General features: G+C 29.8%; 62 protein-coding genes (2 of these 62 only partly in view). 20 read left to right on the forward strand and 42 right to left on the reverse strand.

What is annotated here, in order from left to right:
• From rpsA to KCTC32516_RS10985, 17 genes are all read right to left on the reverse strand, one after another.
• Window positions 1–643: the 5' portion of a 30S ribosomal protein S1 gene (gene rpsA / locus KCTC32516_RS10905; protein WP_301400484.1), read on the reverse strand. Its footprint begins 1,190 nt before the window's first position; the window shows 643 of its 1,833 coding nt (coding positions 1–643); its start codon is at window positions 641–643; its stop codon lies beyond the left edge, outside the window.
• Window positions 644–1,010: 367 nt separating this feature from the next.
• Window positions 1,011–1,766, reverse strand: coding sequence for a LytR/AlgR family response regulator transcription factor (locus KCTC32516_RS10910; RefSeq protein ID WP_301400485.1), 756 nt, complete (start codon window positions 1,764–1,766; stop codon window positions 1,011–1,013).
• 1 nt (window position 1,767) lies between these two features.
• On the reverse strand, window positions 1,768–2,085 hold the full coding sequence (locus KCTC32516_RS10915) for a 2TM domain-containing protein (protein ID WP_301400486.1): 318 nt from the start codon (window positions 2,083–2,085) through the stop codon (window positions 1,768–1,770).
• A gap of 5 nt (window positions 2,086–2,090) precedes the next feature.
• Window positions 2,091–2,423: a 2TM domain-containing protein gene (locus KCTC32516_RS10920; protein ID WP_301400488.1), complete on the reverse strand. Its 333-nt coding sequence runs from the start codon at window positions 2,421–2,423 to the stop codon at window positions 2,091–2,093.
• A 7-nt stretch (window positions 2,424–2,430) separates the two neighbouring features.
• The gene (locus KCTC32516_RS10925; protein WP_301400489.1) at window positions 2,431–2,730 is read right to left on the reverse strand and encodes a 2TM domain-containing protein; all 300 of its coding nucleotides are present in this window, start codon (window positions 2,728–2,730) and stop codon (window positions 2,431–2,433) included.
• Between the two features lie 13 nt (window positions 2,731–2,743).
• Entirely contained in the window at window positions 2,744–3,070 is a 327-nt protein-coding gene (locus KCTC32516_RS10930; RefSeq protein WP_301400490.1) for a 2TM domain-containing protein, read from the reverse strand.
• Window positions 3,045–4,409, reverse strand: a complete 1,365-nt coding sequence (locus tag KCTC32516_RS10935; protein WP_301400492.1) for a 2TM domain-containing protein — start codon at window positions 4,407–4,409, stop codon at window positions 3,045–3,047. The genes KCTC32516_RS10930 and KCTC32516_RS10935 overlap by 26 nt, the downstream gene beginning before the upstream one ends.
• A 31-nt stretch (window positions 4,410–4,440) precedes the next feature.
• The gene (locus KCTC32516_RS10940) at window positions 4,441–4,869 is read right to left on the reverse strand and encodes a DUF2141 domain-containing protein (protein WP_301400494.1); all 429 of its coding nucleotides are present in this window, start codon (window positions 4,867–4,869) and stop codon (window positions 4,441–4,443) included.
• Between the two features lie 108 nt (window positions 4,870–4,977).
• Entirely contained in the window at window positions 4,978–6,249 is a 1,272-nt protein-coding gene (locus tag KCTC32516_RS10945; RefSeq protein ID WP_301400495.1) for a cryptochrome/photolyase family protein, read from the reverse strand.
• Window positions 6,249–6,728 (reverse strand): SRPBCC family protein, encoded by a 480-nt coding sequence (locus KCTC32516_RS10950; RefSeq protein ID WP_301400496.1) that lies wholly within the window; start codon window positions 6,726–6,728, stop codon window positions 6,249–6,251. Before KCTC32516_RS10950 ends, KCTC32516_RS10945 begins: the two co-directional genes overlap by 1 nt.
• Window positions 6,729–7,211: a glutathione peroxidase gene (locus KCTC32516_RS10955; RefSeq protein WP_301400497.1), complete on the reverse strand. Its 483-nt coding sequence runs from the start codon at window positions 7,209–7,211 to the stop codon at window positions 6,729–6,731.
• Window positions 7,212–7,278: 67 nt separating this feature from the next.
• On the reverse strand, window positions 7,279–7,749 hold the full coding sequence (locus KCTC32516_RS10960) for a TspO/MBR family protein (RefSeq protein ID WP_301400499.1): 471 nt from the start codon (window positions 7,747–7,749) through the stop codon (window positions 7,279–7,281).
• Window positions 7,750–7,751: 2 nt separating this feature from the next.
• A complete protein-coding gene (locus KCTC32516_RS10965; RefSeq protein ID WP_301400501.1) occupies window positions 7,752–8,447 on the reverse strand; it encodes a lycopene cyclase domain-containing protein in 696 nt (231 codons plus the stop codon).
• On the reverse strand, window positions 8,447–8,896 hold the full coding sequence (locus KCTC32516_RS10970; RefSeq protein ID WP_436410101.1) for a sterol desaturase family protein: 450 nt from the start codon (window positions 8,894–8,896) through the stop codon (window positions 8,447–8,449). Before KCTC32516_RS10970 ends, KCTC32516_RS10965 begins: the two co-directional genes overlap by 1 nt.
• Window positions 8,896–9,738, reverse strand: a complete 843-nt coding sequence (locus KCTC32516_RS10975; RefSeq protein ID WP_301400502.1) for a phytoene/squalene synthase family protein — start codon at window positions 9,736–9,738, stop codon at window positions 8,896–8,898. Before KCTC32516_RS10975 ends, KCTC32516_RS10970 begins: the two co-directional genes overlap by 1 nt.
• On the reverse strand, window positions 9,722–11,203 hold the full coding sequence (gene crtID, locus KCTC32516_RS10980; protein WP_301400504.1) for a bifunctional phytoene desaturase/3,4-desaturase: 1,482 nt from the start codon (window positions 11,201–11,203) through the stop codon (window positions 9,722–9,724). Before crtID ends, KCTC32516_RS10975 begins: the two co-directional genes overlap by 17 nt.
• 54 nt (window positions 11,204–11,257) lie before the next feature.
• Window positions 11,258–12,154, reverse strand: coding sequence for a MerR family transcriptional regulator (locus KCTC32516_RS10985; protein WP_301400505.1), 897 nt, complete (start codon window positions 12,152–12,154; stop codon window positions 11,258–11,260).
• 123 nt (window positions 12,155–12,277) lie between these two features.
• Here KCTC32516_RS10985 and KCTC32516_RS10990 point away from each other — a divergent pair, with 123 nt between their 5' ends.
• Together KCTC32516_RS10990 and KCTC32516_RS10995 are read left to right on the forward strand one after the other, a co-directional pair.
• Window positions 12,278–12,772 carry an RNA polymerase sigma factor gene (locus KCTC32516_RS10990; protein ID WP_301400507.1) on the forward strand — a complete coding sequence of 165 codons (495 nt, stop codon included), beginning with the start codon at window positions 12,278–12,280 and terminating at the stop codon, window positions 12,770–12,772.
• A gap of 2 nt (window positions 12,773–12,774) precedes the next feature.
• A complete protein-coding gene (locus KCTC32516_RS10995) occupies window positions 12,775–13,416 on the forward strand; it encodes a DUF8845 family protein (RefSeq protein WP_301400509.1) in 642 nt (213 codons plus the stop codon).
• Window positions 13,417–13,452: 36 nt separating this feature from the next.
• Here the strand turns inward: KCTC32516_RS10995 and KCTC32516_RS11000 are convergent, their stop codons facing one another.
• On the reverse strand, window positions 13,453–14,472 hold the full coding sequence (locus KCTC32516_RS11000; RefSeq protein ID WP_301400511.1) for a threonine aldolase family protein: 1,020 nt from the start codon (window positions 14,470–14,472) through the stop codon (window positions 13,453–13,455).
• A 77-nt stretch (window positions 14,473–14,549) separates the two neighbouring features.
• Window positions 14,550–16,943 (reverse strand): zinc-dependent metalloprotease, encoded by a 2,394-nt coding sequence (locus KCTC32516_RS11005; RefSeq protein ID WP_301400513.1) that lies wholly within the window; start codon window positions 16,941–16,943, stop codon window positions 14,550–14,552.
• Between the two features lie 96 nt (window positions 16,944–17,039).
• Here KCTC32516_RS11005 and prfB point away from each other — a divergent pair, with 96 nt between their 5' ends.
• The 3 genes from prfB (at window position 17,040) to KCTC32516_RS11020 (ending at window position 21,011) form a co-directional block, all read left to right on the forward strand.
• A complete protein-coding gene (gene prfB / locus KCTC32516_RS11010) occupies window positions 17,040–18,146 on the forward strand; it encodes a peptide chain release factor 2 (protein ID WP_301400515.1) in 1,107 nt (368 codons plus the stop codon).
• Between the two features lie 5 nt (window positions 18,147–18,151).
• A complete protein-coding gene (gene arsC / locus KCTC32516_RS11015; RefSeq protein ID WP_301400517.1) occupies window positions 18,152–18,493 on the forward strand; it encodes an arsenate reductase (glutaredoxin) in 342 nt (113 codons plus the stop codon).
• Between the two features lie 94 nt (window positions 18,494–18,587).
• Window positions 18,588–21,011, forward strand: a complete 2,424-nt coding sequence (locus tag KCTC32516_RS11020; protein ID WP_301400519.1) for a TonB-dependent receptor — start codon at window positions 18,588–18,590, stop codon at window positions 21,009–21,011.
• A gap of 74 nt (window positions 21,012–21,085) precedes the next feature.
• On the opposite strand, the gene KCTC32516_RS11025 is transcribed toward KCTC32516_RS11020, so the two are convergent.
• Window positions 21,086–21,259 (reverse strand): hypothetical protein, encoded by a 174-nt coding sequence (locus KCTC32516_RS11025; RefSeq protein WP_301400521.1) that lies wholly within the window; start codon window positions 21,257–21,259, stop codon window positions 21,086–21,088.
• A gap of 157 nt (window positions 21,260–21,416) precedes the next feature.
• Here KCTC32516_RS11025 and fumC point away from each other — a divergent pair, with 157 nt between their 5' ends.
• Window positions 21,417–22,814, forward strand: coding sequence for a class II fumarate hydratase (gene fumC, locus KCTC32516_RS11030; RefSeq protein WP_301400522.1), 1,398 nt, complete (start codon window positions 21,417–21,419; stop codon window positions 22,812–22,814).
• A gap of 55 nt (window positions 22,815–22,869) precedes the next feature.
• On the opposite strand, the gene KCTC32516_RS11035 is transcribed toward fumC, so the two are convergent.
• On the reverse strand, window positions 22,870–25,341 hold the full coding sequence (locus tag KCTC32516_RS11035) for a GumC family protein (RefSeq protein ID WP_301400524.1): 2,472 nt from the start codon (window positions 25,339–25,341) through the stop codon (window positions 22,870–22,872).
• A 4-nt stretch (window positions 25,342–25,345) separates the two neighbouring features.
• Window positions 25,346–26,128, reverse strand: coding sequence for a polysaccharide biosynthesis/export family protein (locus KCTC32516_RS11040; protein WP_301400526.1), 783 nt, complete (start codon window positions 26,126–26,128; stop codon window positions 25,346–25,348).
• A gap of 84 nt (window positions 26,129–26,212) precedes the next feature.
• Between KCTC32516_RS11040 and KCTC32516_RS11045 the strand changes: the two genes are divergently transcribed.
• The 5 genes from KCTC32516_RS11045 (at window position 26,213) to KCTC32516_RS11065 (ending at window position 31,684) form a co-directional block, all read left to right on the forward strand.
• The gene (locus KCTC32516_RS11045; RefSeq protein WP_301400528.1) at window positions 26,213–26,986 is read left to right on the forward strand and encodes an O-methyltransferase; all 774 of its coding nucleotides are present in this window, start codon (window positions 26,213–26,215) and stop codon (window positions 26,984–26,986) included.
• Window positions 26,987–27,087: 101 nt separating this feature from the next.
• Window positions 27,088–27,663: a cob(I)yrinic acid a,c-diamide adenosyltransferase gene (locus tag KCTC32516_RS11050; RefSeq protein WP_301400530.1), complete on the forward strand. Its 576-nt coding sequence runs from the start codon at window positions 27,088–27,090 to the stop codon at window positions 27,661–27,663.
• Window positions 27,664–27,753: 90 nt separating this feature from the next.
• Window positions 27,754–27,975 (forward strand): DUF2795 domain-containing protein, encoded by a 222-nt coding sequence (locus KCTC32516_RS11055; protein ID WP_301400532.1) that lies wholly within the window; start codon window positions 27,754–27,756, stop codon window positions 27,973–27,975.
• Window positions 27,976–28,135: 160 nt separating this feature from the next.
• Entirely contained in the window at window positions 28,136–31,468 is a 3,333-nt protein-coding gene (gene secA, locus KCTC32516_RS11060) for a preprotein translocase subunit SecA (RefSeq protein ID WP_301400534.1), read from the forward strand.
• 6 nt (window positions 31,469–31,474) lie between these two features.
• Window positions 31,475–31,684, forward strand: coding sequence for a hypothetical protein (locus KCTC32516_RS11065; RefSeq protein WP_301400536.1), 210 nt, complete (start codon window positions 31,475–31,477; stop codon window positions 31,682–31,684).
• Between the two features lie 67 nt (window positions 31,685–31,751).
• Here KCTC32516_RS11065 and KCTC32516_RS11070 read toward each other — a convergent pair whose 3' ends face one another.
• Genes KCTC32516_RS11070 through KCTC32516_RS11080 form a run of 3 tightly spaced genes read right to left on the reverse strand, consistent with a single transcriptional unit; the run spans window position 31,752 to window position 33,755 of the window.
• Window positions 31,752–32,711 carry a DUF4097 family beta strand repeat-containing protein gene (locus KCTC32516_RS11070; protein WP_301400538.1) on the reverse strand — a complete coding sequence of 320 codons (960 nt, stop codon included), beginning with the start codon at window positions 32,709–32,711 and terminating at the stop codon, window positions 31,752–31,754.
• A 2-nt stretch (window positions 32,712–32,713) separates the two neighbouring features.
• Entirely contained in the window at window positions 32,714–33,322 is a 609-nt protein-coding gene (locus KCTC32516_RS11075; protein WP_301400540.1) for a HEAT repeat domain-containing protein, read from the reverse strand.
• Entirely contained in the window at window positions 33,291–33,755 is a 465-nt protein-coding gene (locus KCTC32516_RS11080) for an RNA polymerase sigma factor (protein WP_301400542.1), read from the reverse strand. Before KCTC32516_RS11080 ends, KCTC32516_RS11075 begins: the two co-directional genes overlap by 32 nt.
• Window positions 33,756–34,001: 246 nt before the next feature.
• On the opposite strand from KCTC32516_RS11080, the gene KCTC32516_RS11085 reads away from it, so the two are divergent.
• On the forward strand, window positions 34,002–34,529 hold the full coding sequence (locus KCTC32516_RS11085) for a hypothetical protein (RefSeq protein WP_301400544.1): 528 nt from the start codon (window positions 34,002–34,004) through the stop codon (window positions 34,527–34,529).
• 54 nt (window positions 34,530–34,583) lie between these two features.
• Here KCTC32516_RS11085 and folE read toward each other — a convergent pair whose 3' ends face one another.
• The 6 genes from folE to nadC all read right to left on the reverse strand — a co-directional run bounded on the left by folE (window position 34,584) and on the right by nadC (window position 39,800).
• Complete coding sequence (gene folE / locus KCTC32516_RS11090) at window positions 34,584–35,279, reverse strand: GTP cyclohydrolase I FolE (RefSeq protein WP_436410102.1); 696 nt, start codon at window positions 35,277–35,279, stop codon at window positions 34,584–34,586.
• 91 nt (window positions 35,280–35,370) lie between these two features.
• The gene (gene hisS / locus KCTC32516_RS11095) at window positions 35,371–36,735 is read right to left on the reverse strand and encodes a histidine--tRNA ligase (RefSeq protein WP_301400548.1); all 1,365 of its coding nucleotides are present in this window, start codon (window positions 36,733–36,735) and stop codon (window positions 35,371–35,373) included.
• Between the two features lie 86 nt (window positions 36,736–36,821).
• Complete coding sequence (locus tag KCTC32516_RS11100) at window positions 36,822–37,766, reverse strand: YihY/virulence factor BrkB family protein (protein ID WP_301400550.1); 945 nt, start codon at window positions 37,764–37,766, stop codon at window positions 36,822–36,824.
• A 51-nt stretch (window positions 37,767–37,817) separates the two neighbouring features.
• The gene (locus KCTC32516_RS11105) at window positions 37,818–38,285 is read right to left on the reverse strand and encodes a hypothetical protein (RefSeq protein ID WP_301400551.1); all 468 of its coding nucleotides are present in this window, start codon (window positions 38,283–38,285) and stop codon (window positions 37,818–37,820) included.
• The gene (locus KCTC32516_RS11110; protein ID WP_301400552.1) at window positions 38,282–38,854 is read right to left on the reverse strand and encodes a pentapeptide repeat-containing protein; all 573 of its coding nucleotides are present in this window, start codon (window positions 38,852–38,854) and stop codon (window positions 38,282–38,284) included. Before KCTC32516_RS11110 ends, KCTC32516_RS11105 begins: the two co-directional genes overlap by 4 nt.
• Before the next feature lie 88 nt (window positions 38,855–38,942).
• Complete coding sequence (gene nadC / locus KCTC32516_RS11115; protein ID WP_301400553.1) at window positions 38,943–39,800, reverse strand: carboxylating nicotinate-nucleotide diphosphorylase; 858 nt, start codon at window positions 39,798–39,800, stop codon at window positions 38,943–38,945.
• A 165-nt stretch (window positions 39,801–39,965) separates the two neighbouring features.
• Between nadC and rlmH the strand changes: the two genes are divergently transcribed.
• Entirely contained in the window at window positions 39,966–40,439 is a 474-nt protein-coding gene (gene rlmH / locus KCTC32516_RS11120) for a 23S rRNA (pseudouridine(1915)-N(3))-methyltransferase RlmH (protein ID WP_301400555.1), read from the forward strand.
• Here the strand turns inward: rlmH and KCTC32516_RS11125 are convergent.
• Window positions 40,402–41,634 carry a helix-turn-helix domain-containing protein gene (locus KCTC32516_RS11125; protein ID WP_301400556.1) on the reverse strand — a complete coding sequence of 411 codons (1,233 nt, stop codon included), beginning with the start codon at window positions 41,632–41,634 and terminating at the stop codon, window positions 40,402–40,404. The two genes, rlmH and KCTC32516_RS11125, sit on opposite strands and share 38 nt — an antisense overlap.
• Window positions 41,635–42,127: 493 nt before the next feature.
• Here KCTC32516_RS11125 and KCTC32516_RS11130 point away from each other — a divergent pair, with 493 nt between their 5' ends.
• The 4 genes from KCTC32516_RS11130 (at window position 42,128) to KCTC32516_RS11145 (ending at window position 45,705) form a co-directional block, all read left to right on the forward strand.
• Window positions 42,128–42,709 (forward strand): non-canonical purine NTP diphosphatase, encoded by a 582-nt coding sequence (locus KCTC32516_RS11130; RefSeq protein WP_301400557.1) that lies wholly within the window; start codon window positions 42,128–42,130, stop codon window positions 42,707–42,709.
• Between the two features lie 79 nt (window positions 42,710–42,788).
• Window positions 42,789–43,814 (forward strand): FecCD family ABC transporter permease, encoded by a 1,026-nt coding sequence (locus KCTC32516_RS11135; protein ID WP_301400559.1) that lies wholly within the window; start codon window positions 42,789–42,791, stop codon window positions 43,812–43,814.
• Complete coding sequence (locus KCTC32516_RS11140; RefSeq protein WP_301400560.1) at window positions 43,815–44,615, forward strand: ABC transporter ATP-binding protein; 801 nt, start codon at window positions 43,815–43,817, stop codon at window positions 44,613–44,615. It abuts the gene before it with no gap.
• Window positions 44,616–44,679: 64 nt separating this feature from the next.
• Window positions 44,680–45,705, forward strand: coding sequence for a M28 family metallopeptidase (locus KCTC32516_RS11145; RefSeq protein WP_301400562.1), 1,026 nt, complete (start codon window positions 44,680–44,682; stop codon window positions 45,703–45,705).
• A 70-nt stretch (window positions 45,706–45,775) separates the two neighbouring features.
• Here KCTC32516_RS11145 and holA read toward each other — a convergent pair whose 3' ends face one another.
• The gene (gene holA, locus KCTC32516_RS11150; RefSeq protein WP_301400563.1) at window positions 45,776–46,780 is read right to left on the reverse strand and encodes a DNA polymerase III subunit delta; all 1,005 of its coding nucleotides are present in this window, start codon (window positions 46,778–46,780) and stop codon (window positions 45,776–45,778) included.
• A gap of 17 nt (window positions 46,781–46,797) precedes the next feature.
• On the opposite strand from holA, the gene KCTC32516_RS11155 reads away from it, so the two are divergent.
• Window positions 46,798–47,241 carry a type I restriction enzyme HsdR N-terminal domain-containing protein gene (locus KCTC32516_RS11155; RefSeq protein WP_301400565.1) on the forward strand — a complete coding sequence of 148 codons (444 nt, stop codon included), beginning with the start codon at window positions 46,798–46,800 and terminating at the stop codon, window positions 47,239–47,241.
• A 55-nt stretch (window positions 47,242–47,296) separates the two neighbouring features.
• A complete protein-coding gene (locus KCTC32516_RS11160) occupies window positions 47,297–48,295 on the forward strand; it encodes a glycosyltransferase family 2 protein (protein ID WP_301400568.1) in 999 nt (332 codons plus the stop codon).
• Window positions 48,296–48,432: 137 nt separating this feature from the next.
• On the opposite strand, the gene KCTC32516_RS11165 is transcribed toward KCTC32516_RS11160, so the two are convergent.
• The 9 genes from KCTC32516_RS11165 to KCTC32516_RS11205 all read right to left on the reverse strand — a co-directional run bounded on the left by KCTC32516_RS11165 (window position 48,433) and on the right by KCTC32516_RS11205 (window position 56,110).
• Window positions 48,433–49,053: an L-threonylcarbamoyladenylate synthase gene (locus KCTC32516_RS11165; protein ID WP_301400571.1), complete on the reverse strand. Its 621-nt coding sequence runs from the start codon at window positions 49,051–49,053 to the stop codon at window positions 48,433–48,435.
• An 88-nt stretch (window positions 49,054–49,141) separates the two neighbouring features.
• On the reverse strand, window positions 49,142–49,837 hold the full coding sequence (locus tag KCTC32516_RS11170) for a response regulator transcription factor (protein WP_301400573.1): 696 nt from the start codon (window positions 49,835–49,837) through the stop codon (window positions 49,142–49,144).
• A 19-nt stretch (window positions 49,838–49,856) separates the two neighbouring features.
• The gene (locus KCTC32516_RS11175; protein ID WP_301400574.1) at window positions 49,857–51,425 is read right to left on the reverse strand and encodes a sensor histidine kinase; all 1,569 of its coding nucleotides are present in this window, start codon (window positions 51,423–51,425) and stop codon (window positions 49,857–49,859) included.
• A gap of 118 nt (window positions 51,426–51,543) precedes the next feature.
• Complete coding sequence (gene coaE, locus KCTC32516_RS11180) at window positions 51,544–52,125, reverse strand: dephospho-CoA kinase (RefSeq protein WP_301400576.1); 582 nt, start codon at window positions 52,123–52,125, stop codon at window positions 51,544–51,546.
• Window position 52,126: 1 nt separating this feature from the next.
• On the reverse strand, window positions 52,127–53,068 hold the full coding sequence (locus KCTC32516_RS11185) for a YbbR-like domain-containing protein (RefSeq protein WP_301400577.1): 942 nt from the start codon (window positions 53,066–53,068) through the stop codon (window positions 52,127–52,129).
• Between the two features lie 120 nt (window positions 53,069–53,188).
• Window positions 53,189–53,497, reverse strand: coding sequence for a preprotein translocase subunit YajC (gene yajC, locus KCTC32516_RS11190; RefSeq protein WP_301400579.1), 309 nt, complete (start codon window positions 53,495–53,497; stop codon window positions 53,189–53,191).
• Window positions 53,498–53,501: 4 nt separating this feature from the next.
• On the reverse strand, window positions 53,502–53,963 hold the full coding sequence (locus KCTC32516_RS11195) for a DUF1573 domain-containing protein (protein ID WP_301400580.1): 462 nt from the start codon (window positions 53,961–53,963) through the stop codon (window positions 53,502–53,504).
• Between the two features lie 30 nt (window positions 53,964–53,993).
• A complete protein-coding gene (gene nusB, locus KCTC32516_RS11200) occupies window positions 53,994–54,932 on the reverse strand; it encodes a transcription antitermination factor NusB (RefSeq protein ID WP_301400581.1) in 939 nt (312 codons plus the stop codon).
• 77 nt (window positions 54,933–55,009) lie between these two features.
• A complete protein-coding gene (locus tag KCTC32516_RS11205; RefSeq protein ID WP_301400583.1) occupies window positions 55,010–56,110 on the reverse strand; it encodes a Glu/Leu/Phe/Val family dehydrogenase in 1,101 nt (366 codons plus the stop codon).
• Between the two features lie 169 nt (window positions 56,111–56,279).
• On the opposite strand from KCTC32516_RS11205, the gene KCTC32516_RS11210 reads away from it, so the two are divergent.
• On the forward strand, window positions 56,280–57,671 hold the 5' portion of the coding sequence (locus tag KCTC32516_RS11210) for an ABC transporter ATP-binding protein (RefSeq protein WP_301400585.1). It continues 363 nt past the right edge of the window; the window shows 1,392 of its 1,755 coding nt (coding positions 1–1,392); it begins with the start codon at window positions 56,280–56,282; its stop codon lies beyond the right edge, outside the window.

A 57,671-nucleotide genomic window follows, 5' to 3' on the forward strand; every position in this document is an offset into this window, starting at 1 on the left:
ATTCGTGGTTGATTTTCACAACTTTGAATTCCATTGTTTTTTCTACGTATTGATCGTAATCTCTAATTGGTTTAACATCAATTTGAGATCCTGGTAAGAATGCTTCGATTCCGAATACATCAACGATCATTCCTCCTCTTGTTCTACATTTTACAAAACCATTAACTATTTCTCCTGTTTCGTGTGCGTTGTTAACTCTATCCCAAGCTTTAATTACTCTTGCTTTTTTGTGAGATAAAACTAATTGACCTGAGCTATCTTCTCTTTTGTCAACTAAAACCTCTACAACATCACCAACAGCTAAGCTAGGATTGTAACGAAATTCATTTAAAGAAATAACTCCTTCAGATTTAGAATTGATGTCAATAATGGCATCTCTTTCTGTTAATCTTACTACGGTTCCTTCAATTACATCACGTTCGTTTACGAAACCTACTGTTCCTTCTAACGCTTTTTCGAATTCTTTTAATTTCTTTTCATCAACAGCTTCAATACCTTCTTCGTATTTGTGCCAATCAAAGGTTGCTAAAAATTCTTGTGGGTTTACAGTTTCTACAACTGTTTCTGCAACAGCTTCAGTTGCTGTTTCTTGTACTTCAGCAGCAACAACTTGCTCTTCAGTGTTTTTTGTTTCTTCAGACATTCTGAATTTACTTTGTATCTTGTTGTTATTCAGATTTTTAACGGCAACAACATCAAGAGATGTTTATATAAATAATTGTTTTCTAATTCCTTTTATAAATCTGTTCTCGTAAAAAGGAGTGCAAATGTACAAAATATTTGTAATTAAACAATGGTTAATATAACAATGATTTAATTTAACAATGTGACAATTTGAGGAGCTAAGAGCCTAGACTGTTAGACTGTTAGACTGTTAGATTTTTAGAAAAAAGAGAATAGACAGGTTTGTTTGTAATTAGGATCTAACTGCAAACTGCTATTGAAAACTGCAAACTAACTATTCTTACTAAATCTGGTTTTTAACCTTTCCACTACGCTCAAAATAACAATTATTGAATAAACTCTTTAAAGTCTTTAACTCGCTCTCTACTCACTATAATTTCTGTTTCTGAATACGAGTTTAGAATGATTTTTAAACGACTATTGGTATACGCAACAATGTCTTTTATTGCTGATATTTGCACGATAAAAGTTCTGTTTACTCGAAAGAATTTTTCTGGATCTAATTCGGCTTGTACTTCTTCTAAAGCGCCATCTAACAAATAACTTCTATTTGTGGTTGTATGAATATAGGTTGCTTTATTTTCGCTGTAAAAACATTCTACATCATCTGTAGAAATAATTTTTAAATGCTGACCGACTTTTATGGTAAAACGTTTTTTGTATTTTCTATCTATCGGGTTTACTAGTAGTTTTTTAATGTCTTCAAAATTTAGCTGAACATCTGTCTGCTTTACACGGTGACTTTTATATTTATCTACCGCAGTTTTTAATTCGTCTTCATCAATCGGTTTTAATAAATAATCGATGCTATTTAATTTAAACGCTTTTAGCGCATATTCATCATACGCAGTTGTAAAAATAATGGCACTAGAAATAGTAACATGTTCAAAAATTTCAAAAGACAAACCATCTGACAGCTGAATGTCTAAGAAAATTAAATCTGGATGTTCGTTATTCTGAAACCACTCGATCGATTCTTCTACAGAATGCAACATTTGCTTTGCTTCTACTCCCAATTCTACCAACATCCTACTTAATCTTCTTGCAGCTGGTTTTTCGTCTTCTATAATAATTACATTCATGCTAAAACTTATTATGATCCTTATTCATTTCTTCTTGTATTTTACGCTCTTCCCAATTTTTACCAAAAAAATTAAATTTATATCCATTTATTGCGTGAAATGTTAAAACGATTCCCCACCAAAAAAACAATCTGTAATTGCTGATTTCTGTAAAAGCATCTAGAAAAGAATCGCCATAAGAAATATCCAAATAAATTCTTCTACCAATAAAAAATCCGTTGATTACAAGATAAAAAGCAAAATGTTTATAAAATCCTTTTAAAGCTTCTACTCTTTTTTTAGCTTTTATGTATTTATCATTCCTATTATTCGTTTCCATTATTTTTAAAATTTAGCATTGCGTTCTTCTTCCTCTAAAATCTCTTTTAGTTTTTTCTCTTCCCAGTTTTTCCCTACAACATTAAACCCAAAAACTCCTAACCAGTGAAAAAAGACTCCAATTCCCCAAAAAACCCAAGTAGAATACACTCCGAAATTTTGTAGCACTTCTTCAAAAGAATCAACGCCATCATTCATTAAACCAAAAATGATGATTCCGCTTAAAAATGTATTGACGATTATATAGACAATTAAATGAACATAAAATCCTTTAATTTTTTCAACTCTTTTTTTTGCTCTCAAATATTTAATACCTTCTATTGTTTCTGCGTTTTTCATACTTTCTTTATTTATACTGTTTGTATCTCTCATCTTCTTCCATCAATTCTTTGATCTTTTTTTCTTCCCAATTTCTTCCTAAAAACGGATTGTAATTGTAGGTATCCATTGCGTGAAATGTTAATCCCATTCCCCAACCAAATATTGGAAACCAAAACCAGTGAAACTCTGGCACAAATTGTAAATTTATAAATATTAAAAAAGGAATTACAATACAATACGATGCTAGATTAGCATAAAACCCTTTGATTTTATCTACTTGTTTTTTTGCTCTTAAATACTTTTGTTCTTCGGTAAATTCTTTCATGATTTCCAACTTTTTATTTTGAATGTTTTCTATCTTTATCCATCAATTCTTGAATCTTTTTGGCTTCCCAATCTTTTCCATACCCAATTTTAGAAGGTCCAAAAACTAAAAACCAATGTAGTATCACTACAAATACAATTCCTGGAGCAGCAAACCAAAACCAATGATATCCTGGAGAAAAAACCAAATTAACTGTTACAATTATAATTAGAGAGACAATCTCTATTACTAGATGAATATAAAACCCTTTAATGTCTTTTACTCTCTTTTTTGCTTTCAAATACCGTTGCTCTTCTATAAAACTCTGTTCCATATTATTCCCAATTTGATGTGTCATCATTCTCTTCCATTAATTCTTTAATCTTTTTATCCTCCCAGTTTCTTCCTAAAAATGGATTGTAATTATACACGTCTAATCCGTGGAATATCACTCCAATTCCCCAACCAAACATTGGAAACCAAAACCAGTAAAACTGTGGCGAAGTGTATAAATTGATGAATATTAAAAATGGAATGACAATACAGTAAGACGCTAGGTTTTGATAAAATTCTTTTAACTTCTCTACCTTTTCTACAGCTCTTACATAGCTTGAGTTTTGAATCTCTTCTGTGTACATAATGTTGTTATTTTTTGTTAATAATGGCAAGCTTACTCTAAAGGTTACATTATCATTTGTGATTTCTACACTTCTTTTTGTTAGTAAATAATACCTGTCTGTAATGTTTCTTAATCCAATTTTTGTGCTTTTACCAATTGCTTCTTTATGATTGACATTGTTTTCTATAATTAAGGCTCCGTCTTCTTCAAAAATGCTAAGTTTTAATGGTTTGCTTGATGAAACCACATTGTGTTTTACGGCGTTTTCTAATAACAATTGTAATGATAAAGGCACAATTTTTAATTCTTCGTTGCTAATTTCTGATGGAATGTCAAATTGTATGGCATCTTCAAATCGCATTTGCAACAATTCCATATACGTTCTTGCAAATTGCAATTCTTCAGAAAGCGGAATCAATTCTTTGTTTCTCTGCTCTAAAACATAGCGATATACTTTAGACAATTTTGTTGTAAAGCGCTCTGCTTGCTTCGGGTTTTCGCTAATTAAAGAGGTTAATACATTTAAACTATTGAATAAAAAATGTGGATCAATTTGGTTTTTTAGAGACTCAAATTTTGCGGTTTCTGTTTTTGCAACAATTTCTTGTTTGTTGCTTTTTTGTGTTTGCGATGCTTTCCAATTGATCATAAATCCACGAGCATGGAAAAATACAGCAATTACTAACGCACCAATTATTGTAAATACATGCACCAAAAACAACTCTCCAAAGAAAAAATGTTCAAAACCATATCCAAGAATCAACACATATTGTACATAATGAATTAGCAATACAATAAAGATTGTATAAAATATCGTTGCTATAATTCCTACGGTTAGTCGTTGATTTGTTTGTTCTACCCAACTCCATTTGGTATTTAAGTATTCATTAATATAACCGTTTCCTAATCCTAGTCCGAAAGAATACATTGCAGAAAATAAAAAAATAGTTCCAACACCTTTTAAGGTAAACTGTTGATTTACAATTACAAAAAAGACTCCAAAACCGATCGTTAATTTCAAACAAATAATAACGTCTCTCTTTATCTTATTTAGTGTTGAACTATTTTTCTCTTGACTCATGTCTTTTTATTTATCGATGTAGGTTTTGCTCTTAAAACTTAATCTCTAAAGTTACATTTTTATCTGAAACCTCAAACTGTGCTTCGTCAAAATTTGGTGGGCCAAAACTCATTGGATTGTTAGAAACTCCGTAATCTTCTAATGGCATACCATTGGGTTGAAAATCTATTTTATCATTATTGTTTTCGTCATGAAAACAAATAATGGCATAATTACCAGATTCGATATCCGTAAATACTACTGTGCTTTTTTTCCCTTTTGGAGAGCTAGATTTTGCCTGAACTGGCACTTTCATAAAGTTTTCTTTATCGTATAAAGCATAACTTACTGTACCTTTATCACTAGACACATTTGTTACTAATACTGTAATGGTTCTTTTTTCTGTATTTGTTTTTTTAGCTGTATACATTGATGTTTGAAATACAACTACAAATGCGAAAATTGCTGTGAATACTTTCATGATTTCTTGTTTTTAATTGTTAATGACACCACAAAGATGTACTAACAAACAAGTTTAGAAAAGGAAAAGAAACCGAATTGTATTTTTTTAAGGATGAATTGTAGAACTTTATAAATTCAACCCTTTTTTATAGGTAAATAATGCTCTTTCTCTAGCAAATTTATGTTCCACAATTGGTTGTGGATACGTAAATTCGTTCAAATCTTTTACCCAAGTATTGGTGTATTCTAAATTTTTGTCAAACTTTTTCAGTTGCTCTGTTGGATTAAAAATTCTAAAATATGGAGCAGAATCGCATCCTGTTCCTGCCGCCCATTGCCAATTCCCATTGTTAGCTGACAAATCATAATCTACTAATTTTTCAGCAAAATAAGCCTCTCCTAGACGCCAATCAATTAATAAGTGTTTACACAAAAACCCTGCTGTTACCATACGGACTCTGTTGTGCATATATCCTGTTTGGTTTAACTGCCGCATTCCTGCATCAACCATCGGATAACCCGTTTCTCCTTTGCACCAAGCTTCAAATTCTTGCTCGTTGTTTCTCCACTCAATCTGATTGTATTTACTTTTAAAATTCTGAGTAACAACTTTCGGAAAGTGAAATAAAATCTGCATAAAAAATTCTCTCCAAATTAATTCACTTAAATAGGTTGCATTACTTTTAAGTGCAATTTTAATCAATTTTCTAGCACTTACTAAACCGAAACGCAAATACGGAGAAACATAAGATGTTTTATCGACAAACGGAAAATCTCTAATAGCATCGTACTGATCTAAATGAGCTAAATTATACCGTTTTACTTTGATTTTACTTTCCACAAAACCAATGGATTCTAAAGAAGGAAAAACCGTTTTGAAATTGTAAAAATTAGATTTAGGATTATTTTCAGATAATGAAATATCATTAAATTTTGACAACCATTTGTTTTTATAAGGTGTAAAAACAGTATACGGCAATCCGTCAGCTTTTACAACTTCTGATTCTTCAAAAACAACCTGATCTTTATACGAAAAAACTCCAATGTTTTTTGAATTTAAAAACTGAGCAACTTCTAAATCTCTAGAAATTGCATAGGGTTCGTAATCTTTGTTGTAAAAAACTTTATCGATTTTATATTCAGAAATTAACTCTTTCCAAATTTCAATTGGTTTTCCTATCTTAATTAATACTGATGAATTGACTTTTTTTAATTCAGTATCAATCTTTTTTAAAGTATTAAAAATAAACGTAATTCTTGCATCATCTTTTGGCAAAGAATCTATAATATCTATATCAAAAATAAAAAGAGGAATTACGGGTTCTTTTTCTAAAGTTGCCTTGTATAAAGCAACATTATCTTCTAAACGTAAATCTCTACGAAACCAAAATACATTCATTATTTAAAAATAGTATCTAATACTTTTTCTCGGTATTCAAAAATAGTTTGCAATTGTTTTTTTATAAATAAAGATTGTGCTATTCCTCCTAAAAATCCAAAAGGAATTTTATACGATATTTTATCTTTCATCAAGGTTTTACCGTTTGGTAACGACTCAAAAAAATGTTCGTGATGCCACATAGAATAAGGACCAAAACGTTGTTCATCAATAAAAAATTGGTGTTCTTTTACTGCGGTAATTTCTGTAACCCAATTTGTTTTTACAAACGGAATTGGAGATACTTTATACGTTACAATCTGACCTTGATACGCTTTTTTATCCACTTTAGAAGTGATGTGAAAACCCATTTTTGGTGGAGTAATATTTGATAAATTTTCTGGTGATGAAAAATAATTCCACGCTTCTGATAACGGAATATTTAATTCTTGTGATGCTTCTAACGTATAAATACCTGAGTGTTTAAAAAACTGAATCATTTATTTTAAATATTTTGTAATCTTTCTACTCATTGGTTTTGTTAAGGAAAAATAGTAATCAATTAACTTTCCATTTTCATCTACTAAATACTTTTGAAAATTCCATTTTACTGAAGAATTTTTAACACCATTCTGTTCTTTTTGGGTTAACCACGCATATAATGGATGTTGCTTATCGCCTTTTACATCAACCTTTTCAGTAATTAAAAAAGTAACTCCAAAGTTGATTTTACAAAAAGACTGAATTTCTGTTGCTGTTCCTGGTTCTTGACCACCAAACTGATTAGAAGGAACGCCTATAATCATTAATTTGTCTTTATACTGCTCATATAATTCTTGTAAACCTTCGTATTGTGGCGTAAAGCCACATTCTGAAGCCACATTTACAAACAATATTTTTTTGCCTTTATAGTCTGATAAATTTATTTTTTCTCCAGAAATACTCTTAATTTCTATGTTGTATAATGAACTATTTGTTTCCATTTTTTCTTTTTTATTGATGAGATTTATGCTTAAAAATAAACAAAGTAAATATATGTTATTCATTTTCTTAATTGTATAAAATTATGTATCCGTTTAAAGTTGACGCAATTGTCAACCAAATTAAATAGGGTGCAATTAACAAGGTGTACCATTTTAATTGTTTGATAAAATTGAATGTAAAAAAACCTACCAACAACCATAGGCTAATTATTACAACAAATCCAACAATTGTTAAATGTTGATTGAAGAAAAAATAATTCCAACTAACATTTAAAATCCATTGTACTAGAAATAATCGTATTAAAAAAGAATTATTCTCTTTAAAAAGCAATGCTAATTTGGTCATATAAAATGAAAATAGCACCATAATTGTTGTCCAAGCAGCACCAAAAACCCAACCTTCTGGAGTCCAAGGAGCCTGATTTAGTGATGTGTACCAATTTGATGCTGGGCCATCATTCATTAAAATAGTTCCAATGCCCAAAGCACCAACGTTTGCCACAAAGAAAATTACGAATAAAATATACTTGTTTTTCATTTTTATACTGTTTTAAAAAAGTTAGACTTCTTAAATTGTTCATTTAAAAATACCACCCAAAAAAGCATGTTAAAAGCATAACCAATATCTTCAATAGGGATTGTAAATAGACGAATTCCCAGGTTTTCTGAATTGTTATACCAAACTACTGGCTCTGCTATAAAACTACCTGTTAAGATTCCGTTCACAATTAAAAACGGAATTAAAATAATGACAAAAGCAATGTAAAATCGCTTTAAAATGTCTTCAGCAAAAAATAGTGCAACTAATAAAGTAAGTATTAATAATGAATAATTAATACTTGTGTACCATTTATCTAAATTAAAAAACAATGTAACAGCCGTAATAATCAATAAAAAATAAGTGATTCCTTTTACTGCTTTAGAAGACAATAAAAGCTTTGGTTTAAAATATTCTAAGGAATAATGGATAAAAATACTAGCATACGGAATACAAATAAAAAACAACATTTCATCAATCGGCAAACCTGCAATTTTGTAAGGTAAATGATAGGCTTCATTAAAACCCCAAATTCCATTTTTGGTAAAAATAACGTCCCAAATAATAAAAAATGTTGCCACTATAAGTATTGACGAAAAAAACGTTTTCCATTGTTTAATGAAATTCATTTTCTTATTGAAAGAATACAATAAAGGAAAGCTAATTGAGCCAATATTTAATAGCAAATACAAATACATTAGCCTTTGTGTTTTTTAAAATATTTTAAAGGCACAAACAACATTCCAAAGCATTCCCCATCTGGTTTATCTAAATGTTTATGATGAATTTTATGTGCTTTTCTCAACCCTTTTAAATACATACTACTTGTATTTCTAAACCATTTAAAACGTCTATGAATTAACACATCATGTACTAAAAAATAGGCAATTCCATAACATAAAATCCCTAAACCGATAAAGAATAAATAGTTGATTTCTGGTCTAATTCCAAAATAAAATAATAAAATACTTGGAATTGCAAACACTACAAAAAAAGCATCATTTTTTTCAAAGACATGCGGATATCCTGGCTGATGATGATCTTCGTGTAAAAACCAACCAAAACCATGCATCACATATTTATGTGTACACCAAGTGATGCCCTCCATTGTTAAAAATGTTATCAAAGTCGTTAAAGCAAAAAACATCAGATTAAATTTAGTTTATATTTTACAAAACTTCTTGCTAGTAAATTTATTTTCATCGGATTAGATATTCTAACTCTTGTTTCCATTATTTTAGAAGAAGGTGTCTGTTTTAATTTTTTTAATAATCTTTTATAATATCGATATGCAACATAGACACCAAATTTTGCCTCAACAGGAAGCTTTAAAATCCCCTCTTTAAAAGCAACTTCAAAATCTTCCTCTATTTCTTTTATAATTTGATCTTTAGATTCGTTATTTAATGCTCGAAAATCTACATTCGGAAAATAAGATCTCTGTAAACCTTCCAAATCATCTTTTAAATCTCTTAAAAAATTTACTTTCTGAAAAGCAGAGCCTAATCGCATTGCGGCAGATTTTAATTCGTCGTATTTTTGAATATCACCATTTACAAAAACTTTTAAGCACATTAACCCAACTACATCGGCAGAACCATAAATATACGAATCATATTCTTCCTTTGTTTTGTATGCTGTTTTATATAGATCCGCTTTCATGCTTTTTAAAAACGCCTGAATTAAATCATCAGAAATTTGGTACTGAAGAACCGTTTGTTGAAATGCATTTAAAATTGGATTTAAACTAATTCCGTCTTCTAAAGCTTCATAATAGTCCGCTTCAAACTTATTGATTAATTTTTTTTTATCATATTGATGAAAAGAATCTACAATTTCATCAGCAAAACGAACAAAACCATAAATATTATAAATGGCTGTTCTAATTTTTGGTGATAACATTTTTACCGCTAACGAAAACGAAGTACTGTATTTTTTAGTAACCAACTTACTGCAGTTATTAGAAACCTCATCAAATAGTGCTTTCATACGAATGTTTTTTTATAATTAAATCGGAAACTATTTTTCCAGAAATTAATGAGGGAGGAACTCCAGGACCCGGAACTGTTAATTGACCAGTAAAAAATAAATTTTTGACTGTTTTACTTTCTATTTTAGGTCTTAAAAAAGCAGTTTGAGTCAAAATATTTGCCAAACCATAAGCGTTCCCTTTATACGAATTGTAATCTTTGATAAAATCATTTACACAATATGATTTTTTAAATAAAATGCTGCTTTTTACTTCTTGATTTGTTAAGTTTTCTAATCTATCAATAATTTTTGTAAAATAGACTTCTCTTAACTCTTCTGTATCTTCTAATCCTGGTGCTAAAGGAATTAAAAAAGTTGCTACTTCTTTTCCGCCCGGAGCTAAACTAGCATCTGTTATACTCGGAAAACTTGCATAGAATAATGGCTTTTCTGGCCAAGAAGGATCATCGTAAATTGTTCTTGCATGTTCATCAAAATCAGTATCAAAAAACAATGTATGATGTGAAACGTCTTTTAGCTTTTTATCTAACCCAACATAAAATAATAATGACGAAGGTGCAAACACTTTTTTGCTCCAATACTTTTCTGAATACTGTCTGTATTTAGTCGGTAATAAGGTTTCTGTATGATGATAATCTGCTCCACTAACCACAATATCAGATGGTATAAATACATCATTTACAATTAAACCAGTGGTTTTACCACTATCATCCAAACAAATTTTTTCGACATTTGCATCTGTCTCAAACACAACTCCCAAACTGGAAGCTAAAGTTGTCATTGCTTCTACCACTTTATACATTCCTCCTTTTGGATGCCAAGTTCCCAAGCCAAAATCTGCATAATTCATGAAATTATAGAACGCGGGAGTATTACTTGGTTTTGCGCCCAAAAACAATACAGGAAATTCTAATATTTGAATCAACTTCTGACTTTTAATTTTTTTACGAACTTGGGTTCTAATGGTTGAGAAAAATTGATTGATTCTTTTAATTGTTACCGGAGTAATCAATTCAAGCGGAGAAACTCCAGGTCTGTATACCAAATCTTTAATTGCCGTATTGTAATTAAACTTTGCGGCATCTAAAAAATCTTTCAAATATTTAGAACTTCCTTTTTCTTCTTTTTCAAATGCATCAAAAATTTCTTTTAATTTACCAGAAATAATAATAGATTCTAATTCAGAAAAATACACTTGATATGCAGGATCTAATCGATCTAACTCGTAAAAATCTGATGGTTTTTTATCAAAATCGTTAAAAAACTTCTCAAAAACGTCTGGCATCCAATACCAAGTTGGACCAATATCAAAGGTAAATCCTTCTTTTTTATATTGCCTCGCCCTACCTCCTGTTGTCTTGTTTTTCTCATACACCGTAACGTCGAAACCAGCTTTTGCTAAATAACATGAAGCAGATAATGATGAGAATCCTGAACCTATAATGTGAATTTGTTTTTTCATTTTGTTTAACAAATATACAATTTTATTAAACAAAAATACATAAATCAAAAAAATTTATAAATCTTTTAACAAATCAATCAAGCCTTTATAAAATAAAAATTGACCATTATAATCAGTAGAATTTAGATTTTTAGTTCGATTACCAAAAGCCCAAAATTCGTGTTTTGTGTTTTTTAATTTCACATCGATCTCACTAATATAGTCATTCATTAATAAATCCACTGGAGCAACTGTAAAAGAGGATATAAATTTTATTTTAGTAAACATTGTTAAAAGAGAATTCAAATTGTCTAACGGAATACTTTGTCCTAAATAAATCGTCTTTTTTCCTCTTAAAGATAGTTCATAGTTTAAATACATCAATCCTAATTCATGAATTTCATTTTCAGGTAAAAACAACACATAGACCTCGCTATCATCTACCAATAAATTTTGTTGAATTTTCTCAATATTGATTTGTATTTTCTGTGAAATTAAATTTGAAACAAAATGTTCGTGAGCAGGAGTTAAAGTGTCTGTTTGCCACATTAAACCTATGTGGTCTAAAAAAGGAATAAACACCTCTTTAAAAACATCTCTAAATGTTTTATTAATCAATAATTGATTATAGGTTTGATTAAACAATACTTGATCAAAACTAAACATTGCCATTTTAAATGCATTAATAGAATTGTCTACCAATGCATTTTTATTCGCTAATTCTCTTGCAATTAAAACAATTGATTCTTCAGATAATTTTGCAATTTTCGAAATCTTATAATTATTTTTATTTAACAAAGAAACATTCAATAATTTCTGGAGGTTTTTAGTATCATAATATCGTGCATTTCCACTCGTTCTTTCTGGCGATAACAGTTGATACCTTTTTTCCCAAATCCTAATTGTATGCGCCTTAATTCCAGATAGATTTTCTAAGTCTTTAATTGTAAAGCTTGTCTTTATATTGTTCAATTTAAAATTAGTTTAATTAAACAAATATATGATTTTCATTTTAATAGTAAAATTTTAAAGCCTAAGTCTGTAACATTTTTTACTTTTGAGCTACTTATAACATTAAACTAACCAATTATTAACGTGCAAAAAGATTTAGAGTCTAAATTTTTACTGGATTTTGAGCAAAATCAAAATATTGTTCACAAAGTATGTAGAATCTACACTACAAATCAAGATGCACATAATGATTTGTTTCAGGAAGTTGTGATTCAACTATGGAAAAATTACAGCAAGTTTAGAGGCGATTCAAAATTCAGCACCTGGATGTACAGAGTAGCATTAAACACCGCAATTTCTTTATATAGAAAATCGACCAGAAGTATTAAAACTCAAGATATAGATGATTTTAGTTATAGAATAAAATCTAGCGAGTACGATAATACCGAAGAGTTGCAATTAGAAGCATTATACAAAGCAATTCATCAATTAAATGATATTGATAAAGCGCTCATATTTTTGTATTTAGAAAACAAACCTTATAAAGAAATTTCAGAAACTTTAGGGATCACTGAAGTAAATGCAAGAGTTAAAATGAATAGAGCAAAAGAAAAGTTAAAAAACATATTAAACCCATAAAAATGGATTTAGAAAAATATAAAAAATCTTGGGAAAATCAGCCAGTAGAGACAAATGCGGTTTCTAATATTGATGTTTACAAAATGTCACATTCAAAATCTTCATCAGTAGTAAAATGGATACTAATTGTTGGAATCCTTGAACTCATTTTTTGGACAAGTTTAACCTTTTTGATTCCACAAAAATATATGGAAGTCTATAAAGATTTTAAATTAATGGAGTTGTTAAAAGCAACTACGTATGTACATTATGTAGTCATTTTTGTTTTTTTAATATTATTCTACAGAAATTACAATTCTATTTCAATTACAGATAGTACTAAAAGATTAATGAATAAAATTTTATCTGTTAGAAAAACAGTTAGGTATTATGTGTATTACAATTTAGGAACCATCATCGTTTCTAATATTGTTTTAATGTTTATTTTATTAGGACAGCCAGATGTCTTAACAAAAGTAATGAACCCAAATGGTTTAAATATAGAAACTAATACTGTTATAACAATTTTTATAGTTACTAGTGCAATATTAGTAGTAATAACCTTTACAATTATTTGGCTATTTTATAAGTTTACTTATGGAAGATTACTTAAAAAGTTACATGAAAATTACAAAGAACTCGATCATTTAGAACATTTAAATTGATAACAAAAGCTCCAACATTATGTTGGAGCTTTTCTTTTAAAATGATTTTAATTCAGCTATTAATTTATCTAACATAACATCAGTAAAATCTAAATGTGTCACCATGCGTAGTTTTCCATCACCCATAGAAATAAAATGAATGTTTTTCTCTTCCATTTTAGTTACAAAATCATTCTCATCAACAGTATCATTTGTATAAAAAATGACAATATTCGTTTCAATTGGCTCTACACTTTTTATAAAAGAACAGGCTTCTAAAACTTCTCCAATTTTTTTGGCTCTTAAATGATCGTCCGCTAATCGTTCTACATGATTATCTAATGCATAAATTCCTGCTGCTGCTAAATAACCAGCTTGCCGCATTGCGCCACCAAAGACTTTTCTGATTCGCAATGCTTTTGCAATGTGTTCTTTTGTTCCTAATAAAATAGAACCAATTGGCGCACCCAATCCTTTTGACAAACAAATTGAAATGGTGTCAAATAGTTCTCCGTATTGTGTTGGTGTTTCATTTTTTGCAACCAAGGCATTAAACAATCTTGCTCCGTCTAAATGAAATGCTACGTTTTTTTCTATACAAATTTGTTTTATTTTTTGAAGTTCTTCAAAATCCCAACAAGCGCCACCACCTTTATTTGTGGTGTTTTCTATACAAACCAAACGCGAATAAGGCGCGTGAATATCTGCTCTACCAGAAACCGCATACGCCAATTGTTCTGCAGTAAACATTCCTCTTTCTCCATCAATTAAATGAGAAGTAACTCCTGAATTAAATGCTGCTCCGCCACCTTCAAAATTATACACATGCGCCCACTTATCGCAAAACATTCTGTCTCCAGGTTGTGTATGTAATTTAATTGCAGTTTGATTTGCCATGGTTCCTGACGGAAAAAATAACGCCTCTTCCATTCCAAACATTTTGGCCGCTTTTTTTTGCAACGCATTAATTGTTGGATCACTTTTAAAAACATCGTCTCCAACTTCTGCATTCATCATTGTGGTTAACATTGCCTTTGTTGGCTTGGTAACTGTATCGCTTATTAAATCTATTCTCATTTTTTATTATTACTTATTTTTTAACTTTTACCTTTCGTCTTTTACCTTCTGACTTTTACCTTTTGACTTTTAACTACTTAATCCATTCCTATTGGTGAACCGTCTGGAATTTTTGGTGATTGTACTTTTTTGAATTTAGAAGAATCCTTTTTAAAATCGTCAATACTTTTTATCAGTGCTTCATCGTACATTTTTTGAATTCCTTTTGATTCATTCCTTCTTATAAGGGCTTTGATTTCATCTAGTTTATAAAATACAATTGCTGTTACTTGTTTGTAGTTATTTTGATTTGCCGCTAAATAAAACAACTGATTTAAAACTTGTTCGTTTACAACATTTTGTAGTTCTTGATAATAACTGTTTTTATGCGTTTTTTTGAACGTGTTCTGAACAACTTCATCAATCAATTCTTCTAATCCTAATTGTGTTTTATCTAAACTTTTGTGTACTACTAAACGTGCTGCTCTTTGTGGATGAAACAACAATTCTAAAGTCATTTCTGAAGCCGTTTCTACTGCTCCATAAGGATCAAATTCTGCACCAACTTTACTTTTAAAAGATTCTCTTGTTCTTCCGTAACCAAAAGCTCTTGGCGGAAACAACTTTAATTTTGAAGTAGGAATTGCAATGGTTTCTACATCAATTGTTTTTAATAAAGCCGAGAGTGCTTCTCGTTCTTCCGAACCGGGAATTCTTTTTACGATGGTTTGCTTTCCTCCTTTTATTGCGTAATTATAATCTAATCCTCCAATTATCTTAGAAACCGCCTCTGTTTGATATCGATGTAAAAAATACAACGGAACAAAAACGTCTTCTAATACAGAATAAGGTTCTTTGCTTTTAATATTATCCGCAGAAAATTTATCAATCGCATTTTTTCTAATCTCTAATAAAGAGTTCAATTCATCTGAAACACTTTTCCCATTATCCCATAAATGTGCAAACGCATGTGCACTTCCTTTAGGTCTTGCATCTTGATCGGTAATAAAACGCAATCCTTTTGCAAAAGCAGTATTTAAAATACTTTGTAAACTTTCTTCTTCGTTCTTTACAAATTGTTGATATGAATATGCAACCGTTACTTTATCCCATGCTCCAATTCCTGTTGCGTAGGCATTTGAAAAATCAATTTTTCCATTTTTTAAAGAAAACTGCGGATGTGGATAATCCATTACGGATGATCTGTTAATAGTACTAGCAATGTAATTGTGTGCAAAACCTAATGTATGACCAACTTCATGAGCTGCTAATTGTCTAATTCTTGCCAAGGCCATTTCTAACGCGAATTTGTCATTTGGTGTATTTGTAGCATACGGAGCTTGTAAAGCTTGCGCAATTAAAAAATCTTGTCTAATTCTTAAAGAACCTAAACTTACGTGTCCTTTTATAATTTCTCCAGTTCTTGGATCAGAAATACTTCCGCCATAACTCCAACCTCTTGTAGATCTGTGAACCCACTGAATTACATTGTATCTTAAATCTAACGGATCTGCATCTTTTGGTAACACTTTTACCTGAAAAGCATCTTTATAACCAATGGCTTCAAAAGCTTGATTCCACCATCTTGCACCTTCTAACAAAGCAGATCTTACAGGTTCTGGCGTTCCTGGATCTAAATAATATACAATCGGCTCAACAGGTTCGCTAATTGCAGCATTTGGATTTTTCTTTTCTAATCTGTGTCTGTAAATAAATCTTTTTGTAATGGATTGATTTACTGGCGTAGCATAATCCATATAAGACATCGGAAAAGAACCAGAACGCGGATCGTACACTCTTGGTTTGTATTTATTATCTGGCAATTCTACAAAAGAATGATGCTGATACACCGTTACTGCAGTTGCATTTGGGGTAACCGACCATAAATTTCGTCCTTTTGGTGTTCCTTTAAAAGTCAATAATACATCAAATTCTACATTTTTTTTAAATGCTTTGGTTCTTGCTAAATTAAAAGCGCTTCTAGAAAGATCTACATTGTAAGCTCCTTCTCCGCTTCTAGACAATGTGTTAGAAACTCCAAAAGTATCTTGCATAAAAAACGAAGTTGCATCTACTAAATAGGTGTTGTTTTTTTCTTCTTTGATCACAAAACCATGTAAAACAGATTTTGCAAAAGCTTCTTTTATCGATTTTTTTTCTTCAACATTATCGGTTAATGCTCTATACTCTTGATTTGACTGAATTAATAAAATTTTATTTCCAGCTTTTCTAAAAAACACCACTGCTCCACCTCCCAATTTTCCTCTATCTAAACCAATATCATTAGAACCAATTCCTTCAGAAAGTGCGTTTACATATAAAAACTCACTTTCTAGTTTTGAGATTTCTAAAAATATTTTGTCGGTACTGCTATCATAATAAAAGTTGAAGTACCCTTTATACTTCGTTACTTTTTTATTGTCTTTAAAAAATTGTGAAAAACAGGTTTGATTGATAAAAACAAATAGTACTAAAATGGTCAATTTTTTCATGGTTGATAGATTTTCTATAAAACTATAAAATATTGATGAGAAATAAGATTGAATAAAATATTAAATCATAATTTTTAACTTATTTTTGTTTCACCTATGATTACACAAGAACAAGTAAAAAATATTTCTGATAGAATTTCTAAGCTTCAACAGTATTTAAATATTGAGCAAAAGCTGATAGAAATCAACAATGAAGAAGAAAAAACAATGTCGCCAGATTTTTGGAATAACCCAAAAGAAGCGGAAGCTTTTATGAAAGAACTCAGAATCAAAAAAAAATGGGTAAACGATTATAATACGGTTGTTGGTTTATTAGAAGACGTTCAAGTATTGTTAGATTTTTACAAAGAAGATGAAGTTTCTGAAGAAGAAGTTGTTGCACAATTCACAAAAACAGAAGAAGTACTAGAAGCCATAGAATTCAGAAATATGCTTTCTGATGAAGGCGATAATTTAAGTGCTGTAATTCAAATTACTGCTGGAGCAGGCGGAACAGAGAGTTGCGATTGGGCAGAAATGCTGATGAGAATGTACATGATGTGGGCAGAGAAAAATGGTTTAAAAATCAAAGAATTAAATTATCAAAGTGGAGATTCAGCAGGAATTAAAACCGTGACATTAGAATTTGATGGCGATTATGCTTTTGGTTGGCTAAAAGGAGAAAACGGCGTACATCGTTTGGTACGGATTTCGCCTTTTGATAGCAATGCAAAAAGACATACTTCTTTTGCTTCTGTATATGTGTATCCGGTTGCTGATGATTCTATAGAAATTGAAATAAATCCAGCGGACATTGAAATAACGACAGCAAGATCTAGTGGCGCTGGCGGACAAAATGTGAATAAAGTGGAAACCAAAGTTCAGTTAACACACAAACCAACCGGAATTCAGATTCAATGTTCAAATTCTCGTTCTCAACACGACAATAGAGCAACCGCAATGCAAATGCTAAAATCTCAATTGTACGAAATAGAATTGCAAAAAAGACAAGAAGCCAGAGCTGATATTGAAGCTGGAAAAATGAAAAACGAATGGGGAAGTCAGATCAGAAATTATGTAATGCATCCTTATAAATTAGTGAAAGATGTAAGAACTGCTCACGAAACAGGAAATGTAGACGCTGTTATGAATGGAGATATTGATGCCTTTTTAAAAGCCTTTTTGATGATAAACGGACAAGAAAAAACAGATACAACTTTATAAAAAAAATGATAAAAATATACCACAACAACAGATGCAGCAAATCGCGCTGCGGATTAGAAATTGTAGAAAATTCTGGAAAAGAATTTGAAGTCATTAAATATTTAGAAAACACTCCTTCAGAAAAAGAATTAAAAGAGATAATTGTACTGTTAAATATTGCTCCTATCGATTTAATCAGAAAAAATGAAACTATCTGGAAAGAAAATTACAAAGGAAAAAAATTATCTAACAAAGAAGTAATTAACGCAATGTTACAACATCCCAAATTAATAGAAAGACCAATTGTAGTTAACGGTAATAAAGCTGTAATTGGCAGACCGCCAGAAATTATAAAAACCATCTTATAATTTAACTACTTTTCTTTAACAGAAGTTTAACAAGTCTTTGTTTAAACCAATTAGCAAACCTATTGTCCTATTCATTTAATAATAAATCAAACTAATGAAAAAAACAATTTTAGTTTTAATTTGCCTTTTTAGTATATCGGCACTTTTTGCGCAAAGGCCATCTCAAGCAGCAACGTATGCTGTTTTTGGTAAAGTAATTGACAAAGACACCAAACAACCTTTAGAATACGCTACTATTGTTCTAAAAAACTTAAAAAGCAACAAATTAAGTGGGGGAATTACTGATGGAAAAGGTGAGTTTTACATTAAAATTACTGGCGGTACTTACAATATAAGTATTGAGTTTATTTCTTTTAAAACAATTCGTTTTAATAATAGAACTATTGATAAAAACATCAATCTTGGAACCGTAATTTTATCTGAAGATGGCGAAATGCTTGATGAAGTAAATATCATTCCAGAAAAATCTACCGTAGATATTCGTTTAGATAAAAAAATATATAACGTTGGTAAAGACATGACTGTTAAAGGTGGTAATGTTGCCGATGTTTTAGACAATGTTCCGTCTGTAAGTGTAGATGTCGAAGGAAATGTTAGTTTAAGAGGAAATGAAAATGTACGTATTTTAATTGACGGAAAACCTTCTTCTTTAGTAGGATTAGACGGCACAAGCGCATTACGTCAACTACCTGCTGATGCAATAGAAAGAGTTGAAGTAATTACTTCTCCTTCTGCCAGATATGATGCTGAAGGAACTGCAGGTATTTTAAACATCATTTTAAGAAAAGGAAAAGTTACCGGATTTAATGGTTCAATCAACCCAACTATTGGAGATCCAACACAATACGGAATTTCGACAAACTTAAATTATAGAACTAAAAAATTCAACCTTTTTACAAACACTGGTTATAATTACAGAAATGGACCAGGAAAAACAATTAACAATTCAACCTATTTTGATAATTCTGGTACTATTACTGGTTATCTTGATGAATTAAAAAATAACAATAGATTAGGAAAAGGGTTTAATTCTAGCTTTGGATTAGAATACTATATAAACAATAATAGTTCTCTTTTGGGAAATATCGTTATCAGAAAATCTGATGGACAAAATACAACCTCCAATAATGTATCAATTTTTGATGCTAACAAAAACTTAACTGATACCAGAACTAGAGATGAAAATGAATTATCTGATTCAAAATCAATTCAATATTCTCTTAACTATACAAATAGATTAAATGATTATGGGAAAAAATTAACAATCGATTTACAGTATAGTAAAAGTGATCAAGATAAAAATGGAAGTATTTTTCAAAATAATGCGTTTGTAGAAAATAATAGTACTCTTCAAAACTCTACTAGAAAACTTTTCCAAATAGATTATGTTTTTCCAAGAGAAAATGGTTCTCAATTTGAATTAGGCTATAAAGCTGATTTAGACAAATCAACTTCAGATTATAAAAACTCCCCTGCTGTACCTTATTCAGATCCAAAATTTAATCTGTCAAATAATTTAGATTTTGAACAAAACGTATATGCATTATATATTCAATACGGTAAAAAAATTGAAAAATTTTCTTATTTATTTGGTTTAAGGGGTGAGTTAACTGAACAAAACATCAGCTTACTAACAACAAATGAAAATTACAACAAATCATATGCTCAATTATTTCCAACTATCAATTTAGGATATGAATTATCTGATAATGAAAGCATCACTCTTGGATATAGTAAAAGATTAAGAAGACCAAGATCTTGGTTTTTAAATCCTTTTGAATCTAGAAGCTCAGAAACAAATATTTTTAAAGGAAATGTTAATTTAGACCCCACTTTTACAAATTCATTTGATCTTGGGTATTTAAAAAAATGGGATAAATTAACCTTAAATTCCTCAATATATTATCGTCATTCAACTGGTATTTATCAATTTATTAGTGAAGAAAGAGGAGATTTCGTTAATGGTATCCCAGTAATTGTTAGATCTCCAATTAATTTATCATCAGAAGATAGATATGGATTTGAGTTTAACACCAATTATAGTATTTCTAAAAAAGTAAATCTTTCTGGTAGCTTTAATTTTTATGGATTTGAAACAGTAGGTAAATATAATAATGTAGATTTTGGAAATAAAGATTCTAATTGGGATGCTAGGTTTAATTCAAGAATTACATTGCCTGCAAGTATTCAATGGCAAACTACAATGTCTTACAGAGGAGGACAAAAAAATGCTCAAAGTACGAGTGACGGAATTTTTAGTGCAAACTTAGCTTTTAGTAAAGATTTATTTAAAGACAATGGTACATTGGTTTTAAACATTAGTGATGTTTTAAATTCTAGAAAACGTAAAGGATATTCTTACACACCAAATTCTTCTACTTACGGAGAAATGCAGTGGAGACAAAGACAAGTATCTTTAAGTTTTGTGTATCGTTTTAATCAAAAGAAAAACCAAAAACAACAAAGACCACAACAAAATAATGATTTTGAAGAAGGTGGTGAAGGCTTTGGAAAATAATACTTAATTATTTGAACATAAAAAAGGGTTTGCAAATGCAAACCCTTTTTTATTGAATATTTTTTTAAAAAAAACTACTCTTTATCAGCAGCTTTTCTTGCTTCTCTTTTTAATTTTAAATTCTCCCAAATTGTGCCACCAATCCAGTAAGGAACAACAAATGTTAATAAGAAGATTAACAACCAAAAACCAGCTGTAAAAATAAACATGAATAATAAAAATCCTGAAAATTCTGAAAAATCTAACATTTGTGTTTCTTTAAAATAATTAATACCACAAAAATAATACATATTTTCAATTTACACTAATAATTAAAATTTATTTTAAACAAGTATTTTTTCTTTTTGTTGATAACTGATTGTGATACTTTTAGTAATTTTGTAGGAGTAAAAAACAACACAAAAAATGAAATACAGAATAGAAAAAGACACCATGGGACAAGTAAATGTTCCTGCTGATAAATATTGGGGTGCACAAACAGAACGTTCTAGAAATAACTTTAAAATTGGCCCTTCTGCTTCTATGCCCTTAGAAATTGTTTACGGTTTTGCATACTTAAAAAAAGCTGCTGCTTTTACTAATTGCGATTTAGGCGTTCTAACATCAGAAAAAAGAGATTTAATTGCTCAGGTTTGCGATGAAATTTTAGAAGGAAAACACAATGATCAATTTCCGTTAGTTATTTGGCAAACTGGTTCTGGAACGCAATCAAACATGAATTGTAATGAGGTTATAGCAAATAGAGCGCATGAAATTGCAGGAAATATTATTGGCGAAGGCGAAAAAACCATTCAGCCAAATGATGATGTAAATAAATCTCAATCATCAAACGACACCTTTCCAACAGGAATGCATATTGCTGCGTATAAAAAAATTGCAGAAATCACGATTCCTGGCATTGAGCAATTACGAGATACTTTACAGGCAAAATCAGAAGCTTTTAAAGACGTTGTAAAAATTGGAAGAACACATTTAATGGATGCTACTCCACTTACTTTGGGTCAAGAATTCTCTGGGTATGTTGCGCAATTAAACTTCGGATTAAAAGCTTTAAAGAACACCTTGGCACATTTATCTCAATTAGCTTTAGGAGGAACTGCTGTTGGAACAGGATTAAATACGCCGAAAGGATATGATGTTTTAGTTGCTAAATACATAGCTGAATTTACAGGAATGCCTTTTATTACAGCAGAAAATAAATTTGAAGCATTGGCTGCACACGATGCTTTTGTAGAAACTCACGGAGCTTTAAAACAGTTAGCTGTTTCTTTAAACAAAATTGCAAATGATATTCGTATGATGGCTTCTGGTCCAAGATCTGGAATAGGAGAAATTATGATTCCTGCAAACGAACCAGGAAGTTCTATTATGCCCGGAAAAGTAAATCCAACACAAGCTGAAGCTTTAACAATGGTTTGTGCACAAGTTATCGGGAATGATGTTGCGGTTACGATTGGCGGAACGCAAGGTCATTACGAATTAAACGTTTTTAAACCAATGATGGCTGCTAACGTTTTACAATCTGCAGAGTTAATTGGAGATGCTTGTAAGTCTTTTGATGAAAATTGTGCTACAGGAATTGAACCAAATCAAACTAGAATTACTGAATTATTAAACAATTCACTAATGTTAGTTACTGCTTTAAACACCAAAATAGGATATTATAAAGCTGCTGAAATTGCAAATACTGCGCATGCAAACGGAACAACTTTAAAAGAAGAAGCAGTTCGTTTAGGATATGTTACTTCAGAACAATATGATGAATGGGTAAAACCAGAAAAAATGATTGGAAATTTAAACTAATCACAATCAACCTTAAAGCAAAAAAGACTCGATAATTTAAGTCTTTTTTGCTTTTTTATGGCTTTAACATTTTAATTATTTTTAAAAATAAATTTCCTTTTTCTTCTTCTTCATGATAACCATTTCCATACTTTCCGTAACCATACCCATAACTATATCCATATCCATATTTACCTTGTAAAGAAAAATCATTTAACACATAACTAATATTAGCAACCTCTTTATTTTTATACTTATCATCAATCATTTTCATCATTCCTTTTTCAGAATAATTTTGACGAATTACATACATTATTGCATCTGTATATTTAAATAATTCTAGAGCATCTGATACTAAACCAATTGGAGGTGAATCTATAATTATATAATCATATTTTTCTTTTAAATAATTCATTAACTCATCAGTATTATCACTAATTAATAATTCTGAAGGATTTGGCGGAATTGGACCAGATAAAATTAAATCTAAGTTTGGTACTTTTGTATTAACAGTAACATCCTCAATACTATTATGTCCAATCAAAAAATTTACGACCCCGCGTTCATTCCCTAAACCAAAATCTGAAAATATTTTTGGTTTTCTTAAATCCAACCCTATTAAAACTGTTTTCTTTCCGCTTAAAGCAAATACTGAAGCCATATTAATAGAGACCATTGTTTTACCTTCTCCACTTACAGAAGATGTAATTAGTATTGTTTTTGAATTAGAATCTGATTTATTTGTGTTAAATAAAAATTTAACATTTGATCTTAGCGCTCTAAAAGATTCAGCCACAGAAGATTTTGGTCTTTCAAAAACAGCTAAATTATTTTTCCAATTATTTTTTCCAATAACACCTAAAACTGGAATTGCATATGTTCTTTCGATTTCTTCAACAGAATGTATCTTACTATCTAAAGACTCTAAAATTATAATATAAAAAAGCGGCAAAACCAAACCAACCATTAGAGCAAGTAAATAATTAAAACTTGGTATTGGGTAAATAGGTCCGTTATCCAAATCTTTAGCAGTATCAATTATTTTAACATCAGAAACATTTGCCGCTATTGCAGTTCCTGCCTCATAACTTTTTTGTTTTAGATAATTATAATTAGCTTCAGACATATTATAACTTCTTTCAAAAGCGATCAACCCTTGTTCTTTTTCAGGCAACATTTTTTGTTTATTTAACGCAACTGACAATCGGCTATTAACCTTTTTTAAATCATTTTTAAACGTACTTTTTAAATTTCTAATATTCTCAAGAAGTATTTTTTTTGTGGTTTCAATATCTTTATCTAGAGCTATAACATCTGGGTGATTATCTGTAACCGTATTTCTTAGTTTTTCTCTAACTGTCGTTTTACTAATTAGCTCTCCTACTTCTATTGGAATTTTACCATCGGCTATTTCTATTATTGCGGGTACAGGGATTTTATTAAATTTTTTATGTGTAAGAACATAGTTATTTAAACTATCTAATAACTCAATATTATTAGTTACATTTCTTTTTTGTGAATCTATAAGAGTAATTTTTTCTAATATTCCAGATCCTTGTGCAGATAAATTATAAATATTATTTTTTGATTTAAATTTACTTAATTCTTTTTCTAAATTTTTTAAATTCCCTGATTCTATCTTAAATAAGTTATCTATATATTTTTTAGTATTTTCTGCATAAGCAATTTTTGCGCTTTTTTTATCTTTTTCAAGAACTTTTACGGAAGCATTCAGGTAATCTACAATTCTATTTTTATTAGATCCTTCTAATTTTAACTCAAGAATTGAAGCTCCATCTGTTAAATCAGAAATTTTAATAGACCTGTAACCTTTAACTGTAGTGTCAAAATTACTAAACTTAATAAAATAAAATTCTCCTAGAGATAAACTACTAACAGAATGAATTGTGAAGTTTAAAAAAGGTAAATTAATTTTTTCTCCTGAAAAGTATTCTCCTGAAAAATTTATTTCCTTTGATGCGTAACTAGAAAATGTATTTCCTGTACCTTTTTCTATAATATTACTTGTATAGGTAATTAAAGCGTTTCTTCCTTCTGTATTATAGTCAAATGAAACCTTGTACTTATCTCCACCTAAACCCTCAATTTTAATAAGATTATCATAAAGTTGAGGCTTATCTAATTCTACCTTTATTTTAAAAGGTGTGCTACCGTATACATCTTCTAATCTGTACCTTCCTTCTTTTAAATAATCAATGTAAAACTGTAATGATTCTACTACTTTTTCATTATGAGTTCTAGACTTTAAAATTACCTTTACGGTACCTATCTCATGGCTTTCTCCACCCCAATTAAATGCTATATTTGTACCTGTAGAAAATAATGGATTGTTTTCTTCTTTAACGCTAATAACCGTATTTAGGCTGTATAATTTTTCTTTATAACCGTTCAAAAATTTAGCTACAATTAAAGCAATAATAGTAGTAACAATAAATAATTTCCAATACCCAATAATTTTAAAAACATACGTTTTTATATCTATTGAATTCTCTTGCGAATTATTTTCATACAAACCTCTTTTCCTCATAATTTTATAAATTCCTTTTTAGCAAAATAATAGAAGTGACTAAAGTAAAAATAGACACTAAAGAAGATAATGATTGTAGCCCGGTTGTTCCTGTTCCCCAAGATTTTTGCTTTAAAGGAATGACATTAATATAATCGTTTGGTTGAATATAAAAAACTTCAGAATCAAAAATTGTTGCCTTTGTTAAATCTAAAATATATTTTTTTCTATTTCTCCATAATTCAACTTTCTTTTTATTTCCCGTAATAGAAATATCCCCTGAATTTGAAATAGCATCTAATATACTTACATTAGCTTGATAGATAACTTTAGGTCCAGGGTTTTCAATTTCTCCAATAATTGTATATTTAATTCCTGATAGACTCACCGTTACAAAAAATGTTTCTTTGTTTTTAAAGTACTTTAAAAGTTTCTTTTCTAACTTTAAACGAACTTTTTTTGTAGTAAACCCTAATACATTTATTTCTCCAATTCTTGGTAATCGAATATTACCATGTCTATCAATTCTATATCCTATTTGATCACTTATACCCCTTTCAAAACCTCCACCATTTAAACCTGATTGATTTGTAGTGTTTGATTTCTTAAAAAGCGCTACATATTTTTCATCTTCAGCTTTTAAATCAATAGTCAGTACATCACCAATTTGCAACCTATATGGTGTATTGTTTAACTTATAAATATTTTTTTTAGATATTGGGTCACCTTGCAAATAAATTAAATCTTTACTTGGGATGCATGAAGTTAAAAAAGAAACTAAGAGAAGTACAAAAAATCGTTTAAGCATAGATCAAAATATAATTACTTCTCAAAAATATAATTTTTATATCGCTCTTCCTATAATTTTCCTTTAATTTTGTTATTATTTTATATGCAAAAAGTTTTTTCTTACATAAAGTACCTCATTAGATCTACAAATCAACATGGAATTCATTCTCCGTTTGTATATGATTTAACCACAAAATGTTTTTATAAAAAACCCGATTCCTTTAATAAAAAAGCACTTAAAGCACATAGATTCAGTATTTTAAGCAATAAGAGTAAAATTGAAATTACAGATTTTGGTGCTGGTTCTAAAGTTTTTAAAAGTGACTTAAGAGCAATCTATAAAATTGCTAAATATGCTGGAATAACTTCTAACAGAGCCCTTTTATTAAGTTGTATTACGGCCTATTTTCAACCAAAAACAGTTTTAGAATTTGGCACTTCACTCGGAATTGGAACTGCAGCTTTGCATATTGGGAATCCAAATGCTCAAATTACAACTCTTGAAGGTTGCAAAAACACCGCAGAAATAGCACAAAAACAATTTGATGAATTTTCTTTTAAAAATATTGAGGTGATTACTGGGGAGTTTACCAAAACGCTATCAACATTAAAATTTGAAAATTCTTTAGATATGGTTTATTTTGATGGAAATCATCAAAAAGAAGCAACGTTGAAATACTTTCATCATTGTCTTCAATTTATACATAACGAAAGTTTTTTTATTTTTGATGATATTCATTGGAGCAAAGAAATGGAAAGTGCTTGGTTAGCAATAAAAAAACATCCAAAAGTAAAAGTTACCATCGATACCTTTCAGTGGGGAATTGTATTTTTTAGAAAAGAACAGGAAAAAGAACATTTTATCATTAGAGTTTAAAAAAAGTGTATTTGTTTAAATAATAAACACAACAATTTTATAACTCTACGACTTTTAAACTTTGTAACTTTGTAACTTTAACAACTTTGCAACTCAAAAGAATGAAAATTTACACCAAAACGGGAGACAAAGGAACAACCGCATTATTTGGCGGAACAAGAGTTCCGAAACATCATTTAAGAATAGAATCTTACGGAACTGTAGATGAATTAAACTCGTATATTGGTTTAGTTAGAGATCAAAAAATTGATGAAAACGCAATCAATTCTTTGATTAGAATTCAAAACGAATTGTTTACGCTTGGCTCCATGTTGGCAACTCCACCAGAAAAAGAAATCTTAAAAAGTGGAAAAGAGCGATTGAATATTCCTAAAATCACTTCAGAAAACGTTGTATTATTAGAGCAAGAAATTGATACCATGAATTTAGAATTGCCTCAAATGACCAATTTTATTTTGCCTGGAGGAAATCAAACCGTGTCATTCTGTCACATTGCTAGATGCATTTGCCGTAGAACGGAAAGATTAGTAACTGCCTTAAATGAAACTGAAACCGTAAATCCTGCTATTTTAGAATATTTAAACCGCCTTTCTGACTATCTCTTTGTATTGGCACGGAAGTTGTCTAAAGACTTATCCGTTAAGGAAACTCCGTGGATTCCTGAAAAAGAAAAATAAGTTCTTTAATTTTATTGACAGATTTATCAAAAAAAACTTGGTTTTCTGATTAAAAAAATTATTTTTGCAGAAAATTAAACTTTACTAAAAATGTATTGGACACTAGAATTAGCATCTTATTTAGCAGATGCGCCTTGGCCAGCAACGAAGGATGAATTGATAGATTACGCTATTAGAACAGGAGCACCGTTGGAAGTTGCAGAAAACTTACAAGAAATTGAAGATGAAGACGAAGCTTATGATTCTATTATAGAAATTTGGCCTGACTATCCGACTGAAGAAGATTATCTTTGGAACGAAGATGAATATTAACAAAAATTTACATCAAGAAAGTCTCAATCGAGGCTTTTTTTTTGTTTACATTTAACATTAAATTGTAATTGCTGTCAATAAATATCAACTTATTTATTATCAACTAATTATAAATCAGTATTCAATTTATAAAATTGAATTTTAATACAGAATATATACAATGAGCTTATTAAACTCGGTCCTAAAAGTATTTGTTGGAGACAAACAACAAAAAGATTTAAAATTACTACAACCCATCGTTGAAAAAACAAACTCTTTTGCAACAGCGATTGGCAATTTATCAAATGATGAATTAAGGGCAAAATCTGATGAGTTTAGAGCTAAAATTAAAGAAGCAACTAATTCTTTTGAAACAAAAATCACTGAATTAGAGCAAGAAGCTTTATCCGCAGATATAGACAGACAAGAAGCAATTTATACAGAAATTGACACCTTAAAAGATCAAACTTACGAAGCCTCTGAAGCTGTTTTGCAAGAAATAATGCCAGAAGCTTTTGCAGTAATTAAAGAAACTGCAAAAAGATTTACAAACAATACTGAAATTGAAGTAACCGCTACTCCATTTGACAGAGAATTATCAGCAATTAAAGAAAATGTAACTTTAAAAGGTGATAAAGCTGTTTGGCCGAATTCTTGGGACGCATCTGGTCTAAAAATAACTTGGGACATGATTCATTACGATGTTCAGTTAATTGGTGGTTCTGTATTGCATCAAGGAAAAATTGCAGAAATGATGACTGGAGAAGGAAAAACCTTGGTTTCTACTTTGCCTGTTTACCTAAATGCATTAACCGGAAAAGGAGTTCATGTTGTTACTGTTAATGATTATTTAGCAAAACGTGATGCTGCTTGGATGGGACCAATTTTAGAGTTTCACGGATTAAGTATTGATTGTATTGATGTACATCAACCAAATTCTGATGAACGTAGAAAAGCATACAATGCCGATATAACATACGGAACAAATAATGAATTTGGTTTCGATTATTTGCGTGATAATATGGCGCACACAAAAGAAGAATTAGTGCAAAGACCACCAAATTATGCAATTATTGATGAGGTAGATTCTGTATTAATTGATGATGCTCGTACACCGTTAATTATTTCTGGTGCTGTTCCGCAAGGAGACAGACATGAGTTTAACGAACTAAAACCTTTAGTTGCTGATCTTGTTACCTTACAAAAACATTATTTAGTTGGAGTTTTAGCAGAAGCTAAAAAATTAATCGCAGAAGGAAATACCAAAGAAGGTGGATTTTTATTGTTAAGAGTTTTCCGTGGAATTCCTAAAAACAAAGCGTTAATTAAATTTTTATCACAAGAAGGAATCAAACAAATTCTTCAAAAAACAGAAAACACCTACATGGCAGACAATAATAAATTGATGCCAGAAGTTGATGCTGACTTATACTATGTCATTGAAGAGAAAAACAATTCTATTGATTTATCAGACAAAGGAATTATTCATTTATCAGGAAAAACGAGTGATGAAAACTTCTTTGTGTTGCCAGATATTGGTGTAAAAATTGGTCAGATTGATAATAGTGAAGATGCTCCTGAAGAGAAAGCGGCAAAAAAAGAAGAATTATACAAAGACTTTAGCATAAAAAGTGAGCGTATTCATACAATGAATCAATTATTGAAAGCCTATTCTTTATTCGAAAAAGATACAGAATATGTAGTAATTGATAATAAAGTAATGATTGTTGATGAGCAAACAGGTCGTATTATGGACGGTCGTCGTTATTCTGACGGATTACATCAAGCCATTGAAGCAAAAGAAAATGTAAAGATTGAAGACGCAACGCAAACATTTGCAACAGTTACTTTACAAAATTACTTTAGAATGTATCGTAAACTTTCTGGTATGACAGGAACTGCGATTACAGAAGCTGGTGAGCTTTGGGAAATTTATAAATTAGATGTTGTAGAAATTCCTACTAATAAACCAATCCAAAGAGACGATAAAGAAGACTTAGTTTATAAAACAACTAGAGAAAAATACAACGCTGTTATTGAAGATGTTGTAAAATTAGTGGAGCAAGGAAGACCTGTTTTAGTAGGAACAACTTCGGTTGAAATTTCTGAATTATTAGGTAGAATGTTGCAGATGCGTGGAATATCGCACAATATATTAAATGCAAAACTGCATAAAAAAGAAGCAGATATTGTTGCCGAAGCTGGTAAACCTGGAGTGGTAACTATTGCAACAAACATGGCGGGTCGTGGTACAGATATTAAACTTTCTGAAGAAGTAAAAAAAGCTGGAGGTTTGGCTATTGTTGGTACAGAAAGACACGATTCTCGTAGGGTTGACAGACAATTACGTGGAAGAGCTGGTCGTCAAGGAGATGTTGGTTCTACACAGTTTTATGTTGCTTTAGATGACAATTTGATGCGTATTTTTGGTTCGGACAGAATTGCAAAAATGATGGATAGAATGGGATTAAAAGAAGGCGAAGTTATTCAGCATTCTATGATTACCAAATCTATTGAAAGAGCTCAAAAGAAAGTTGAAGAAAACAACTTTGGGATTCGTAAACGTTTGTTAGAATATGACGATATTATGAATGCTCAACGTGAGTTTGTATACAAACGAAGAAGACATGCTTTAGACGGAGATCGTTTAAAAATTGATATTGTAAACATGATTTACGATACCTGTCAAGCTATTGTAAATCAAAACAAACCGTTAAAAGATTTTAAAAATTTCGAATTTGAATTGATTCGTTTTTCATCAATGTCTTCTCCTTTTTCTGAAGAAGAATTTGAATCTATGAGCGAACAAGCCTTGATTGATTCATTGTACGAAACAATTTATGCACATTATCAAGATAGAATTGCTAAAAACGCAGTTGCTGCTTTTCCTGTTATTAAAGATGTATACGAAAATGAAGGCGATAAATATGAGCGAATTGTAGTTCCGTTTTCTGATGGTGTAAAGAGTTTACAAGTTGTAACCAATTTAAAAAATGCGTACGAATCTGAAGGGAAAGAGCTAGTTAAGGATTTTGAAAAAAATATTACACTTGCAATTATCGACGAAAATTGGAAAACGCATTTACGTAAAATGGACGAATTAAAAAGTTCTGTTCAGAATGCATCGTATGAGCAAAAAGATCCATTATTAGTTTATAAATTTGAAGCCTTCGAGTTATTTAAAGTAATGATTGATGACGTAAATAAAGAAGTTTTATCATTCTTATTTAAAGGAGAAATTCCTAATCAAGGAAGTATTTCTGAGGCGCGTCAACAAAAAAGAGAACGTTTAAACGTTAGTAAAGCTGATGTTCAAAATAGTTCAGAACAAGCAATCAACAATTCTAGACAACAACAAAACGAACCCGTTGAAACTGTAGTTAGAGAACAACCAAAAATTGGAAGAAACGAACGTATTACAATTAAAAATGTAATGAGCGGAGAGGAAAAAGAAGTAAAATACAAACAAGCCATCCCTTTGATTGAAAAAGGAGAATGGGTTTTGGTAAAATAATTAAAAATGAAAAAAGCAATTCCATATATTTACATCATAGTTGGTTTCAGTTTTGTTATTAAAGGTTTTTACGCCTTCTTTAATGAACAAGAAATTTACTATCTAATTTTCTCTTTAAAAACGGAAAGCAAATCTATCTATATTTTATTTAATTTGTTTTTTGGAGGATTGATTTTATATAGCGGAATAGGAAGATTGAAAAGTTTTAAAAAGTAACTTTTTCTCTATAAAATAAAAAAAGCCGATGCATTGCATCGGCTTTTTTTAGTTGAAATAATTTCTTTTATTTTTTTCTCAAGTAAACAGTTCCAAAACCAGCTTCTAGTTTCATTTTTACTTTTCCTCGTTTTAATTTTAATTTCATGTGTTGTTGTCCGTCAGATTCGCTATCCTGCAACACATTAAAAGCTAAATCGCTATAAATCGCTGAAGCGTTTGCTTCTACATTTACATCAGAATTCGATGGCATTGTAATATCTATAAACCCATTATTTGTGTAAACAGAATACAATTTTAATGGTAGTTTTTTATCAAATGATACGGTAACATTTCCGCCAATTGAATTGATAGAAACTGGACCAGTAACATCAGTCAATTTAAAATTACTCAACGATGTTGTCAACTCAACTTCTCCATTAAAATTTGACAACGAAGATGTTTTATTTGAGTAAAAAATAGATCTATTTTGATTTGTTTTTTTACAATTACTCGTATCCCATTTTAGCTTTAATGAATTTGGTATTTTAATAATATATTTTTCATTTCCAAACATTACCATCTGACCATTATCATTATCTCTAAACACCAATTCTTCGTTTTTTTGTTCAATAATAAAATAGATTCCTAGTTCTTTATTCTCTTGTTTCTTTCCTAATCTTTTCAGTCCTTCTTTTTTACCAAAGTCTGTTCTTGAGAAAAATAAGCTATTAGACCTAGTAGCTGGTAGTGAATCTAATCTTCCGTTAGTTGTTGTATAAAACGTTCCTTTTTTAAATTGATTTTTTAAATTTTCTTTTGAACTAAACCTAACATTTTTTGTCGCCTTAACTTTTGTAATCATATATCTACTACTATCATGCAAACTTTTAATAATTACCTCATTCCCATCATATCCTTCAATTTGAAAGTTTTTAGCAGAACAAATACTTAAAATTCCTTTGTTAAATTTAATTTTTTTCTCTTGTGCATTTACTGATAAGACAGCTAAAAACACAACAACTATTACTGTGATTATTTTTTTCATGATTATTGTTTTAATTGATTCATAGCTAAGGTTGCGTTGCTCTTAACTATTGGGAATGTTTCATTATTATTAATGATTTTTTTAAGGTTTTTTTGTGCACGATGTTCTCTTAAAAAGCTTAACGATTTAATAATTTTTATTTGTACTAACGGAGTTTTCTCCTTTTCTAAAGCAGTAATTAAATTGATTCTTATATTGTCATTTGATGGAAATTTCAACAACGCATCAATCGTTGCAATTTTTACATTTGCGTTTGTATCGTTGTGCAAAATTTGAATCAATGTGTTTATTATTTTTGAATCTTCTTTTTTAAATTCATCATCAAATTTATACACGCCTTCTAAACGTTTTCCAGCTGATTCATCTTTTAAATAACTTAATACTTCTTTTGTTTCTGCAGAAACTCCAGAATTCTGATTCCAAAAGAAAATAGAAAACACCAACACAATACTTGCTGCAACAGCAATAAAACGCAAATACATCTCTTTCAGTTTTTTAGGTTGATGCAATGCTGCCTGAAGTTTCTTTTTGAAAAGAACTTCTGATGTTGCTGACATTTTTTCAGAATCAAATTCGTTTTTATGTTGCTGAATGTGTTCTTTTAAATTCATTGTTTTGATGTTTTTTTAATAGTGTTATCAATTGATTTTTTCCTCTAGCATATTGATTTCTAACAGTACTTTCGTTGATTTGCAAGATTTCAGAAATCTCTCTGTGATTGTACTCTTCAATCATATACAACACTACTATTACTCTATATTTTTCTTTTAATTTGCTGATGCATTCTTTGATAAAATCTATCGAAATTTCTTCAGTATTCTCAAACTCCATTGCTGCTGTTTCCGCTTCTATTTCTTTAGAATATTCCAAAGAAAAAATGTTTTTTTCTTTTCTTATTTTATCAAAACACAAATTGATTGCAATGCACCGAAACCAAGCCGCTAAATTCACGTCATCATGTACTAGATGTATCTTTTCAAATCCTTTTATAAAAGCATCTTGCACCAAATCTTCTGCATCTTCTTTACTTTTTAAGATTCTCAAACAACTATTGTACAAAAAATTCTTATACTCATTATACACCTCAATTTGAGCTGTGTAATCATTTTGTTTACATTTTTGTATGATGTCTTTTTGAGTCAAAAAAGATACTGTTTGGTTAACCTTACATCTTTATAACGTAAGAAAAGTATTTGTGTCTCAAAAAATAGGAAAAGATTTTCAATTATTTTTATAGCTAAATTAATAAAACAGATTAAAAACCGTTATACTTGTTAAAACAGCACGAAAATGAAGAAATTTATATTGTTATTATTTTTCACTTCCTCTCTGTTTTCGCAGACAGATAAAAATAACTATACCCAACCAAATAAAAATGCCATATACTTTGAAATTGGCGGTTTATCACTTAAACCTTTCTCAATAAACTACGACAGAATGTTATTTACAAGTAATACTGTTTACTTTAACTCAACAATTGGTTTTGGTTTTGATAACAAAGAAAGTGTGAACGATAGTGGCTATTCAATTCCAGTATATTTTAATCTAACAACTGGTTTACATAAAAATAATCATTTCGAAATTGGCATTGGAGCTATCTATTCAAATACTAAAAAAACAAACGATAAAGAGAGAATTATTTATGGAGGTGTAAAAATTGGATACAAATATCAATCTAAAAATCATCTTTTCTTTAAAACTGGCTTAAATATATTTAGTAGATTTTACGTTATTGAAGACTTCAATAAAAACAATCCATTTAAAGATTTAAGACTAATTGGAAATATTTTCAATCTAAGTGTTGGCTACAGCTTTTAAACAAAAAACGCCACTACTTTCGTAATGGCGTTTTTCTATTTTAAAAGAATATTTTTAAATATTCTTAAAATCTGTATCCATTTTTAAGTAATCTAAAAATTCTTGTTTCGTATCTTTATTTTTAAACTTTCCACCAAACTCTGCAGTAATTGTACTACTTTCTATATCTTTAATTCCACGAGAATTTACACACAAATGTTTTGCGTCAATTACACAAGCAACATCATCTGTACCTAAAGCTTCTTGCATTGCTTGTACAACTTGCATAGTTAAACGTTCTTGAACTTGAGGTCTCTTTGCATAATACTCCACAATTCTATTCATTTTTGACAAACCAATTACTTTTCCGTCAGAGATATAAGCAACATGTGCTCTACCAATAATTGGCAATAAATGATGCTCGCAAGTAGAATACACAACGATATTCTTCTCTACTAACATTTCTCCATAATTGTAATTATTATCAAATGTAGATGCTGCTGGTTTATTTGCAGGATTTAATCCCATAAACAATTCATTTACAAAAGCTTTGGCAACTCTTTTTGGAGTTCCTTGTAAACTATCATCTGTTAAATCCATTCCCAAAGTTTGTAAAATATCTTTTACACTTTCCTGGATCCTCTTAATTTTTTCTTCGTTAGAAAGAACAAACGCATCGTCTCGTAATGGCGTTTTTGCCGATGTACCAACGTGGTTCTCTCCTATTTCTTCAACTCTTTCGTCATTCATTTTGCTATTCACTTCAAACATTTCTTTCTTTATTAGTTTGCAAATTTACGTGTTTGCAACGTATTATATTCGATTCTCTATAAATTAAAACTATGAATCTATAGTTTTTTTTTTACTTTAATTTCTCTATCAATTCTGATAATGAACATGTTGTTTGTTCTCCAGAATTCATATTCTTTAACGTAAAAACATCATTGTCAACTTCAGAAACTACAAATTCTAGTGCTCTATTGGTAACGTATTTCCATTGTCGTTTTTGTTGTTTATTACTTTCACCTAAATCAGGATAAAATTCTGATTTAATATTGTTTTTTCTCAATTCAGAAATCGCTTTCATTTTAAGAAGATCTGTTGTCGCATCAAAATTTAAGAAAATTACTTTTGGCTTTGGCAATTCAACAGCTTTAAACAAACCTAATTCTTCTAATACTAAATAGATTCTGTCTAATCCAAACGAAATTCCAACTCCAGAAACATCTGGCAATCCAAAGATTCCTGTTAAATCATCATATCTTCCGCCGCCGCCAATCGAACCCATTTTTACTTCTTTCGGTGCAGCAACTTCAAAAATTGCTCCCGTGTAATAATTCAATCCCCTTGCTAAAGTAACATCAACTTCTAAAGTCGCCGATTGCAATCCTAATTCTTCAATAGAATTACACACAAATCGCAATTCTTCAACGCCTTTCATTCCTTCTTCAGAAGTTTGTAACATCGCTTCTAATGAACTTATTTTAGCTGTATTTGAACCAGAAAAATCAAACAACGGACTTACTTTTTCAATCGCGTTTTCTGTAATTCCTTTCGAGATCATTTCTTTTACAACGCCATCTTTTCCAATTTTATCTAACTTATCTAACGCAACTGTAAAATCGATTAATTTGTCTTTTGCGCCAATCACTTCTGCAATTCCAGATAATATTTTTCTATTATTGATTTTGATCGTTGTTCCTGCTAATCCTAACGTATTAAAAACAGAGTCGTACAACTGAATAAACTCAACTTCTTGCCATAAAGATTTGCTTCCAACAACATCTGCATCACATTGATAAAACTCTCTAAAACGTCCTTTTTGCGGACGATCTGCTCTCCAAACTGGCTGAATTTGATAGCGTTTAAACGGAAATGTAATTTCGTTTTGGTGTTGAACAACGTATCTTGCAAAAGGAACTGTTAAATCGTATCGAAGTGCTTTTTCGGAGATTTGTGGAGTTAACTTCGTACTGTCTTTTCCTGATAATAATTTTTCATCAACTTTAGATAAATAATCCCCAGAATTCAGAATTTTAAAAATCAAACGATCACCTTCTTCTCCGTATTTTCCCATCAAGGTAGAAGAATTTTCAAAACTAGGCGTTTCTATTGGTTGAAATCCGAAGGTTTCAAAAGCAGCTTTTATCGTATTAAAAATATAATTACGATTGGCTATTTCTGTTGGCGAAAAATCTCTTGTTCCTTTTGGGATACTTGGTTTCATATAATTCAGTGTTCAGTTATCAGTGAACAGTTATCAGTAAGTAGAAAATACTTAAATCCGCTGCGCGGACAAATATCGTGAAAAAGTTATAATTTTTTGGGAGTTGTAAAGGTTTTATTTCTGCGTCTTAAACTATAAATACTTGCGTTAAGTTCGAAACCTAATAATAAGATAATTGCATTTAACCACACAAATAACATCGATATTAATAAGGTTCCGATTGAGCCGTACAGCTCGTTGTATTTAGAAAATTCGGTTACATAAATACTAAATAAATAGAACGTAAAAATGGATAAGATGGTGGTGAAAATTGCTCCTGGCGAAAAGAAATTAGAATGTTTTCCAGATTTTGTTCCAAAATGGTACAACATAGAAACAATGGTAAAAACCATGGCGATAAATAAAAATCCTTTCCCTATTTGCAACCAAAAAATATCATTATCTAACCAACCACGCGCTATTAATTTGTCTAATCCTATTTGATAAAAAATGATTAACGCCACGGTAACGACTAAGAAAAACACCATTACTAAAGAAACGCCTAACGAAATTATATACGCTCTTACAACACTTCGCACTTCTTTTACATGGTACGAATATTCGAATGCCCCAAAAATGGCATTCACACCATTTGTCATTAAAAAAATAGACGCTAAAAATCCAAATGATAACAATCCTGCTTTTTGGTTTACTAAAATATCTTGAATTACTAACTGACTTGCTTCAAAGGTTTTTGGTGGTAAAACTTCTGAAATTAAAGACATCAATCCGTCTTGAAAACCATTAATAGAAATGTACGGAATTAACGTTAACACAAATAATAGAAACGGAAAAATTGCCATAAAAAAACTATATGCAATTCCACCAGCACGCGTTGTTAAGGCGCCTTTAACAATACCTAAAATATACATTTCTAGTAAATCGTATAAAGACATTCCTTGTAAACCAGGGATTTTTATCTTTTTACCAAAACGCACCAAAATATTAATAATGGGAACTTGTTCTAGTTTATCTTCTATTTCTTTTGTCATTTATTTGTTACTGAGTTGCAAAGGTTTTAAAAAAGGTTCAAAGGTTTTATATTATTCTTCAATTTTAGAAATTATTTTATTAAAAAGTTGTTCTCTTTCTAATTTAGAAATTGAATCTTTTAAAAATAGAAAACTAGCACCATAAGTTGCATTTGCTAAAATACCATATTCTTTATTGAAAAAAATCATTCCTGGATGGCTAACTAATCCATTACCAGCACTTAATCCGTATAATTTAAAATCTATATTTTTATAATTAACCTTTTTATTTTTAAAAAAGAAAATATCTTCTCCAACTAAAACATCCTTTTTTATATAATATCTAAAACCTAAGTTTTTTATTTTCTCTTTAGATAAATATTTATAATCAATTATTGTGTCTTTATTTTTTATACTTAAAGAAAGATTAAATTTTTTGTTTGTCACAACATTAAAAACAATAACCTTTTCATTATTTTTCTTATCACAAGAAAATAAGAAAAAGACAATTATTAATAAAAAAGTATTACTCAACTTCATTCAATAACAATATTATACTTTTGTAACAATCCCTCAATATTTTCTTTAGAAAACTTCGCTCCTTTTAAACGATTGTTTTCTGGATCGATATAAAAATTAGTCGAAGTGATAAAATTAGCTTTTTCTAAATTGGTTTGTGTAAAAATTGCATTTTTTAAATCACAATCTTCAAACAAAGCCATATTCAAATCAGTTTCGGTAAAATCTACAGCGTCTAAATTACAATCTTTAAATGACGTTTTTGGAATCTTTAATTGATAAAACGATGAAAAATTTAACTGACACGCATTAAAACTTAGTTGTAATAAAAACGAATCGCATTCATTAAATTTTACGCCAATCATTTTACATCTCATAAAATTCACCTCTTTAAAAGCAGTATTTGTAACAATGGTGTTGCTTAAATTACAATCGATAAATTCACATTCTACAAACTGAATATTTGACGCGTGCACATTTTCAAAATTACAATTGGTAAAAGTACAATTGTCATATTCTCCTTTTTTGATGTTGGTTTTTGTGAAATCAGCTTTTAAATACGTTTCGCTATCGAAGTAATTGTCTATCATTTATATTTAGTATTAAAGTTAGAAAGTAAAAAGTTTATTAAGTTCTCATCTACTTTCGAACTTTCAACTTTTAAACTTTAAAACTCAATTAAACAGCTTTTAAACTTAAATCCATATTATAAACCGAATGTGTTAACGCGCCAGAAGAAATAAAATCTACGCCACAATCTGCATATTTTCTGATGGTTTCTTCGTTAATTCCGCCAGAAGATTCTGTTAAACATGTATTGCCAATTAATGCAACTGCTTTGCGAGTATCTTCGTAATTAAAATTGTCGATTAAAATTCTATACACGCCACCACAATCTAAAATTTCTTGAATTTCTTCTAAGTTTCTTGCTTCTACAATAATTTTGATATCAATATTATTTTGTTTTAAATACGCTTTTGTTTTGTTAATTGCCTCTGTAATTCCGCCAGCAAAATCAATGTGATTGTCTTTAATCATTACCATATCATACAACGCAAAACGATGATTTTCTCCGCCACCAATTTTAACTGCCCATTTTTCGATAGCTCTAATTCCGGGTGTTGTTTTTCGTGTGTCTAAAACTTTTGTTTTTGTGCCTTTTAATAAATCAGCAAAAAAGCGTGTTTTCGTTGCAATTGCACTCATGCGTTGCATGGAATTTAACACCAAACGTTCTGCTTTTAAAATAGATTGAGAACGCCCAGAAACATAAAAAACGATGTCTCCAAATGTTACTTTTTCCCCGTCGTTTATCAAGGTTTCAATTTGTAAATCTGCATCAACTTGTTTAAAAATCATCTTCGCAAAGGCAACACCAGCAATAATTCCGTCTTCTTTTACCAATAATTTTGCTTTGCCTTTTGCATCCGTAGGAATACAAGAAAGTGATGTGTGATCTCCTTCTCCAACATCTTCTCGAATGGCATTGGTAATAATGATTTTTAATTCCGTTTCAAATTGTTGTTGTGATATCATAAAATGGTTTTGTGATGTAAAAATAGGAATGATTTTCAACTTTTTGTCAGTTCGAGTGAATTTATGAGTGAAAAACGAATAAATTTGCTCTGACAGTAATTGTCACCTCGAGCGCAGTCGAGAGGTTTTAATTAGGTCTCGACTGCGCTCGACCAGACATACACCATGAAAATCAAACTTCTCGCCATCGGAAAAACAGATGATAAAAATTTGCATCAATTAATTGAAGTGTATCAAAAACGTTTGCAACATTATATTAAATTTGAATTAGAACTGATTTCTGACATTAAAAATGTAAAGAATTTAAGTGAGGTTCAGCAAAAAGAAAAAGAGGGAGAATTGATATTGAGCAAATTGCAAAACACCGATCAATTAGTTTTGTTAGATGACAAAGGAAAGCAGTTTACATCCATAGAATTTTCTCAGTATTTACAAAAGAAAATGAATGCAGGAATTAAACAATTGGTTTTGGTAATTGGCGGACCTTATGGTTTTTCTGATGCCGTTTATAAAAAAGCACAAGGTAAATTATCGCTTTCTAAAATGACATTTTCTCATCAAATGATTCGCTTATTTATTGTGGAACAAATTTATAGAGGATTTACCATTTTGAAGAATGAACCATATCATCACGAATAAATAAGGTTTGTTTTTTTTTAGCTTTAACATAATCTTGAGGAGAATATGTTGTTCCTTTTTTAAAAGCAATAAAAAACGGGTTATAAGATGAAAAGCCTATTTTGAAAGCTAAAGACTCAAAAGTTTCTGTATTTAAAAAACCTTCTTTTATAAGCGTAATAGCATCTTGTATCCTACTACTCATTCTGTATTCAGAAAAAGAAATTTTAGAATGATATTTAAATAAATAAACAATATGGCTTGTAGGCACCCCTAAAATTTCAGCGATATCATTTTGTGAAATTTTTGAGCTACGAAAAATCACTTTTTTAATACTTAAATTATCAACTTCTTTAATATAACTTACAATGTTAGCTCTAATATTTTCTTGCAATCTCTTATCTTGACTGTTCTTATTACCCTCAGTTTCTAAAACCCAATTATTACTTACATTTTCATTAAATGTTTCAACCTCTTTCTTTTCAATTAGAGAATCATTAAATTTAAGTAAAGTTCTATTAAGTATTGGAAGCCCAAATAATATTTCTGGAGATGTTAAAATTTTAAAAAACATAAATAACCAAAATAATAATAAAAAACTAGCCATTGATTTCCCTGTAAGGTTACTGCCTTTATTAGCTTCGGTGTACAATGATACTAATAGTAGGACGCCAACAAGTGTGTTAATAGTAAATAAATATAATGTCCATTTTTTAACCAAATTAAAATGCTTACTATTTAAAAGTAAATTTTTTCTAAACCATATTTTCTTACTTAAGAAAGTAAAGGTTAATATTGAATAGAATAATATAAACATGCCTATAAAAAAGAAATTAGTCATCGCGCCAAAATAAAATATAAAACTATTTTCTATAGTTTCATTTGCGTTAATAAAAAATAGGACAAGAATAAAAACAACGTGTTTTAAATCTTTAAAATTATAGGGTTTATTTTGAAGTATTAAGTATTTATAATATAGATAAAAACAAGGAATAATAATTAAATAAAATATTGAATATATCCCTATGTCTGGATTTAAAACTGTCTGTAGTCCAAATTTATAACTACCATGAAGTAAAAAACGAAATGAAATTACACTAATAATTAATACTAGAAAAAAATTACAAAAAGGGTTAGATTTATAAGACCTAACCATTAAAAGAAGGGTTATAACTCCAATAATGCCTGTCAATAAAAATAAAAATGATTCTATCAAAATATTATTAGATTAGAGTTTTATCTTTCAAAACTAATCAAATTGATTAAGCTATTTGAATTTGTTTTACTGTTTTATTAAAATTCTTACTGATTTCCTTAAAACACGAACAATATAAAAACTCTTTTATATCTAGATTTTGTTTTTTTGTTTTATGTTTGATCGAATTAAAGACTACCTATTGTGTAAAAAAATGCATTCACATTAAATACTTCTGCCAGTATTTTTTTTATAAAAGTATAAGAAGAGTAATAATTGATGTTTTGGGGGAAATATTAAAAACCTACTCTGAAAATTTATTTAAATATATGTTGGCAGATTTTTTTACATATCATATTAAAAAAACTTCAATTTTTTATCTATTTATTTAATTACACAAATATTCTGCTTCAAAAACACAAATGAAAAAGATCTTGTAATTATATAAAATTTAGACAATAAAACTCTATAAAATCTCACTATTTAATTTCTTACATTTGCTGAAATTAAAAAAATGAAACTTGTATTTGCAACAAACAATCTCAACAAATTAGCAGAAGTTCAAAAAATGCTACCAAGCTCAATTCAATTATTAAGTTTGAGTGATCTCAATTGTTTTGATGAAATTGAAGAAACTGAAACAACCTTAGAAGGAAATGCACAGTTAAAAGCAAATTATATTACAGAAAAATTTGGTTACAATTGTTTTGCAGATGATACTGGTTTAGAAGTTGAAAGTTTAAATGGCAATCCTGGAGTTTATTCTGCAAGATATGCAGGTACAGAAAACAATTCTGAAAAAAATATGCAAAAATTATTATCAGAATTAAAAGATAAATCGAATAGAAAAGCACAATTTAGAACTGCCATTGCATTGAATTTAAACAACGAGCAATTTTTGTTTGAGGGAATTTGCAAAGGCGAAATTTTAACAAAAAAACAAGGTGAAAAAGGTTTTGGTTATGATCCTGTTTTTAAACCAAACGGATTCAACAATTCTTTTGCAGAAATAACATCAGAAGAAAAAAATAGCATTTCTCATAGAGGAAATGCCATTCAACAACTTATACGTTTTTTAATAAAAAATAAAACCTAAATTTGTCTCCTCGAGCAGAGTCGAGAGGTTTTAATCTTGATTAGGTCTCGACCCCGCTCGACCAGATATTTCTCTTTTTATGAAAAACAAAACATATACAAAACAATTTATATTACTACTAGTTTTAGTAGTGGTTTTGTGCATTGTAAATATTAGTTTTGGTTCAGTTTCTATTCCTTTTAAAGATATTTTCGCTATCTTTTTAGGCGATGAAACCATTAAGGAAAGTTGGCAAACCATCATTCTAAATTTTAGGTTACCAAAAGCAATTACAGCTATTTTAGTCGGTTCTGGATTGTCAATAAGTGGTTTATTAATGCAAACATTATTTAGAAATCCGTTAGCCGGCCCCTTTGTGTTAGGAATCTCTTCTGGAGCAAGTTTAGGAGTTGCATTGCTTATTTTAGGTTCTTCCTTTTTTGGCGGAATTGCTTTTTTAGAATCTACCAATTGGTCCATTGCAATCGCATCGAGTTTAGGTTCTTTTTTAGTCTTATCCGCAGTTATTTTAGCAGCAAACAAAGTACGAAATACCATGTCGATTTTAATTATCGGATTGATGTTTGGTAGTTTTACGGCTGCAGTCATTAGCGTTTTATCTTATTTTAGTGAAGCACAACAAATTCAACAATATGTGTTTTGGAGTTTTGGTAGTTTAGGAAATTTATCTTGGGATGAATTAACGGTTTTTATCACCATTTACCTCATTGGTTTTACGGGAGTTTTTGCAATTATAAAGCCGTTGAACAGTTTTTTATTAGGAGAAAAATACGCAAAAAGCTTAGGAATTAACATCAAACAAAGTAGAATTATTATTTTGGTAATTACAAGTTTGTTAACAGGAGTAATTACTGCCTTTTCTGGCCCAATTGCTTTTATCGGATTGGCCGTTCCACATATTGCAAAATTAATTTTTACCACATCAAATCATAAAATATTAATTCCGGCTACCGCAATTACCGGCGCAATTGTCTTGTTAATTTGCGATATTATAGCACAATTACCAACTCTAGAATATACGTTGCCAATCAATGCAATTACATCATTATTTGGCGCGCCTGTTGTTATTTGGTTGTTAATCAGAAAAAAGAAAATATACGTTTAATTGAACACTTCTAAGAAACATATCATTTTAGAAACCAAAAACTTAACTATTGGTTATCAGCAGAAAAAAGCAAAAAAAATAATTGCTTCGGATGTGAATTTAGCCATTGAAAAAGGGAAATTTATTGCCTTGTTAGGGAAAAACGGAATCGGAAAATCAACCTTATTAAGAACTATTTCTAAAGTTCAAAATCAATTATCTGGTGACGTTTTTTTAAATGATAAAAACCTACATGAATATAGCAATAAAGAATTGGCTACAAATTTAAGTTTGGTATTAACTGAACGTTTACCAGAAAGTCAATTAACTGTTTTTGAACTAATTGCACTTGGAAGGCAACCGTACACAAATTGGATTGATACTTTATCTGAAAAAGATATCGAAAAAATAAATGTCGCCATTCAACTTACCGAAGTAGAACATTTAAAAGAACATCGATTTTATGAGTTGAGCGACGGGCAATTACAACGTGTATTAATTGCCAGAGCTTTGGCGCAAGACACAGATGTCATCATTTTAGACGAACCAACTGCGCATTTAGATATGCATCATACGTATAAAATATTTCAGCTTTTAAAAAATTTGGTAGCAACTACTCAGAAAACCATCTTAATTTCTACACATCAAATTAATTTAGCCATCGAAATTGTTGATGAATTGATTATTATGAATTCTGATGAAGTAATTTCTGGAAAAACAGAAGACTTAATTGAACAAAATAAATTCAAAAATCTGTTTCCTAAAGAAATATTACATTTTAATAAAAATTTACGCCAATTTACAATTAGCAAAGACAATTAGTTTTTCTATATTTGATGTTAAATTTCTTGAAAAACGAATCAATCCAAACTATAGATAAATACCAATGAAAAAAATACTTCTCTCTGCAAGTATAATTGCTTTTTTAGTTTCTTGTAGTGCTAGTAAAATTTCACCTAATTCTGATCCTAATATAGATTATGCTGAGAAATATGCAGCAACAATCACAGAGAAAGATTTAGCAAAGCATTTGTTTATTTACGCTTCTGACGAATTTGAAGGTAGAGAAACAGGAAAAACAGGACAGAAAAAAGCAGCAGCTTATTTAAACAAGTTTTATGTAGATCATGGAATTGCATCTCCATTAGGTGGCGATGATTATTACCAAGAAGTTCCTGCTTCTTTTTTAAATCAAGGGAGAAGTTCTGATTTAAAGGATTCTGAAAATGTGGTTGCATTTATTAAAGGTTCAAAAAAACCTGATGAAATTGTAGTAATTTCTGCACATTTAGATCATGTTGGAATTAAAAATGGGGAAACTTATAACGGAGCAGATGATGATGGTTCTGGTACAGTTGCTGTATTAGAAATTGCAGAAGCATTTCAAAAAGCAGTAAAAGACGGAAAAAGACCAAAGCGATCTATTTTATTTTTACACGTAACTGGTGAAGAAAAAGGATTGTTAGGTTCTAGTTTTTATGTTCAACATCCAATTTTTCCGATTGCAAATACTGTTGCTGATTTAAATATTGATATGATTGGTAGAATTGACGAAAGACATAAAGACAATCCTAACTTTGTCTATTTAATTGGCGCGGATAAATTAAGTACAGAATTGCACGAACTTTCTGAAGCAATGAATGCAAAATACACAAAAATCGATTTAGATTATAAGTACAATGATGAGAATGATCCAAATCGTTTTTACTACAGATCAGATCATTATAACTTTGCGAAGTACAATGTGCCAATTATCTTTTATTTTAATGGTGCACACGAAGATTATCACCAACCTACAGATACTCCAGACAAAATTAATTATGATTTGTTACAAAACAGAGCTCGTTTGGTTTTCCATACAGCTTGGGAAATTGCCAACAGAGAAAACAGATTGGTAGTTGACAAACCGTAAAACAAAAAATGCTTTTTTTTTTGATATTAAAAACCTCGCAATTTGTGAGGTTTTTATTTTTTAATAACTACTAATGCATAATTTTAAAAAGCAACTCTTTTAAGATATCAGCTTGCGGCATTCCGTTAGCGCCAACACCTTTGCTTTTTACATCTGCTTCTCTAAGTAAACCAATAATTTGAGACACTTTTCTCATTGGATAATTTTTAGCTGCAGCAACATAATCTCCAACAAAATATGGGTTTATGCCTAAACCTTTTGCAACGCTCATTTTATCTTTAGATTTTAAACCATGGTATTGCAATACTTGCGTAAAGAAACTATTCAGCAAAGAAATAGTCATTACAATAGGATTGTTCTTTGGGTTTTCTGCAAAATAATTGATGATTCTATTTGCTTTTACAATTTGCTTCTCTCCTACTGCTTTTCGCAATTCAAAATTATTAAAGTCTTTAGAAATTCCGATATTTTCTTCGATATGTTCAGGAGAGATAATCGAATCTTTTGGTAAAATGGTAATTAGCTTTTCGAGTTCGTTATTGATTTTACTCAAATCAGTTCCTAAAAATTCCACTAACATTAACGCCGCTTTTGGTTCAATTTTATAATTTCGCCCGTTTAAAACTCTACGAATCCAATCAGAAACTTGATTGTCATATAATTTTTTACTTTCAAAAATAACTCCGGCTTTCTCAATTGCTTTGTATAATTTTTTACGCTTGTCTAATTTTTTGTATTTGTAATTTATAACCAAAACAGTTGTTGGCTGAATGTTTTCTGCATAAGAAATCAACTTTTCTATCGATCTGCTTAAATCTTGTGCTTCTTTAACAATAATAACTTGCTTTTCTGCCATCATCGGATAGCGTTTCGCCGAAGATGTTATTTCTTCTATAGAAACATCTCTTCCATACATCACAACTTGATTGAAGCCTTTTTCAGCTTCATCTAACACAGTAGCTTCTATTAAATCAGAAATTCTATCAATATAATATGCTTCTTCTCCCATTAAAAAATAAATGGGTTTTACATTTCCGTTTTTTATATTGGTAACTATAGAATTTATTTCGTCCATTTTCTTACTTTTGATTGATGCAAAAACTCAATCTTCCAACTTATTCTTTCAAACTCAAAAGTAACGAAAAACATACGCTTATTTTTGATAATTTGAGAAAAAAATATTTTGTCTTAACTCCAGAAGAATGGGTTCGGCAACATTTTGTACGCTTTTTAATTAAGGAGAAAAAATATCCTGTTTCGTTAATCGCTTTAGAAAAACAATTAACGATTAACAATCGTAAAAAAAGAACTGATATTTTAATCTTTAATGCGGATGGAAATCCGGATATAATTGTAGAATGTAAAGCGCCACAGATAAAAATATCACAAGACACTTTTGATCAAATTGCGCGCTACAACTTAAAATTAAAAGCCAATTACTTGGTTGTAACCAACGGATTAGAGCATTTTTTCTGTAAAATGGATTTTGAAAACGAAACCTATATTTTTTTAAAAGACATTCCTAATTATCAATAGCAAATTAACAAATTGTTACCAATCAAATTCACTTTTAAAACGTAAGTTTGCTGTCTTGAAAACTGCAGTCGTCATATTAAATTGGAACGGACAGAAATTGTTAGAGCAATTTTTGCCATCTGTCATAAATTTTAGTTCAGAAGAAGCTACAATTTATGTTGTAGACAATGCTTCTACAGACGATTCTATTCGCTTTATCAAAGAACATTATCCGTCTATAAAAATTATTGAAAATCCTGTAAACGGTGGTTATGCAAAAGGCTACAACGATGCTTTACAACATGTTGAAGAAGATATTTATTGTTTGTTAAATTCTGATATTGAAGTTACCAAAAATTGGTTAACTCCAGTTATTGATGTTTTTAAACAAGAAGAAAACACCGCGATCATTCAACCAAAATTATTAGATTATAAAGACAAAACGAAATTCGAATATGCAGGAGCTGGTGGCGGATTTATCGATTTATTTGGATATCCATATTGTAGAGGACGCGTTTTTAATCATTTAGAAACCGACAACAAACAATTTGATGCTATTTCTGAAATATTTTGGGCGTCTGGCGCTTGTTTATTTATTCGCTCAAAAGTATATCATCAATTAGATGGATTTGACGAAGATTATTTTGCGCATCAAGAAGAAATAGATTTGTGTTGGAGAACTCAAAATGAAGGTTTTCAAATAAAATATGTGGGCACTTCAACAGTGTATCATCTTGGTGGCGCAACATTGCAAGAAACAAATCCGCAGAAAACATTTTTAAATTTTAGAAATAGCTTATTAAATGTGGTTAAAAATGTACCTAAACAATGGTTTTTATTTGTGATATTTTCTCGTTTAATTTTAGACGGAATTGCAGGAATTAAATTTATTATCGAATTAAGACCCATACACACTTGGGCAATTATAAAAGCACATTTTAGTTTTTACAGGCACTTTAATCGGTTTTTAAAGAAACGTAAAAAGCTACAGAAAAAAACGGATTACAATTTACACACAAGTATTGTTTGGCAGTATTTCTTTTTGGGAAGAAAAAAATTCAAGGATTTGAAGTAATATTTCTTTTTTATGGAACCTTAAACAAGTGTTCTAAATGATGCTTAAATTTTGAATTTGTTCTCGATACATCACGCTTTGGCGTGACACTCGAACTGACAAACTCATCAACCTTGTAACTTTGTAACTTTGTAACTTTAAAGAATATCTAAACTTCCTTTTCCTGCTCTTAACACCAAAGGTTCTGCAGCTGTTAAATCGATTACTGTAGAAGCTTCATTATCTCCATAACCTCCGTCAATAACAATATCTACTTTGTGCTGCCAACGTTCAAAAATTAATTCTGGATCTGTATTGTATTCTAAAATATCATCATCGCTATAAATAGAAGTAGAAACTATTGGATTGCCCAAAGCTTTCACAATTTCTAAAGCAATAGAGTTATCAGGAACACGAATTCCGACTGTTTTTTTCTTTTTAAAAGCGTTTGGTAACGAATTAGATCCTGGTAAAATAAACGTATAAGGTCCAGGCAGTGCTCTTTTTAAAAGTTTATACGTTGCCGTATCAATTTGTTTTACGTAGTCTGACAAGTGACTTAAATCGTTGCAAATAAATGAAAAATTGGCTTTGTCAAGTTTTATGCCTTTAATTTTTGCAATTTTTTCTAAGGCTTTTGTATTGGTAATATCGCAACCCAAACCATAAACGGTATCTGTTGGATAAATGACCAACCCGCCATTTTGCAACACTTTTACAACTTTGTCAATCTCTTTCTGATTTGGATTTTCGCTATAAATCTTAATAAATTTCGCCATTTTATTTTCTTTTGATTCTGTAAGTAAAGTTACTAAAAAAGCTCAATTGAAATTCAATTGAGCTTTTTTAGTACGTGAAATTTTCTATTTAATTTTCTACCAATCTAAATCCTTCACCATGAATGTTTAAAATTTCAACATTTTTGTCTAATTTTAAATATTTACGCAATTTAGCAATGTACACATCCATACTTCGAGAAGTAAAATAATTGTCGTCTCTCCAAATTTTTGTCAATGCCAATTCTCTTGGCATTAAATCGTTTTTATGAACGGCTAACATTTTTAATAATTTACTTTCTTTTGGAGATAATTTTTGATTTTCTCCACCATCATAAGACAAATGTCTTAATTTAGAATTAAAGAAAAACTTACCAATTGTAAACTCAAATTCATCAGATTCTTTATTGGAGTCAGATTCTTTTCTTTGTAAGATTGCTTTTATTTTAAACAACAATACTTCAGAATCGAAAGGTTTGTTTAGATAATCGTCTGCCCCCACTTGATATCCTTTTAAAACATCTTCTTTCATGGTTTTAGCAGTTAAGAAAATAATTGGGATTTCTTTGTTTGTAGAACGGATATCTACAGCTAATGAAAATCCATCTTTACGAGGCATCATTACATCTAAAATACACATATCAAAATCGTTGTTTTTAAACTCTATTAAACCTTCAATTCCGTCTTTTGCATGCGTAATATTGTAATCGTGCAACGCTAAATAATCTTTTAAAACTGTTCCAAAATTTGGATCATCTTCTACTAATAATATTTTTTTACTTCCCATAATATTGATATTTATTATTTTAAATTAATGGCAATTTTACCGTAAACGTACTTCCTTTTCCTTTTTCACTTTCAACAAAAACCGTTCCTTGATGGCTTTCTACAATTTCTTTTACATAAGCCAAGCCTAAACCATGACCTTTTACATTGTGAATATCTCCTTTGTGTTCTCTATAAAATTTATCAAACACATATTTCTGCGCACTTTTACTCATCCCAATTCCGTCGTCTTTTATTTTTAAGATAAAGAATTTAGCAGTACTTTCTGTAAATACTTCTATGTTGGGTTCATCGTTTGAGTATTTTAATGCATTTTCTAATATATTTACAACAACATTGGTTAAGTGCAAATCATTTCCTAAAACTTCTGATTGCAATGCGTGTAAATGCGTTGTAATGTTTCCTTTTTTATCAGTTACCAACAAACGAACATGTGAAATTGCATCTTCAACAATGTCATCCATATCAATTGCTATTTTATGAATGTCGATTTGATTTTTCTCTAGTCTAGAAATTCGCAATACATTTTCTACTTGTGCATGCATGCGCTTATTCTCTTCACGAATCATTTTCACATACCTATTTACTTTTTCACTATCATTTATAATCTTCGGATTTTTTATCGCATCTAACGCTAAGTTAATTGTAGCAATCGGAGTTTTAAATTCGTGTGTCATGTTATTGATGAAATCAGATTTTATTTCAGATATTTTTTTCTGTTTAATGATCTGATATAACGAACTTGAAAAAGCAACAATTATGATAAATATAAAAAATACCGAAAGCAATAATATGTTAGAAATATCGGCTAAAATGTGCTCTTGCTGATTTGGAAAAGTAACATATAATTTAAATTCACTATTTCCGCTATCATCAACAAATAATGGCGAACTAATACTATTTGCTTTGTTAATGGTATAATAACCAGATTTTAAATTTGTTAAATATCCATCAGAACTATACACGCCATATTTAAAATCGATGTGAATTCCTCTTTTTGTAAATTCTTTCTTTAAGGTTGTATTTAATTCTCTATTGCTAATTCTTTTATGAATTGGAAAAGAAGATTTATATACTTTAAATGCATCTTTTAAAACAATTTCTTCATATTCTGGATATCTTTTTATGGTTGTAAAAATCTGAGAAGCCTTGTTTTTAGAAAAATCAGTATTTGCAGAAAACTTGTTGGTATTAAAGATGTCTTCTCTACCTGTAATTCTTTTTACAACCAAACTGTCATTCTCTAAAAAATCTATAGGAACTTTAATATTTTGTTCTAAAACAGTTAAACTGTATGCTGTTATTTGCTTGCCTGTGGTATCTATTTGTTGTAGAATAAAATTACGAAGCTCGTTGCTTTTAACATTTTGTGTTTTATCTAAATAAGGTTTTATTTTTCGTTGAAATTCTGCATATTCTTTGTCAGAAACTTCTTCAGAAACGCTTGTCAATGCTATTTTAACATCATTCAAAAATTGCTTCTTTTTTGTGTCTACAGCATTGCTTATCCAATACACCTGAACCGTTACAATTCCGATTAAAGAAAAGCTCATTAAAGCTACAATAAGAACAAACATTTTTTTACCCATTCTTCAAAAATATGCGTTTCTAATCTGTTAATTAACGTTTTTAACGCATATTAACAAAAGTAGTGAGAATTTAAGAATATTTTAAGAAAAATATTGGATATATAAAAATGTCAGCAGGTTATTGTGTTAAATTATTATGAATCTTCATAATTTGATTTAACAAGTTGTCTGAAGTATTATTTGTAATAATATAATTAGATAACAAGGCTTTTTTTGAATCTTTCCATTGATTGCGGATTCTGTTTTTAACTGCAATTTCTGACGTGTTGTCTCTTTTTACAACGCGTTGTATCCGTATGCTTTCATCAGCAATAACTGTAATTATTTTATCGCATAAAATAGCACTTGCGTTTTCAAATAAAATTGCGTTTTCATAGAGCACGTATTCTTTGTCTTTATTTGCTTCAACAAAAGCCTTAAATTGTGTATACACTTCTGGGTGCACAATTGAGTTTAACGTCGCTAATTTCTCTTTATTAGAAAAAACGACATCTGCAATAAAAGCGCTATTTAATTCATTTTCTTGATACGCTTTTTCACCAAACTCTTTACATATCTGGTTTTTAATGATGGATGAAGTTGTCATTAGTTTTTTAGCTTCGTCATCAGCAAAATACACCGCAACATTTCCAATTTTCTGAAATGCTCTTGCAACTGTAGATTTTCCGCTTCCGATTCCGCCTGTTAAACCAACTACCATCTTATTTCTGAATTAAATATTCTATTTTATTTGGATTGACTTTAACTGAAGATACAAAATCTGGTTTTACAACAACTCTAGGAATTAAGTAATTTAGATTATTGTTTATTGAATTGTTGTAATCGCATACAATTCTAAATGAAGTTGCATTTACTTTACTAAAGTTGGTTAAACCTACTTGATAAAAAATTTGAATAGTTTTTGGAAATGTCGTTACCAAAGCATTCTCTGGTAAGTTAATTATTTCGAAAGGCAACTCTAACTTCCCTTCAGTAAAACGATCTACATCGGCTAAAACAGTTGCTTCTTTTATGCTAAATTTTAGTCTCTTAGAAATAGCATTAATTTTGATTGTTTGCGCAACAGATTTTGAAATATCTTTTAAAGTTAATTTTTGAAGATGTAAGTTTTGTAAGGTATCTATTTGCGATTTTGGTCCAGAAACTAAAATAGAATCTGGTGTAATTTGTATTGGCTTTGTTAAGTGGTATCCTGATTTATAAGAAAAATCAAAATTTCCTTTTAACGGGACTTTCTTTGAAGTTAATTGACCCAAATCTAAATAAATGGTGTCTTGTGCAATTCCGTTGATGATAAAATTATTTGAAACTTGATTTTGAATATCAATCTTTTGATTTTCTAATAAAAGATAATATTTTGAGTTTAATTTACGATGCGCTTTTTTAACATCTAATCTGATTTTTTTCTTAAAAAGACTAATTCCCAAAAGTTTAAATCCAGATGCATTTCCTTGAATATTTATTTTATCTAATGGCGTACTTTGGATTAATTTATCTTGCGGAATGTTTACGTACTCAACAGGAAATGTAATAACTGTTTGATATTCTTTTGACAACTTTGTTAGCAACCAAAAAAACAAAGCAACGGCTAATGCAACAAAAAAAGATTTTGGTATTTTATGTTGATTTTTTCCTTTTTGCATAAAATTCTATTTTAATACTGCAAGCTACATAAAGCAATTTAAAAACACAACGTTGCAAAGATTTATTCCATAAAAAAAGAGAGCAAAATTGCTCTCTTTTTTTATGGATTCTGATGAATCTTATTTTTTTGCCGGAGCATTTAATTTATTCGTTAATTCCAACGAAATAGCAGCACGTTCAAATTTTATTTTACCCGCGCCAGTTTCTATAGTAATGGTGTTATCACTTTCGTGTAATTCTACAATTTTACCATGAATTCCGCTACTTGTAATAACTCTAGTTCCTTTCTTAATTTCTGCTTGAAACTTTTTCTCTTTCTTTTGTTTTGTCATTTGTGGTCTAATCATAAAAAAATAGATGACCACGATCATTGCTAAAAAAGGCAACATACTACTTATTCCGCTTGTACTTGCTTGTAAAATTATCATTCGTTTATTTTTTCTTATTTACGATTCCTTTGATTCTTAAAATTTCTCTTCCAACAGCAGTATTTGTAAACAAGGTTACATCTTTAACTTGTCTTCCACCACCTTTACCATTCGTGTTAAATTTTACTGCTATTTCTGTAGATTCTCCTGGAGCAATTGGTTTATCTTTTGGCCAAGTTGGTACTGTACATCCACAGGTAGTCTTTGCATCTGTAATGATCAATGGAGATTTTCCGGTATTGGTTACAATAAAAGTTGTCTCAATAATATCTCCATCTGTTACAGTTCCAAAATCGAATTCTTTTTTATCTAACGAAATAACTGGCGCACCTTTGCTAATATCCATATCTCGTTTCTTAGCATCTGCTAATTTTGATTGATCTACTTTCGCAGCGGCATTTCCACCAGAACAAGCTGTTAAGATACCTAATGAAACAGCTAAACTAAAAATAATTATTTTTCTCATGATTTATAAATTTTATGTAAAAATACTAAATTATAATAATCCTCTCCCAATTTTATCAAGTCTTTTATTTTCAGAATATTCTCTAGAGAGTTTATCTAATACTCCGTTGATGAAATAACCACTTTTATTGGTTGAGTAATCTTTTGATATTTCTATATATTCGTTAATGGTAACTCGTACCGGAATTGATGGAAATTTTAGAAACTCACAAATTGCCATTTTTATTAAAATCATATCGATATCTGCAATTCTTTCTGCTTCCCAATTAGGAGTTTTACTGCTAATATCTTCTTCAAATTTTGTGTGATTTAAAATCACTTTTCGAAACAATTCTAAGACAAATTTCTCATCATCTTCATCTTTATAGATATTTCCTAAAAGCAGTGATTTATTTTCTTTTACCTTACTTAATGTTCTTAGAATCCATGTGTTCACAAACGGAATATCATCTAACCAACTAATTGTTTGATCTTCATAATATTCTGCTAATTTATCATCTGGTGCAATAATTTCTGTAAAAAAATCTTGCACAAAACTCTTGTCCGTTTTAAAAAAATCTTCATTAGAATTCATGTATTTGCTATACAAATCACTTGCTTGCAATTTTTGCCAAATAATAGTTACATACTCATCATCATTTTTCCAATTGTCTAATTTCTGATTAGAAATATGATCAGAAATAGAAGTACTATTTGCAATTGCTGCAATTACTTTATTGTTGATGAATTTTGTATTTGGTTGTAAATCTTCTTTAGTTGCAAGGTGTTTCTTTTTTGAAAGTTCAATTTGCTGAGTAGCTAATTTCTGAACTTCAACCAACATTTGCAATTGCAAAACATACAAGTCTAACAATTTTTGAATGCTGTGTTTTAAGAATTTTTCTTCTTTTACTAAATCATCGGCTTTTGAAGTTGTCATTGCATAAACCGATTGCATTACTTTGACTCTAATATGTCTTCTATTAATCATTCTAAAGAACTTATTTAAAAAAAAGAGCGGTAGAAAATTCTATCGCTCTGCAAAAATATGATTTTTATTGATATGTACTACTTGTTTTTTTCATTTTTACGAGCATCAATTCTGCTTTGTGCAATATTAAATGCCGCTCTGTGAGTGGTGATATTTTCTTTTTCTGAAAGATTAAAAATATCTAAAGTTGTATTGTAAATGTTTTCTGTTTTTCTTATAATTTCGTCTTTACCATAACCTTCTAACTCCGCATACACATTGATAATTCCGCCTGCATTAATTAAAAAATCTGGTGCATACGCAATTCCTTTTTCTTTTAACAATCTACCGTGTTTAACTTCATCTGCCAATTGATTATTTGCCGCTCCAGCAATCACTTTTGCTTTTAATTCACTAATTGTTTCATCATTTATGGTTGCTCCTAAAGCACAAGGCGCATAAATATCTACATCTAAACCGTAAATATCGTTTCCTAAAACAACGTTTGCGCCGTATTTTTTACTTAATTCTTCTAAACGCGCTTCGTTTATATCATTTATAATTACTTTTGCGCCTTCGTCTGTAATGTGTTTTACCAAGGTTTCTCCAACATGACCAACTCCTTGTACTAAAATTTTCTTTCCATCTAAATTGTCTGTTCCGAATTGATATTTAGCTGCAGCTTTCATTCCCATATAAACTCCGTAAGCAGTAATTGGCGATGGATTTCCTGATCCACCTTTGCTTTCTGAAATTCCTGTAACGTGCGGAGTAACTTCTCTAATGATGTCCATATCACGCGTTTCCATTCCAACATCTTCTGCAGTAATATATCTTCCGCTTAAAGAATCTACAAACTGACCAAAACGACGCATTAAGTCATCATTTTTTTGTGTTTTTGCATCACCAATAATAACCGCTTTTCCTCCACCAAGATTTAATCCTGTAATTGCAGATTTAAAAGTCATTCCACGAGACAAACGCAAAACATCGTTTAACGCGTCCCATTCACTATTATAATTCCACATTCTTGTTCCGCCTAAAGCTGGACCTAAAACCGTATTATGAATACCAATAATTGCTTTTAATCCTGTATCTTCGTCGTTGCAAAAAACGATTTGCTCATGACCATCAAAAGAAAATTGACCAAAAACTGGATCATTTTTTAAATCTTTTGCATCTAATATGTTTGTTGTCATTGTGTAGTGTTTATTACTGAAATTTAATATTTCTTAATTTTTATGGCGCAAAAGTAAGTTTTTAGCAAATCAAATCAAAAAAAACAGGGTTTAATTATGATATAATTAAGAAAAATAATATCATTAAACAGAATAGAATATTTAAAAATACAGTAACCAACGTTTGTAAATGAAAGCATTACAATACTTAAATAAATACTTTTTAAAATATAAATACCGATTGTTAATCGGGATTTTTATTACCGTTTTATCTAAAATTTTATCCTTACGGATTCCGAGACTTATTGGAGATTCGTTTAACATCGTTGATGAATATAGAAAAGGGATTATTTCTAATACAGACGACGTAAAATATCAGCTTTTAATGAATATTTTATTGATTATTGCTGTAACGTTGGTTGCCGGGTTTTTCACTTTTTTAATGCGTCAAACGATAATTGTTACTTCTCGTTTGATTGAATTTGATTTAAAAAACGAAATCTATCAACAATACCAAAGATTGTCTATCAACTTTTATAAAAAGAATAGAACTGGCGATTTAATGAACCGAATTAGCGAAGATGTTTCTAAAGTTAGAATGTACTTTGGACCAGCAATTATGTACAGCATGAACATGATTGTTTTGTTTGCTGTTGGATTTTATCAAATGTATAGTATCGACGCAAAATTAACGATGTATACCTTAATTCCGTTTCCTGTTTTATCTGTTTCAATTTTTGTGTTGAGTAAAATTATCAACGAAAAAAGTACCATTGTTCAACAATATTTATCAAAATTAACGACGTTTAATCAAGAGTTTTTCTCTGGAATTAATGTGGTAAAATCGTATGGAATTGAGAAATCCATCGTCAAAAATTTTGATGCTTTAGCAAATGATAGCAAAGAAAAAAACATCGATTTATATAAAGTGCAGGCGGTCTTTTTTCCGTTGATGGTTTTATTAATTGGCGTAAGTAATTTATTGGTTATTTATATTGGAGGAAAACAATATATCGCTGGCGAAATTCCGATTGGAGTAATTGCAGAATTTATTTTGTATGTAAACATTTTAACGTGGCCAGTTGCTATTGTTGGCTGGGTAACTTCGATGGTGCAACAAGCAGAAGCTTCGCAAAAAAGAATTAACGAGTTTTTAGAAGAAGTTCCAGAAATAAAAAATATTGCAAAAAATAATACTGAAGTGCTTGGTTCTGTAACATTTAAAAATGTGAGTTTGGTATATGATGATACAAATATTACAGCCTTAAAAAATATCAATTTTACAGTAAATAAAGGAGAAACAGTTGCCATTTTAGGAAATACTGGATCTGGAAAATCATCAATTATCAATTTAATTTCTAGATTGTATGATATTTCTGAAGGGACTGTTTTAATTGACAACACACCTATAAAAGAAGTGAACTTAACAGACTTAAGAAATCAAATTGGTTTTGTACCACAAGATCCGTTTTTGTTTTCTGATACGATTGAAAACAATATAAAGTTCGGAAAAGAAGACGCTACAAAAGAAGAAATTATTTTAGCAGCAAAAAATGCTGTAATTCACGATAATATTATAGCG

This window comes from Polaribacter huanghezhanensis (genome assembly GCF_030444335.1).
Lineage (GTDB): Bacteria > Bacteroidota > Bacteroidia > Flavobacteriales > Flavobacteriaceae > Polaribacter > Polaribacter huanghezhanensis.

Excerpts from the sequence above, each read along its gene's own strand:
- KCTC32516_RS10910 (WP_301400485.1), bottom strand. The coding sequence starts at position 1,766 with ATGAATGTAATTATTATAGAAGACGAAAAACCAGCTGCAAGAAGATTA.
- KCTC32516_RS10915 (WP_301400486.1), bottom strand. The coding sequence starts at position 2,085 with ATGGAAACGAATAATAGGAATGATAAATACATAAAAGCTAAAAAAAGA.
- KCTC32516_RS10920 (WP_301400488.1), bottom strand. The coding sequence starts at position 2,423 with ATGAAAAACGCAGAAACAATAGAAGGTATTAAATATTTGAGAGCAAAA.
- KCTC32516_RS10925 (WP_301400489.1), bottom strand. The coding sequence starts at position 2,730 with ATGAAAGAATTTACCGAAGAACAAAAGTATTTAAGAGCAAAAAAACAA.
- KCTC32516_RS10930 (WP_301400490.1), bottom strand. The coding sequence starts at position 3,070 with ATGATGACACATCAAATTGGGAATAATATGGAACAGAGTTTTATAGAA.
- KCTC32516_RS10935 (WP_301400492.1), bottom strand. The coding sequence starts at position 4,409 with ATGAGTCAAGAGAAAAATAGTTCAACACTAAATAAGATAAAGAGAGAC.
- KCTC32516_RS10940 (WP_301400494.1), bottom strand. The coding sequence starts at position 4,869 with ATGAAAGTATTCACAGCAATTTTCGCATTTGTAGTTGTATTTCAAACA.
- KCTC32516_RS10945 (WP_301400495.1), bottom strand. The coding sequence starts at position 6,249 with ATGAATGTATTTTGGTTTCGTAGAGATTTACGTTTAGAAGATAATGTT.
- KCTC32516_RS10950 (WP_301400496.1), bottom strand. The coding sequence starts at position 6,728 with ATGATTCAGTTTTTTAAACACTCAGGTATTTATACGTTAGAAGCATCA.
- KCTC32516_RS10955 (WP_301400497.1), bottom strand. The coding sequence starts at position 7,211 with ATGGAAACAAATAGTTCATTATACAACATAGAAATTAAGAGTATTTCT.
- KCTC32516_RS10960 (WP_301400499.1), bottom strand. The coding sequence starts at position 7,749 with ATGAAAAACAAGTATATTTTATTCGTAATTTTCTTTGTGGCAAACGTT.
- KCTC32516_RS10965 (WP_301400501.1), bottom strand. The coding sequence starts at position 8,447 with ATGTATTTGTATTTGCTATTAAATATTGGCTCAATTAGCTTTCCTTTA.
- KCTC32516_RS10970 (WP_436410101.1), bottom strand. The coding sequence starts at position 8,896 with ATGTTTTTTGCTTTAACGACTTTGATAACATTTTTAACAATGGAGGGC.
- KCTC32516_RS10975 (WP_301400502.1), bottom strand. The coding sequence starts at position 9,738 with ATGAAAGCACTATTTGATGAGGTTTCTAATAACTGCAGTAAGTTGGTT.
- crtID (WP_301400504.1), bottom strand. The coding sequence starts at position 11,203 with ATGAAAAAACAAATTCACATTATAGGTTCAGGATTCTCATCATTATCT.
- KCTC32516_RS10995 (WP_301400509.1), top strand. The coding sequence starts at position 12,775 with ATGGATTTAGAAAAATATAAAAAATCTTGGGAAAATCAGCCAGTAGAG.
- KCTC32516_RS11000 (WP_301400511.1), bottom strand. The coding sequence starts at position 14,472 with ATGAGAATAGATTTAATAAGCGATACAGTTACCAAGCCAACAAAGGCA.
- KCTC32516_RS11005 (WP_301400513.1), bottom strand. The coding sequence starts at position 16,943 with ATGAAAAAATTGACCATTTTAGTACTATTTGTTTTTATCAATCAAACC.
- prfB (WP_301400515.1), top strand. The coding sequence starts at position 17,040 with ATGATTACACAAGAACAAGTAAAAAATATTTCTGATAGAATTTCTAAG.
- arsC (WP_301400517.1), top strand. The coding sequence starts at position 18,152 with ATGATAAAAATATACCACAACAACAGATGCAGCAAATCGCGCTGCGGA.
- KCTC32516_RS11020 (WP_301400519.1), top strand. The coding sequence starts at position 18,588 with ATGAAAAAAACAATTTTAGTTTTAATTTGCCTTTTTAGTATATCGGCA.
- KCTC32516_RS11025 (WP_301400521.1), bottom strand. The coding sequence starts at position 21,259 with ATGTTAGATTTTTCAGAATTTTCAGGATTTTTATTATTCATGTTTATT.
- fumC (WP_301400522.1), top strand. The coding sequence starts at position 21,417 with ATGAAATACAGAATAGAAAAAGACACCATGGGACAAGTAAATGTTCCT.
- KCTC32516_RS11035 (WP_301400524.1), bottom strand. The coding sequence starts at position 25,341 with ATGAGGAAAAGAGGTTTGTATGAAAATAATTCGCAAGAGAATTCAATA.
- KCTC32516_RS11040 (WP_301400526.1), bottom strand. The coding sequence starts at position 26,128 with ATGCTTAAACGATTTTTTGTACTTCTCTTAGTTTCTTTTTTAACTTCA.
- KCTC32516_RS11045 (WP_301400528.1), top strand. The coding sequence starts at position 26,213 with ATGCAAAAAGTTTTTTCTTACATAAAGTACCTCATTAGATCTACAAAT.
- KCTC32516_RS11050 (WP_301400530.1), top strand. The coding sequence starts at position 27,088 with ATGAAAATTTACACCAAAACGGGAGACAAAGGAACAACCGCATTATTT.
- KCTC32516_RS11055 (WP_301400532.1), top strand. The coding sequence starts at position 27,754 with ATGTATTGGACACTAGAATTAGCATCTTATTTAGCAGATGCGCCTTGG.
- secA (WP_301400534.1), top strand. The coding sequence starts at position 28,136 with ATGAGCTTATTAAACTCGGTCCTAAAAGTATTTGTTGGAGACAAACAA.
- KCTC32516_RS11065 (WP_301400536.1), top strand. The coding sequence starts at position 31,475 with ATGAAAAAAGCAATTCCATATATTTACATCATAGTTGGTTTCAGTTTT.
- KCTC32516_RS11070 (WP_301400538.1), bottom strand. The coding sequence starts at position 32,711 with ATGAAAAAAATAATCACAGTAATAGTTGTTGTGTTTTTAGCTGTCTTA.
- KCTC32516_RS11075 (WP_301400540.1), bottom strand. The coding sequence starts at position 33,322 with ATGAATTTAAAAGAACACATTCAGCAACATAAAAACGAATTTGATTCT.
- KCTC32516_RS11085 (WP_301400544.1), top strand. The coding sequence starts at position 34,002 with ATGAAGAAATTTATATTGTTATTATTTTTCACTTCCTCTCTGTTTTCG.
- folE (WP_436410102.1), bottom strand. The coding sequence starts at position 35,279 with ATGTTTGAAGTGAATAGCAAAATGAATGACGAAAGAGTTGAAGAAATA.
- hisS (WP_301400548.1), bottom strand. The coding sequence starts at position 36,735 with ATGAAACCAAGTATCCCAAAAGGAACAAGAGATTTTTCGCCAACAGAA.
- KCTC32516_RS11100 (WP_301400550.1), bottom strand. The coding sequence starts at position 37,766 with ATGACAAAAGAAATAGAAGATAAACTAGAACAAGTTCCCATTATTAAT.
- KCTC32516_RS11105 (WP_301400551.1), bottom strand. The coding sequence starts at position 38,285 with ATGAAGTTGAGTAATACTTTTTTATTAATAATTGTCTTTTTCTTATTT.
- KCTC32516_RS11110 (WP_301400552.1), bottom strand. The coding sequence starts at position 38,854 with ATGATAGACAATTACTTCGATAGCGAAACGTATTTAAAAGCTGATTTC.
- nadC (WP_301400553.1), bottom strand. The coding sequence starts at position 39,800 with ATGATATCACAACAACAATTTGAAACGGAATTAAAAATCATTATTACC.
- rlmH (WP_301400555.1), top strand. The coding sequence starts at position 39,966 with ATGAAAATCAAACTTCTCGCCATCGGAAAAACAGATGATAAAAATTTG.
- KCTC32516_RS11130 (WP_301400557.1), top strand. The coding sequence starts at position 42,128 with ATGAAACTTGTATTTGCAACAAACAATCTCAACAAATTAGCAGAAGTT.
- KCTC32516_RS11135 (WP_301400559.1), top strand. The coding sequence starts at position 42,789 with ATGAAAAACAAAACATATACAAAACAATTTATATTACTACTAGTTTTA.
- KCTC32516_RS11145 (WP_301400562.1), top strand. The coding sequence starts at position 44,680 with ATGAAAAAAATACTTCTCTCTGCAAGTATAATTGCTTTTTTAGTTTCT.
- holA (WP_301400563.1), bottom strand. The coding sequence starts at position 46,780 with ATGGACGAAATAAATTCTATAGTTACCAATATAAAAAACGGAAATGTA.
- KCTC32516_RS11155 (WP_301400565.1), top strand. The coding sequence starts at position 46,798 with ATGCAAAAACTCAATCTTCCAACTTATTCTTTCAAACTCAAAAGTAAC.
- KCTC32516_RS11165 (WP_301400571.1), bottom strand. The coding sequence starts at position 49,053 with ATGGCGAAATTTATTAAGATTTATAGCGAAAATCCAAATCAGAAAGAG.
- KCTC32516_RS11170 (WP_301400573.1), bottom strand. The coding sequence starts at position 49,837 with ATGGGAAGTAAAAAAATATTATTAGTAGAAGATGATCCAAATTTTGGA.
- KCTC32516_RS11175 (WP_301400574.1), bottom strand. The coding sequence starts at position 51,425 with ATGGGTAAAAAAATGTTTGTTCTTATTGTAGCTTTAATGAGCTTTTCT.
- coaE (WP_301400576.1), bottom strand. The coding sequence starts at position 52,125 with ATGGTAGTTGGTTTAACAGGCGGAATCGGAAGCGGAAAATCTACAGTT.
- KCTC32516_RS11185 (WP_301400577.1), bottom strand. The coding sequence starts at position 53,068 with ATGCAAAAAGGAAAAAATCAACATAAAATACCAAAATCTTTTTTTGTT.
- yajC (WP_301400579.1), bottom strand. The coding sequence starts at position 53,497 with ATGATAATTTTACAAGCAAGTACAAGCGGAATAAGTAGTATGTTGCCT.
- KCTC32516_RS11195 (WP_301400580.1), bottom strand. The coding sequence starts at position 53,963 with ATGAGAAAAATAATTATTTTTAGTTTAGCTGTTTCATTAGGTATCTTA.
- nusB (WP_301400581.1), bottom strand. The coding sequence starts at position 54,932 with ATGATTAATAGAAGACATATTAGAGTCAAAGTAATGCAATCGGTTTAT.
- KCTC32516_RS11205 (WP_301400583.1), bottom strand. The coding sequence starts at position 56,110 with ATGACAACAAACATATTAGATGCAAAAGATTTAAAAAATGATCCAGTT.